The sequence below is a fragment of the Prochlorococcus sp. MIT2304 genome (assembly GCF_059772405.1).
This window is the reverse complement of sequence record NZ_CM186286.1, coordinates 115,343-171,789: the sequence shown is the minus strand read 5'-3', so window position 1 is coordinate 171,789 and position 56,447 is coordinate 115,343. Positions and strand designations below refer to the sequence as shown.

The window sequence follows — 56,447 nt, the reverse complement described above, 5'->3', positions numbered from 1 at the left end:
AGCTAAAGCGGGAATTAAAACTTGGATTTTCGAGAGAAAGCTTGATAATGCAAAACCATGTGGAGGTGCGATTCCATTGTGTATGGTTTCTGAATTTGACCTTCCTGAATCAATTATTGATAGGAAAGTCAGGAACATGAAAATGATATCCCCATCAAACAGAGAAGTAGATATTATCTTGGATGACATTTATCCAGGAAGTGATAAAGAGTACATAGGCATGTTGAGGCGTGAAGTAATGGATTCATTTATGAGAAATCGCGCCGCAGAACTTGGCGCAACATTAGTAAATGGATTGGTATCAAAAATAGAAACTGGTACAAACAAACAAGGTCCATATACCCTTCATTACACCCAAATCCTTAACGACCAAACTGAAGAGAAAGGTAAGCAACTTGAGGTGGATTTAATTATTGGGGCAGATGGTGCAACAAGCAGAGTTGCAAAAGCAATGGACGCTGGTGATTACAACTATGCAGTAGCAATTCAAGAAAGAATAAAACTTCCTAAAGAGGAAATGAAGTATTACGAAGACAGGGCTGAAATGTATGTAGGCACTGATGTATCGCCAGATTTCTATGGTTGGGTCTTTCCAAAATACGACCATGTTGCTGCTGGAACAGGAACAATGAAAGAAAATGGTGGTTTAATAAAAAGCCTTCAGATTGGTGTCAGAGAGAGAGCAAAGAAGAGACTAGTAAACGGAGAAGTAATCAAAGTAGAAGCTCATCCAATCCCGGAACATCCCAGGCCAAGAAGAGTTGTTGGGCGGATGGCTCTAGTTGGTGATGCCGCAGGTTATGTAACAAAAAGTTCAGGAGAGGGAATTTATTTTGCTGCCAAAAGCGGAAGAATGTGTGCCGAGCAGATCGTTGAATCAAGTCAAAATGGAAGAATTATACCCACAGAAAATGATCTCAAAAAATATTTAAAGAAATGGGATAAAAAGTATGGAACTACTTATACAGTTTTAGATATTCTCCAAAGAATTTTCTACACAAGTGATGGAGCAAGGGAAGCCTTTGTTGAAATGTGTGGTGACATGGATGTACAAAGACTTACATTTGATAGTTATCTATACAAAACTGTAGTTGCAATGAAGCCGCTTCAACAATTAAAACTCACGCTATTAACAATTGGCTCTGTTTTAAGAGGAAAGGCCTTAGCACCAAGCTCATACAAGCCAGTCCCTAGTGCAGTTAGAGATGATAAAGAAGTTAATAAAATGTTGGCAGTAAGTTCAATTAAAGGTGGTATAAAAAGCAGTAAGAAATAATATACATAATTAACTAAGCTTGCTAAAGTCAGCAAGCTTCAAAGACTGATTTCTAAGGATCGTTAGTAGATTAAGCCTGTTATTTCTTAAATTAATATCATCTGTCATAACCATTACACTTTCATCTCCATCAAAAAAGTTGGCCAAGGTTTCAGTACTTGATACTAGACCTTCAGCCAACAATTTATATTTTACACGATCACAATTAGTGGCTAAAGGTTTTAATTTCTCTAATATATTTAACATTTCGCTTTCACAACCCTTTTCAAATAATGACTTATCGACAAACCCTAAAGGATCTATCACATCTTTGGCTATTGAACTTTTTTCTGCCAACTTAGAGGCCCTAGACACTACAGCTTGCAATAAATTAAGTGTATTATTTTTTCGCATATTCATTAATAATGAAGTACGAAAATCAACATCTGTTGGATCATCTAATAATTTTGATGTTGAAGTTGTATCTCCCGAAATTGCCTGAATAATATCAAAGTCTATATTTTTCTCTTCTAATAAACTAATTATTCTTTGACGAAAGAATTCCTTTAGCTCAGACGTAAGACTATTTATTTCAAAAGAAAGAGAAGGAAAAACCTGCTTCCAATATATTAGTGAATCATTTATTATTTCATTAATATCTAATTGCCAATCTTTATTCCATAAAATCAACAATATTCCATTAGCTGCCCTCCTCAAGGCATATGGATCAGATGATCCAGATGGTCTTTCGCCTTTAGCATAAATGCTGAAAAGCAATTCAAAACGTTCAGCCAATGAAACGGCATTCCCAAGATTATTTGAGGGAAGAGAATCTGAACTTCCTTTGGGTTTGTAATGTTCTAAAACTCCAAGACATACATCTCTAGATTCACCCTCATGAAGTAAGTACTTAGATCCAATAATTCCTTGCAACTCTGGAAATTCGTCAACCATGTTACTAACCAAATCATGTTTACAAAAGTGTGCAACTTTAACAGATTTATCAATATCCTCTTCAACAAATCTAAGTTTTGATGTCAATAATTTAGCAAGCCATTCAATCCGACTTACACGTTCATATAAAGAACCTAATCCTTGAGCAAAAGTTACATCTTTTAATTTATCAATACGCGACGAGCTATTTATTAATAAATCTGATTTTATAAAAAATGATGCATCAGAAAACCTTGCTTTTAATACTTTTTCATTTCCTAAAATAATATTTTCTTTTGCTGATGATAATCCATTGCTAATACAAAAAAAGCTAGGCAATAATACGTCTCTAGAGTCAAGTGACAATGGATCAAAATCAACATTTACTTTATATATTGGTATGTATCTTTGATGAACCTTCATCACTGTGGACAAAACCTCAGGAGGCAAATCGAGGTAAGACTCATCAAACCCCCCAGTCAAAAGCAAAGGAGATTCAACTAAATCTGTAAGTTCTTTTAAAAGAGGTTCAGTAAGATCTGCCTTGACTTTTTTGAGTATTTCTTGATTGAGAACTAAATCATTGATTTGGGAAAGACGACTATTCCTGTCAACTGTGACTCCCACATCCTTCAATTGATCAAAATAAGTTTTCGCATTCTTTATGGTTAATTCTGATCCATGTAACCTATGTGGTCTTGTGGTATTGCTAACTTGAATTTCCGGATCGCAACCAGAAAAACTAAAAGGTAAAACCTCTGAATCAATCAAAGAAACAATCCAACGTATAGGTCTGGAAAAACGGAAATCACCTTTTCCCCATCTCATAAACCTTCTTCCTTGAATTTTAGTGATCCAACCAGGTAAAGAATCAGCCAACAATCTCTCAACAGGCTTGCCTTTTTCAATTAAATTAGCGAAAACGAATGAACCCTTTGGCGTTTCTCGAATCTCTAAGTTCTCAGGGGCCAGACCGTATCTTTTAGCAAAGCCAATTGCTGCTTTTGTAGGTTTACCATCATGAAAAGCTTGAGAAAAAGGGGGGCCTTTTCGTTCTGCAATATTATCCTCAGAGAATGGAGCAATCCCTTCAATTGTTAATGCGATTCTTCTTGGAGTAGTAGTAACTCTTATTTCACTAAATTTTATTGGATAAGAATTCAAATCATTATTTACAGTTAATTCAAGCTGAGAAATAACAGATTCAGCCAAATCTGCTGGCAATTCCTCAGTGCCGATTTCTAAAAGGTAAGTAGACAAAAAAATTCCTTATATTTATGACAAGATTAGATCTAAATCTGAATTACTTCTACATTCTGTGTCCTAGAAAAAATTTAATATTCAATAAATGGAGCTTTGATCACTAATAGCTTCATTTGAACAATTAGGCACTAATCAACACGGAAAATGATACACTGTAGGTACCGTTGTAGGTACCATTGCCTAAGATAATTCAAATACCTGGAAGATCCGGTTTTTACCTCAGAGTTGCTGTGCCGAGAGGTAAATTAAGAGATGCTTTTGGAACATGTGATGTAGTAAAAAAAATTGGTAACACAAAAGAGGAAGCCGAGGAGAACATAAGCTCAGCAGAAAAAGCTATTCAAGAAAAATTTGATGAAAAGCTCAGAGAAGAAGAGGCAAAACAGATAAACAAATCCTTACCCAAGGGAATAAAACTTGAGGCTGTCAAAAATAGTAATTCAAATGAATCTCAAAAAAACATAGAAAAAGACTTGAAAGAGGCTGGATTTAGTAATGCAGCTATAGAGGCTCTGATGAATTTTGAAGAACAGGAAAGTAAAAATGATCGAGGAATAGAAAAAACTGTTCCTTCTCCCTGCATAGCAAATAATTCTCCCCGAGCGAAATTTGAACAATTTAAAGCCGATAGTAATTACTTACAAGAACCTCTACAAAGTGAATTATCAAACGACAGCGATCACTTTACGAACGACGCAGTACAACTTTTAAAATTTCATGGTAGTTATCAACAAGATGATCGGGAACATAGAAAGAGAGGAGGCACAGGCAAAGACTGGCAAATGATGCTAAGGCTAAGAAATCCAGCTGGTTTTGTCCCAGGTCCACTTTTTGTTGCCTTAGATGATCTCTCTGATCGACTAGGTAACAAAACGCTTAGAGCTACTACTCGGCAATGCTTTCAAATGCATGGAATAAAAAAAGGGAATATTAAAGAAGTAATCGGAACGATAGTGCAGTCAATGGGATCTACCCTAGCGGCCTGTGGAGACGTCAATAGAAATGTAATGGCTCCAGCGGCACCGTACGAAAAGGGATCTTACCCTGCTGCTAGAAAATTAGCTAATGATATTGCCGATATTTTATCGCCCCAAAAAGCTGAGAAAACATACCTTGATTTATGGGTTGATGGCGAGATGAAATATGCTATTAAGCCATCTTCTGAAGTCAAAAAGAAAAGGAAGCTACAACAAAATTCGGGTGTTTTTAGTGGGGACCAAAATGAACCTTTATATGGTGCAACCTACTTACCAAGAAAATTCAAATGTGCAACTACAGTGCCAGGAGATAACTCTGTGGATATCCTTACCCATGATATAGGTCTAGTGACGTTCACGAATTCAAAAGGAATACTAGAAGGATGTAATGTCTACGTAGGAGGAGGTATGGGTAGAACACACAATTTAGATACGACATTTGCGAGGATAGCAGATCCAATTGGTTTTGTAGAAGGGGAATACATCCTAGAACTTGTTCAATCTATTCTCGCACTTCAAAGAGATTATGGAGATAGAAAAACAAGAAGACATTCTAGGCTTAAATATGTTCTACATGACATGGGTGTCGATTGGTTTAAAAAACAGTTAACAAAAAAATATTTCACAAAAAAGATTGGCACCTTAAGGGACGAAGGGGATACAAAACTTGAAGATTATCTAGGGTGGCATAGACAATCTGAGAAATTATGGTTTGTTGGTCTACCACTATTATCAGGTAGGCTAAATGGAGGAACAAAGAAAGAGTTAAGAAATATAGTTGAAAAATATGCATTGGATGTACGTTTAACTCCCAACCAAGATTTACTATTGTGTAACATTGGTAATTATCAAAAAGTCAGTGTAAATAATGATCTGATTAATATTGGTTTTAATAATCCAGAAAGCCCTGACCCAATAGCTAGACATGCAATGGCTTGTCCAGCCCTACCATTATGTGGACTTGCGATGACTGAAGCAGAGAGATTTTTACCAGATCTCCTAGAGCGATTGAACAATCAATTAAAAAGATTAGAGATCAGTAAGTCAATATTAGTAAGAGTTACAGGCTGTCCAAATGGATGTGCTCGCCCATACATGGCAGAATTAGCTCTGGTTGGTAGTGGTTTAAATCAATATCAACTATGGCTTGGTGGTAGTACTAATTTAAAAAGATTGGCGACTCCTTATTTGCAAAAAATGCCTATCAATGAATTAGAGAAAACATTAGAGCCTTTATTCCTTAGCTGGAAAGATACTGGCACCTCATCAAGTCTTGGAGATCATGTGACTAAACTTGGTTCTGAAATGGTAATGTCTTTACTAACTTCAAGTGCAGCTCCATAAATAGCATGCCCTTTCTTACTTAACCAAGACCACAATTGATCTCCATAGCTAAAATGCCACCATTCGTTTGGATGTTGAACAAATCCAGCCCTTTCCATAACTGCAAATAAAAGAGACCTTCTATATTGAAAAACTTGATGCTTGCAACCAGGACTCCTGGAATAGTTTTTCTTATAAAAGTCAGGTGATGATTCAGCTCCAATAAAATCAATTTCCCCGCCAAGATCTAGTGTTTTTCCTGTCATATCAGCTAGAGTCAAATCAATCGCGCCACCAGTACTATGAGGAGGAGGCGTAAGGGGATCATATGACGGTTTCGCCCAGAACTGAGCTACTTCAGAAACTATATTAGTTATGTCTACATTATCAGAGATATTATTAATATCAATTCCTCTTGACCTACAAATTTCTTGTATGGTGTAATCAAACATAAATCTTTGAACAGAAATAGGCCTCCAAGCATCAAACAAAGCCAACTGTAATTGAGGATTAATCTCTGAAAGATATTGTTGTGCTTGCATCAATCTTCTTAAAACACTACTACGTAAAACCCATGGATCTGAGCCAGTCAAATATGGAGCACCTAAAGACATATAAGGATGAGGCGTTAATCGAAATATTGATTGTGGAATAGAAATTAAAGGCTCTTTACATTCATTTATTTTTAAATTACTCCAAGGTTTCATCTTGATAATTTGTAGAAAATGTAAATAAAAAATCTCGTTTTTGTAAAAATTTTATTAAATTATAACTTTAAAATTAAATAAATTCAATAGTTATTTAACCAAAATATTAATTTAGTTTATTAGCTATTTTAAGTTTGTCCCACTGTTCTTTTATTAACAACCGAAGTATAGAGTTGTTTTTAAGCTCAGAATCGTTATCTAAAATCTGACGAGCCTCATTGCGCGCAAGCTCAAGCACGTCAGCATCATCAGCTAATGATGCCAGTGCAAAATCAGGTAAACCTGATTGTTTTGTACCTAAAACTTGTCCAGGCCCGCGAAAACGCAAGTCAATTTCTGAAATTTCAAATCCGTCATTGGAATTAGCTAGAACTTCCAATCTTTGTCGAGATGTTTTATTTTTATTTTGATGACTCAGGAGACAATATGACTTGGAGGCTCCCCTTCCAACTCGACCCCTTAATTGATGTAATTGAGCAAGACCAAAACGATCAGAATCCTCAATTAGCATTACACTTGCATTTGGCACGTCAACACCTACTTCTATAACCGTAGTAGAAACCAGTATGTCACATTTTTTGTTGATAAAATTCTGTATGACCTCTTGCTTTTTAACACTCTTCATTTTGCCATGAAGTAAGTCAACAACAAAATCTGGAAAAACTTCTGTAGACAACTGATAATGTACATCAATTGCCGAACTAATTTCAAGTTTTTCAGATTCTTCAATCAAAGGTAGAACAACATAAATTTGATGTCCTTTATTAATTTCAGTCCTGATTAATTCATATGCATAATTCTTTTCTTTTGGTGTGATCAGCTTAGTATCTATAGGAGTTCGACCAGGTGGAAGCTCATCTAATTGACTAACATCGAGATCTCCATGCAAAGTAAGTGCAAGTGTTCTCGGAATAGGCGTAGCCGTCATCGTAAGCAAGTGAGGTTGCAAACCTTTATTCAAAAGTCTGTTCCTCTGTTTAACACCAAAGCGATGCTGCTCATCTACGACGACAAGACCAAGTCGTTCAAAGATGACTTTGTCTTCAAATATTGCATGTGTTCCTACCAGAATCTTAGTAGAACCATTTACTAAATCTGTGAAAATTTGTTTACGTCGAGACTTGGCTGTAGAACCAGTCAACAAATCTACGTTAACCTCAAGTTGAGGGATCCATTTACTTAGTGTTTGATAGTGTTGAGTAGCAAGCACCTCGGTGGGTGCCATAAGAGCACCTTGCCATCCAGATTGAACGGCACTGAGTAGTGCTGCTATCGCGATGACGGTCTTCCCACTACCAACATCGCCTTGTAATAATCGAGACATTGGCTCAGCTTTGACTATGTCTGATTCAATTTCCTCCAAAACTCTTGTTTGGGCATTTGTTAGAGAGAAAGGCAGAATACTCAAGAATTTCCTTACAAGGCTATTACTACTGAGTTCAATACTTAGTTGAGGAGAATTACGTTTCTTATGCTGATCACGTCTTAAAAGCAGACTTAACTGCAATAACAGAAACTCTTCGAATACAATTCTTCTCTTTGCTTTAGCTAAAATTTTTGCATTCTCAGGGTTATGAATATGAAAAAAAGCTTCTTTCTTAGTCAGTAGATCTAGTCTATTTACTGTGTCTTTAGGAAGTGGGTCCTTAATCTCAGATGTTAAATAAAGAATAGACTGGATTAGAGCTCTAAATTTGTCGGCAGTAACACCTTCAGTTAAAGAATAAATAGGGAATATCTGACCAATAGTTCTAGATTTCAAATAACTGTTAGGACAATCAATAATTTCTATCAAAGGATCGTTTAATGATTTGCCATATTTACTTTCTTTAACTAGCCCACTTACCGCAACAGTCGAACCAAAAGTATACAAACTTTGTTGAGATTTTGCATAGGCAATACTCCTACCACGACTACCTGCAAAAAATCTTGTAACTTTAATTCCTCCTGTCCTATCTTTTAAAAACAGTTCAAGAATAGAAAGATTTGGATTTTTAGGACTTTTAAATGAACTGCATCGTATAACTTTAGCGACGATCGTTACATTCTGACCTGCTTGAGTTTTATCTATAGTTTTCAAAGAGGTGTAATCAACATAATCACGAGGGAAATAATTTAAGAGATCACGAATTAGAAAAAGGCCTAGTCTAGACAATCTTTCAGCTTGTTTTGGTCCAACACCCTTAACGGCTGAAATCGAACTTTTTAAATTTAATAAATCAGTCGAAGAACTTCTCGTAGACCCAACAGAATCATACACACTTCTTATTTTTAATTTTTTTGGCTCTGTTTTCTCTTTGTTTTCTTGATATGTATATAGATTATGAAGAGTCTGTCTTGTCTTGACTATAATTCTTCGCCTTTCATCAATGGACAAAGATGGATATTTTTCATAATCCAGAGCTAATTTCTTTAATTTAGAAAGATCAGATTCTGGAACAATTATAGAAGGGAAGTTTAATAAATACCCAATTACAAAATTAGAAAATTTATTAGTTCTACCTTGAATATTATTACAACCGTGATCAACTTCAACTGTTAATGCTTGTTGTAAAGGTCGAACCCATGTTACTAGTTCAACTGATTTGCTACCAGGAGTAGGTATTGAATCATTACTACTTAAATTTTGGTTGTGTCCTTCCACCATTCTTTATTAACCTCTTCTGCTAATGAGCGACCTTGCCAATAACGTTGCTGTTTAATCATACCTAAAAGTACATTTTGATAATGTTTAATGTTAGTTCTATTTTTTCTAAGTCTTGGATTATCAAATTCCATATCCGAGGGAGTAATTAGCAAGCAATCAATATCTAATCCTCCAGAAGGAACTAATGGATTATTGGTTGGCAATTTAAAAGTAAGAATATTGGATACAGATTTAGAAGAAATTAATTGACCAGACAAAGCCGCATCTAAAATATTTATTGGTATCAGGGTATTTACAATACCTGATTTTAAAAGCTCAGTGTTAATGGAATCTGATAGGTCACGCAATCTTCGAATCAAAGCTGTATCTATAGAAATAATCCACTCATATAGTCCAATTGGTGATTGTGGAAGAAACCTATTGCTTATAACATCATCGGAGTCATGAGAAGAATCCCTTTTGTTGGAATCAAAATCAGTTGAATTAGATTCATCGGACAATGCAAATATTGACTGCAAAACTTCAATATCTTTACTTTTTAAATTAAAAGTATCAGTAATCTTTTCATCTTCTTTTAATTGCTTATAATCCTTATTTGTATTTTTACTTCGAAACTCATTTTCAGATTTTGTACTTTTCATATAAATTTCTTTATTATCAATAGCATATGGAGCTTTTAATTCACCATTCCAACCTTCAATAATTGATAAATTTTCCAATGGCGGTATTGAACTTATATGAATTGAATTAACATTGCTAAATGACTCGGATTTTTCAGAATCATTTTTCAAATTTAGTGCATTTGACATTTCATCTTTAACATTATTTAAATGACGAATATTTTCTTGATCAATTTTCTTGGCCAACTCGATTAAGTGTTCAATTGTTATGAGAGAAATATTATCCGAAACTAATTTGTCAATTTTCAACTGAAATAGCTTTCTTGAATTAAATGTTGAGAAACCAAAATCATCTCCAGGCCGATCAGTGATTAGAGAGAATAATGTGGTTCTTATAGTTTGAGGTAGCAATTTTCTCAGCTCCTCAAGATACACAGAAGTAACTCTATAAATAATGGGCGATATGTTATTACATTTTTCCTTTAATAAACCTATTTGATCTAAAGGATCAAACTTAGAATCCAAACAATACTTTTTTTTAGACAAAATTAATCAGAGGTCATTGATGCAACCTCTTCTGCAAAATCAGACTCTTTAACATCAATCCCCTCGCCAAGAGTGTATCTAGTAAATCTACGAACCTTTATGTTCTCTCCTATTTTACCAGCAACTTGTTTTACAAGCTCTTCAACATTTATTGAACTGTCCTTTATGAATGGTTGTTCTAAAAGAGCCATCTCTTTTAATCTCTTTCCTATTCGTCCTTCTACAATTTTTTCTTTTATTTGATCAGGCTTACCTGAGAGGTCATCTCTTCCCATCTCAATTTCCTTCTCCTTGCTTGCAATAGCTTCTGGAATTTGATCGACGCTTACATACTCAACACTTGGACAAGCGGCTATTTGCATTGAAAGATCTCTCAAAAGACCTTGGAATAAATCTCCTCTAGCTACAAAGTCTGTCTCACAGTTCAACTCTAAAAGGACACCAACACGAGAGCCTGTATGGATGTAACTACCGACAGCTCCCTCGGCGGCGACTCTACCTGATTTCTTTTCAGCACTGGCTATACCTTTTTGTCTTAACCATTCAATAGATTTTTCCATATCACCCTTGTTCTCAATTAGGGCTTTCTTACAATCCATCATTCCAGCAGATGTTTTGTCTCGAAGTTCTTTAACGAGTTTTGCTGTTATCTCCGCCATTTTATGTAGGTGTAGTAAAGAATTAGATTAAGTTAAAAATTTATAACACAAGTATATTAGCTACTCATTAGTGCCATGTCTCCCTTCATTTATAGCATCAGCTAATCTGCCCAAAACGAGTTGAACGGATCGAACTGCATCATCATTACATGGTATGGGGATTTCGCATAGATCGGGATCGCAATTAGTATCAAGCATTGACACTAGTGGGATATCAAGCTTTCTAGCCTCTAGAACAGCATTTGTTTCCCGCCTCTGATCTACTAAAACTACAACATCAGGTAGACGTCTCATTCCTTTTAGTCCACCAAGATATTTTTGTAATCGTTCTAATTCTCTTCGTAAAACGGCACCCTCTTTCTTTGGGCGCATTGCAATAGCACCACTTGATTCCATTCTTTCAAGATCTTTTAGTCGATCGATTCTCGCTTTCATTGTTGTCCAATTTGTAAGCATCCCTCCAAGCCACCTTTGATTAACGTAGGATGCTCCACATCTAATGGCTTCTTGAGCAACGACTTCAGAAGCTTGTTTTTTAGTTCCTACAAAAAGGAATCTTTTACCACTTCTTGCAGCTCCCCTAGTCCATTTATAAGCACTATTCATACAAACAGCGGTCTTGACTAGATCAATGATATGAACACCATTGCGAGCGGAGTAGATGTAGCGGGACATCTTGGGGTTCCATCTTCTTGTCTGATGCCCGAAGTGAGCACCAGCTTCCATCATCTCTGAAAGAGAAACTACAGCCATTTTTTTTGTAAGTTCCGGGTTCGCCTCCACCCAACAGGGATAAATTAAATAGTGATTAAGAAATCAATATTTTTTATCACCCGAAACAGTCAGGTGTGCGGTTTTTAGTTTGCAATGATAATTCTAACAAACGATTGCTCACCGAAGTCCCAATAATGATGCTTCTCTAAAAATTTGTCTCACTCCAATCAAATTAAGAGGCAGTCTTAACAATTCCATAGCCAAACCAGATCTACCATTATTGATTAGAAAAGCCAAAAGAGGTCTGAGTGTCTTTGTGTTAATAAGTCCGCCTAAAGTTAAAAGTTCCCACAAGCAACGATGAAAGAAAGTGTATTGAATTATAAATTTCACTCTCAAAGTTGGATGCTTACGATAAAAAACTAATCCCATTTTTGATCTCTCTTTTTCAATTCGAATCAAATGAGGAATTTGATCAAGAGCTAATGCTGGATGCCAATGAAATCCAATAGCTCTTGGACATTTGATAAGTTTAACGCCCATATTTCTTAATCTTTCCCCTAATTCCAAATCTTCCCAACCATATAGTCGAAAAGATGTGTCAAAAAGGCCTGATTTTTCTAAAACCTTTTTATCAATAGCAACATTTCCAGTAGCAAAGTAGGCCCAGGACAAGTCTCGAAGTTTAAAAGGCTCAGAATTTGGATTATTAAAATTAGAAGTATTTATGACAGATCCATAGGTAAAACATTTTCTATTACCAAGTTTTTTCCAAGCTTTTAACAGAGCATCAACATGGCACATTAGAAAATATCTATCAACAACAAGATCACTGTCTATAAAAACAATTAGGTCTCCTCTTGACTTTTCAACTCCAAGATTTCTTCCTAAAGCTGGCCCTCCATGAGATTGTTCAAAAAGTCTAGAATGAGGATAAGTCTCAGCATTATTTCTCAACCAATCAACCGTCCCATCTGTTGATCCATCATCGACTATGACAATTTCAAAATTTTGAATTTCATTATTTAAAAATTGTTTTTCTAATGCATCTAGACACTTTTTTAGTATCGGAAGTCTGTTGTAGGTGGGTATAACAACGCTTACTAACATCTTTAATTAAAAAATAAAATCAAAAATATTGTCTTTAAACACTTTAAAATAAAGTATTTAAAAATTGATTATCTGATTTGAATAGGGGTTTATTAATCGGCAGCCCCACCGTTATTTGCAGTTCCAGTAACACCATTACCTGCTCCTTCTCCTCTGCCATCATTACGAAGCTTACGTTTCTTAAATTTCCTGGCATAAGCTCGATTTCTCTCTTGCTTCTCTTTCTTAAGATTTCGTCTTTTGGACATACTAGATTCCTACAATTTTTTTATATCTAACCAATTTACTAAACTGAGGGCAATATTTGGCCATCTTCCATTCGCAAAAGACGATCTGCTACATCCAATATTCTCGAATCATGAGTAACCATCAACACTGAGCAAGATTGTTCTGAAGCTAATTTTTTCAACAAATCAACTATTTCTCTACCAGTTGAACTATCCAATGCAGATGTGGGTTCATCCGCTAATAGTAATTTTGGTCTAGCCGCAAGAGCTCTGGCAATTGCAACTCGTTGTTTTTGCCCACCTGATAAGTCATGAGGCAGCTTAGATAAGTGGTCCTCTAATCCAACAGCTCTCAGCCACTCTCTTGCCTGAGCTCTACGAGCCTTGTATGAAAATCCATTTAAAAGGTCGGCTCCCATTTGAACATTTTGCTCAGCGGTAAGACATCTCAAAAGATTATGTCCCTGGAAAATCATTCCAATATTTTTTCTAAGATTCTGCCTAGTTTTCCTGCTCGCTCCAAAAAGTTGTTTACCAAACACTTTAAGGTCGCCATCTTGAACTTTACGAAGAGCTCCAATCAAAGTTAAAAGAGTAGTCTTTCCACATCCTGAGGGTCCTGTCAGTAAAACAACCTCACCAGGAGAAATTTCCATTGAGACAGACTGAAGGACATGCCTTCTCATTTCTCCATGACCATACCAATGATTCAAAGCAACAATTTTTAAAGTATTGTTGTTAATATTTTTCATGAATTATTTAAATTAAGCATTAGATTATTCATTAAAATATTTCAGCAGGATCAGCATCTGCCAATTTCTTCATGGCTGCTAATGCTGATCCCATACACATAAAAAGTATTAAGCAAAATATAATTGATGCTCTGCTAAAACTCATTTCAACAGGTAATTTAGTTGATGATCTAACTAAAGCATATAAAGCTTGACCTGAAACATAAGCAGGAATATATCCAATTATTGATAAGATTAATCCTTCTCTAGCCACTACTCCTAAAAGGCTTTTTAAATTATATCCCATAGCCATTAATGTTGCATATTCAGGCAAATGATCACTAACATCACTATAAAGAATTTGATAAACAATTACACAACCAACAATAAATCCCATTGCAGCACCTAATGTAAAAATAAATCCAATCGATGTACTACTTTTCCAATAATTCTTTTCAAAATCTATAAATGATTTTAAAGACATAACTTTAACGTCACTAGGTAAACTTAAATTCAATGAGCGAACCACCTTTTCAATATTAGAACCCTTCTTTAACCTTACTAAACCGATTTCAATACTTCCTTTGGGATTACCTGGAGATAGTTCTAAGTATGTCTCACTGCTTGTTATTAAATTCCCATCTGCACCAAAGGAAGGACCTAAACTAACTATTCCAGAAACTCTAACTCTTTTTCCTGCAACTTCAGTTTCAACTAAACGCCCTGCTTTAAACCATTTAGAGATTGGGCCAAACTCATCCCTAGAAAGATCATCAAATAAAACTCTTCCTTTATTTTTTAAAGTTTCTGCCTTCCTTTCAAAATCAGAATCAATTAATAATGGCTTACTTGGCTCAAAACCTAAAGCAAGAATAGATCTTGTGGATAAATTTTCAGGATTTCGCCAAAGGAGAAAATTCCAATTAACAGCGGTTGTTCCAGTAACGTCCTTATGGGCCATTGCTTGAATTAATCTTCTTCGAGGAAAACCACTCATACTTATTGAACTTTTTGAGCGAGGACTAATTAATACCAAATCTGCATCAAATAACTTATGAACAGTAACACTTGCGTCAAACAATCCATCTCTAAAACCTAGTTGCATAAACATCAAAATCCCAGCAAATGCTATTCCTGCAATAGCCACCAATATCCTTAAAGGTTGTCTTGTCAGCAAAAGCCAGGCAAGAGGTATTTTCCTTTTTTTAAAAAGATTATTTATTTCCACTAGGGCTGAAAACGAGCAATGACTTTCATTCCAGTTAAATGAGAAACTTTTTGAGCAGATGCATTATCAAGTTTGACTCTGACCTCGATAATTCTTGAGTCAGCATCGCCGGTTGGATCAGTTGCAAGCACTCTTCTTTGCCTGACTTGTGGGCTAATCAAACTAACTTGACCTCTTAAAGATCCATTAAAGCCTCCATTCTCACTAATTAAATCAACAGACTGACCCACTTGAACTCTGTCTATATCGGATTCATAGACTTCAATAAGAGCTTCCATTAATTGATTAGCGCCAACATTAATTACACCAGAAGAATTTGGCCTCTCTCCCTCACGAATCAAGATTTGAAGCACAATCCCATCAATTGGACTTTTTAATTGTGTTTGCTCTAAATCGACGTTTATTGCATCTATGGCAGATTGAAGCTTTGAAATTCTAGTCTCAGAAATGAACAAATCATCTTTCATCTTATCTAAAACAATCAACGCAACTGCGCCTTTATCTACCAGAGATTGATATCTATTGATTTCCCTATTTTTTATCCGGATTTCATTGATTAATATATTTAAATTTGCTTGTGCAGATTTCAAGTCAGCTTCAAGTTTCGGACGATTATCAAAAACAGCTAAGATTTGATCCTTAATAATAGAGTCACCCTCTCGAACTAATAATTTAGATAATCTTGGAGTGCCACCCTTTCCACTGGTTGGAGCTGCTAATTTTCTTATTTCTCCAAAAGGATTTAATTGACCTAATGCTGCCACACCTTCAATTCTATCAACGACTTCATTATTCATAAGAGTTTGATTTACTTCTAAATCTTTATTATTACATCCACTAATTAAAAGCATGCACAAGGGTGTTATACCAATAAAATAGAAAATTTTCAAAGATGCGTATTTAAACATAATTAACATTCAAAAAGAATTTTGTTAATGTATTCATCTGCCCAAGATGAACCGAAAAATTTAGTTAGAATAGCTCTGGTCTTATCATTAAGTTTTTGATTAGAGCAATATCTTTTTTGATAATTAAGTCTATTAATTGTATCTGACGAATCGATTACGTCTTCCTTGCCGCTAACCAATAAAGATAATAGTAGTGACAGATATTGGTCAATGAGTTTTAAAAATAATTTTTCTTCGAACAAATCAACAGGACGAATAAAGCAAACATATGGAGAGAAGATACATCCCCACTTAGGCAGCTTCCCAGGTTCGTTAAATTCAGGAATTTGTAATGATCTCATTTGAGACACAAGGTAATCAGGTAAGTTCTCCCCCACAGGTGACAAGTCAACAATGGCGGCAGAAATATTATTTGAATTAACTACCAAATCAGCGCCAAATATTGGAAGTTCAAAGCATGGATCAGGGAAAAAGACACAGTGAAGTATTTCCAATTTTTTGCCAAGCTTTGCGACCTCCAAATGAATTTTTCTAAATCCTTTTGCTTGATAAAACTCGTTACTGATAAATAATTCCTCCTTATTTAGATTGGCATAAATCCTTTTGGACTTAGAGTCAATATTTAGAGGTTGAACATCAGTCAACGAAATGATTTTGTTCTTGATAAGTTCGAAAGCTTCAAACAAAAGAGGATTCAATTTACTACGAGTGCAAAATACTGACTTCAAAACTAATAACTCAAACTAAAAGGGATGGATAAGAATCATAGAGAAGTTTTATTCAGAAATATTCTCAAACAATATTATATGATTATTAAGGAAAAAAGAAGGCCTGACAAGAGATTTTTTTATGCAAAGTAGAGTTAACTAAGGTGCAAGGGTTCAATGATTGAATTTAGAAAAAGAATAAAAAGAAAAAACAAGTAAACAAGGATAATTCAATTATAAATAAAAATTAGACATACAAAATAGATAACTATTAAAAAAATCTTTTATAATTTAAAAGATTTGAACAATCTCATTTAAAATCATAGATATTTTATGCATGGATTGAGATAGCATAAAGATTTAGCGTACTATAAGATATTAAGGATGAAAGTAAATCACTGGTCATTGCCTAATGGTGCTACCTGTGTCGTAGCTGATATAGAACAATCAACATTGACTTGTATTGACTTTTGGTGCAAGGGAGGAAGTCTTTATGAAAAGGAAGATGAAGAAGGAATGGCACATTTCTTAGAGCATATGATATTTAAAGGGAGTAAAAACCTTAAAGAAGGCGAATTCGATTTAAGAATTGAATCTCTTGGTGGAAGTAGTAATGCTGCGACTGGGTTGGACGATGTTCATTATCACGTTCTAGTACCACCAGAGAAGATAGAACAAGGACTAAATCTGATATTAGAATTATTATTATTTCCTAAAATTGAAAAAGCAGCATTTGAGGTGGAGAAAGAAGTAGTTTTAGAAGAAATCGCACAAAATATTGAGCAACCAGATGAAATTATTTATATGAAATTATTAAAGGGATGCTTAACGCCACATAGATACTCAAAACCAATACTGGGTGATAAAAAAACTGTAAAAAGTATAAATCCTAGACAAATGAAACAATTTCATAAAAATCATTATGTAGGTAGAAACTGTACACTTTCTATAGCAGGAGAATTACCAAACGAAATTATTTCAATCGTTAGCAATAGTAAACTTAATGAATTAAAAAAAATTACAAAGGAAACAAATATTTCTACAAAAACCACTTTTAATAGAGGCTACAAGAAAGAAACTATCCCTAGGCTTGAGGGAGGAAGAATACTGAAAGCCTGGAAACTTCCCCCTGCAAAAGAACAGATATTAATTTTAGGTGCAGAAATTGCTGCCACAATTTTATGCGAAGGTAAAAGTAGTATTATTGTTAAAAAGTTAAGAGAAGAAAAAAGAATTATAGAATCAATAGACATAGATTTACAAATTCTGGAAGAAGGTGGATTAATTCTTCTAGACATAAGTTGTCAAAATGAGAATCTTAAACTTGCCGAAAGTGAAGTTAATAGTATTCTTAAAAAATTAAACAGGTATTTAGTTGCTGATAAAGATTTAGAACGTGCTAAAAGATTAGTTGTAAATAATATTTATTTTGGTCTTGAGTTGAGCACTCAAATTGCCTCAACTTTAGGAAATCAAGCTCTATGGGGACGACACCAATCAGTATTAAAATCAATAGATGATATTTCATATTGGACAACTTCACGTTTAAATGAATTAATTTTTCCATTATTTAATCCAGAAAATGCATTTACATTTATTGCCGAACCTGAGAAATAAATATGAACATAATCCTAGACAAAATTAATAGCAAAAATATAATGTCCGCAAAACTATGGATAGAAAATGGTAGCAGAAATGATCCAAAAAATCAGAAGGGGATTCATCAAATTCTAAGCTCAACAATGCTAAGAGGTTGTGGGCCATACAACAATAATCAAATTGCTGAAATTGTAGAGGGTTCTGGTGCAAATTTAAACTGTGATACATTTGAAGATGGTCTTCTAATAAGTCTTAAATGTATCGAGAGTGATGCTTATAAACTTCTTCCTTTAATTGGTTGGATGATTACGAAACCTAAACTTCAGCAAGATCAGATTCAATTAGAAAAAGATTTAACGATAAAAGCAATTAAAAGACAAAAAGAAAGTACTTATCAATTAGCTTTTGATGGCTGGAGAAAGATGGTATACCGTGACGGACCATATGGACATGACCCACTAGGTTCAATCAATGATATAAATAAACTCAATAAAGAACATATATTGCCAATTGCAAGCTCATTAATTCATAGAAAAAAGAACTTAGTAATTTCAGGAAAGTTTCCTTTTAACGTAGAAAATTATATAAAAAATTCAATTGCTTTTAAGGGCATTAATGAAAATTATACAAATCAAAATAAAATATCAAAGATAAATAGTTTTACTAGAACTCAAATCCTAGATAACAAAAAAACTAGTATGTGTGCACGCTCATTAAATACAAATCAAGTTATTCTACTATTAGGCAAAGCAACAATAAGATATGATAATCAATCTGACATTTTACTTAGATTATTATCATGTTACCTAGGCTATGGAATGTCAAGTTTATTATTTAAGGTTCTCAGAGAAAAGCATGGAGTAGTATATGAAGCAGGAGTTTATCACCCTATTAGAGAGAGTCAAGCACCATTTATTGTGCACGCGTCTACAACTGAAGACAAGGCAATTCTAACTCTCCAGTTACTGAAAGAATGTTGGGAAAAAATTCTAAATAGTGAAATATCTCCAGAAGAATTAGATCTTGTAAAGATAAAATATCGAGGGCAAGTGGCCCATTCATTGCAAAGTGTTAGTCAAAGAGCTGAGCATAAAGCACATCTTTTAGGAATTGGTTTAACAAAAGATCACGATAAAGAAGTACTACTAAGCCTTGATAGTATTAGTAGTAAAGAAATCAAATATGCTGCAAATAAATATTTACAGGAACCAATGCTTAGCGTTTGTAGCAACAAAGAAGTTATACGGAAAATCAGTAAAGACTGGCAAGCGTAATTTGATTTTCAGTTACCATCATTTAAAATCTTAAGTCTTTCAGAAGGAATCAAGAAATTCCCCCTTCTAAATTTCACTTCTAATATATCTTTTGACCTTATACCAATAATTACGCCAACCTCATCAAGAGATACTAGATCTGGAGGTCTTAAAATTGAAATAGAATCTGCTGTCTTCAAATAGGGCAGAGGAACTTGTAAGGATACTTTTTCTCCAATTGAAAATTTCATTATAATTAAATGGCCCTAAATTATCTTATTGACATATCAAGCAATTTGTAAATAATTAATATATGAGATCTGCTCATTAAATTCATTGAAAAAATTTAGCAGCGGGTTAAAAGCAATAACAGGCGTAATGTTAATCATAATATTCGCAATGTTACCATCCTCTATAATTTTTCCTAAAGAGGACCTATCTCTCTCAATCATCCCACTTCATAGCAATTGGCAAATTCAAGGGCTTCTTTTAACTTCATTGCTTTGCGGACCTCAAATAGGAACAATTTCTGCAATTTCCTATCTGATTATAGGTTTATTCTATTTACCCGTTTTTCATGGAGGGGGGAGTGTTGGTTATATCTTAACTCATGAATTTGGTTACTTGTTAGGATTTATTCCTGCTGCTTGGACATCTGGTTTTTTAGCTAAAAAAAATTCAAAAGCTACTTTAATTAATTATTCACTTTATACAATACTATCATTATGCATTTTGCATTTTATAGGTATTATTTATCTAATTTTTGGTAAAATGTTTGGGAATTGGTCAGATAAATTATCCGATCTTATTTTGATAAATACTATTGTACCTTTCCCAACTCAATTATTACTATGCATATCAATTAGTCTATTATCAATATTACTAAAACCTATATTAATAGTAAGATGAATCAGTTAAAGAGTAGAAGAATGAAAATGATTATATACTCTTTTTTTATTGTTTTATTAGATCAAGTTAGTAAGTTTTTAATGTTAAGTATATTAGGCTTTGAAAGATCAAAAACTATTTTTCCTAATTTATTAAATTTCACACTAGTAAAAAACAAAGGCGCTGCATTTAGTCTTTTCAGCAATTCAACAAACATTCTTACTACCATAAGTATTCTAGCTACATTAATATTAATTGTTATTATATTAAAATTTCCACCAAAATCTTTTTGGAATTTTATTGGACTTACATATCTTTTGGGTGGGACTTTAGGCAATGGAATTGATAGATTATTCAAAGGCTATGTTCTAGATTTTTTCGAGTTAGTTCCAATTAATTTTCCTATTTTCAATGTAGCAGATATATCAATAAATATTGCTATATTATGTTTTATAATTGATATAATCAAAACTAAAGATAAATCAAGTCCAAAGTATTCAAAAAAAATATAATGATAGTTATCATATGAAAATCTATAATTCAAAAAAAATAATATTTTATATATTCATAGTATTCATTAGTTTGATCCTTGTAGGCTTGATCGGGGCAATAATTAGATTAATAAATATTCCTGCAATATTTATTACAGTTTTTATAATAGGTGGTTTAATTTATACAAAAAAAATAGATAGGTTAAAAAAAATGCTTCAACCTATTTTCAAAAATAAAAAGGAGGAAAAATTATTAGACCTTTCACTCATAAGCAAGAAAGAGGCTGCAGGTAAATCACTAGAGACAATTGATCAGTTAATCATGTTAATTAACGACAAAGTAAAGGCAAAGGCACTAATGGATGAAAAAAATAGAGTTTCATTAGAATTAGATAGAGGCGATATTATTTTAGTAGTTTTTGGAATCGGCTCAAGTGGCAAAACCTCATTAATAAGAGCTCTGCTAAAAAGAATAGTAGGTAAAGTTAGTCCTGAAATGGGCTCAACAAAAGCACAAGAGACCTATAGGCTCAAGCTCAAAGGTCTTAAAAGAGGAATTAAAATAATTGACACACCAGGGATACTAGAAGCAGGTGAAAGAGGAAGAGAAAGGGAAAAGAATGCGTTAATAGAAGCACGTAAATCTGATTTAATGTTAGTAGTAATAGAAAGTGATTTACGTTCTACCGAAACAAGAACAATTAGAGCTTTATCTAAATTAGGGAAAAGACTTTTACTAGTTCTGAATAAAATAGACTTAAGAGGAGAAAATGAGGAAAAAAGATTAATTGAAATTCTTAATTCTAGATGTTGTGATTTTATTGAATCAAAAGATATTATTTGTACATCAGCATCACCTCAGACAATTGCAATCCCTGGAGAAAAACCTTATCAGCCAGAGCCTGAAGTCAATAGTTTAATTAGAAGACTAGCAAATATATTACATGAAGAAGGTGAAGAGTTGATAGCAGATAATATATTACTTCAATGCAGTAATCTTGGTAAAGAAGGGAAAAGGTTATTAGTTAAGCAGAGAAGTCAATCAGCTAAAAAATGTATTGATAAGTATGGTTGGCTTAGTAGCGGAGTATTAATATTAACACCGTTACCATTTATAGATATGATCGCTGCTGCTGCGGTGAATGCACAAATGGTTATTGAAATTGCAAAAATTTATGGTGTTGAAATCACAAAAGAAAAAGCAAAAAACTTAGCATTTTCGGTCGGTAAAATACTTGCAACTATGGGTTTAGTTAAAGGGGGAGTTTCTCTAATAAGCTCCACATTAAGTTTATCACTTCCAACATTAGTTGTTAGTAAAGTGATTCAAGGAGTAAGTGTATCTTGGCTTACAAGAGTTGCTGGAGCAAGTTTTATAACTTATTTCCAGCAAGACCAAAACTGGGGAGATGGTGGGATCCAAGAAGTTGTTGAATATCATTACAACTTAAACAAAAGAGATGAGTATTTCAAAAGTTTTATTCGCAGGGCTTATGAGAGAGTTATTGATCCTTTAGTTGAAAAAAAATTCAAAAAACTACCACCGAGATCAAGGCCTCCGAGGGGGGAGGACTCATTGGACCTCTAAAGTCTAAAGCAAAAACGATTGCCAAATAAATCAGGCCAATCAAAATTGATATAAATGCTGTTGTTAAAGCTAAAATATTTTTTTTATTAAAAAAATCATTATTCATTTTAAAATCAAATAATTGAATGATTAATAAGATTAGCTAAAAGTTTTAAATCATCAAATTTAGTATTAGGGTTACCCATAACAGCCTTTAAATAATATGTATCCTCGTACATTGGCCTAGAGAGCATAAACTTATTAGCCAACAAAGCGTTTCTAGTTTTTATAGACCATTCGGAAGCTTGAGAAGAACTATGATTTAACGGTGTTAATGCCAACAGATGTAGAGGTCCTGATATTATTTTAAATTTTGACGAATCAATTAATGATTCTAAATAACATCTTTTTTTAATAGACTCCAAAAGTATTTTATCAATACCATCTTCGCCCAATTGTCTTAAACCAATCCACAATTTCAATGACTCGGCGGATCTAGTTCCTTGAATTCCAAGTTCTCCTCCATGAAAGTCATTACCGATACTTGGTTCGGCATAAGGTAGTCCAGTTGAAAATGTAGAAGCAAGATGGTTTTTATTAGCAACAAGTAACAAAGAAGAAGTTTTTGTGATTCCCAATAATTTTTGTGGGTTAACGGTTAAGGAGTCAGCGGAACCTAACCCATTAACAATTTCTGAGGTAATTGGTGATAGACCAAAAATTCCACCTATTGCGGCATCAACATGAAGCCAAACTTTCTCTTTTTGACAAAATTGAGCAATTTCAGACAGTGGATCAATAGCTCCTCTAACAGTACTTCCTGCTGTGGCGACTACAGCGAAGCATTTCTTCCCTTCAGATTTGATTTTATTTAAACTTGAACGTAAACAAGAAATTTTTAATTCACCATTTTCATCTGTAGGAATTTTTTGTAGAGATTCCTTTTTTAAACCCATAATCTTTAGAGCTTTCAAGAATGAAACATGACAATCATCACTAGCAAAAAAGACAGCACTAGGATCGCTTTCTAAACCAGCAATATTTCTTGCCATTACTAAAGCCATTAAATTACTTAAACTTCCTCCGCTAGCTGCCACACCTCCAGACGAATTACCCAAACCCAATCTCTGACAAAACCATTTGCAAAGGTTTCTTTCCAAGGATGACAAGCTGGGCGATAATTCTTCTGCCAAAAGATTATTGTTTAAACCTGCACAAATCAGTTCTCCTACTATTGAAGCTGATAAAGGGGGTGGGTCCAAATGAGCAAGCGATCCTGGATGGGATGGTCGATAGGAACCATTCATTATCAATTTAAGTTCGCTCAACAAAACATTATTAGAGACGCCTTCTCTCCCTGGAAAAACATCAGGTAATTCAACGGAGTCAGGCATTGGAGCTTGACTACCCGATTCAGCAAACCAATCACAAAGATTACTTGAGGCTTGTGCAAGTAAAGAATGCAATTCTCTATCTAAATTGTGAGGAGATGCGAAAGGGTCCAAAGAAAATGAGTCTCTATTAGTGGTATTGGATGATCAAGTTCAAACAAAAAAAATGATTAATCTGTAGATAAACATTTTATTTGATAATTCTCCAAAGACCTAAAAAATTGTCAAAACCAATCGCTCTGAGTCAGGAAGAAAAAATAAAGTGGATGACAAGATTGCTCATCAAAGCAAACCTTGTAGGAGAGAGAGGTGAAGTCCCTATTGCTGCAGTAATTCTCGACAAAAGAGGAAGATGTATTGGCTATGGGGGAAATAGAAGGGAAACAATGAAAGATCCTTTAGGTCATGCTGAGTTAGTAGCCCTCCGACAAGCCACTTGGATAAATAGTGATTGGAGATTTAATGACTGTACATTGATAGTAAATCTAGAGCCATGTCCAATGTGCGCAGGCGCTTTAATACAAGCAAGGATGGGGAAGATAATCTATGGATCGGAAGACCCAAAAAGAGGTGCACTAGGTGGAACTATAAATCTCGCGGAACATAAAAGTGCCCATCACAAAATGATTATCGAGAAAGGTCTAATGGAAGAAGAATCAAGAAAGATTATCGTGGATTGGTTCAAAGAAAAAAGAATTTACCAAAGAAAATATATTATCTAAACTTAGGTAGTTCAGTTTCGAAAATGTTTAATATTCTATCTACATTTGTAGAAGTCGAGTTGTATCCCATTAATCCTATTCTCCATACTTTTCCAGCCAGATCACCAAGACCACCTCCTATCTCGATACCAAATTTACTTAGTAAATGATTAGTAAAAGCCTTACCATCAATACCATTAGGTATTTTAACAGTAGTAAGAGTAGGTAGGCGCAATTCTTCTTCAACATGTAACTCTAAGCCAATATTTTCCAAAGAATTCCAAAGCGATTTTGCATTCTTTCTGTGTCTATCCCATGAAACCTCCAATCCTTCTTTAGCCAACAATCTAAGCGCTTCTCGAATACCAAAGTTCATGTTTACTGGAGCAGTGTGATGATATACACGATCACTACCCCAATATTTATTAAGTAAAGATACATCTAAATACCAGTTGGGAACCTTATCTTTTCTGTTGCTCATTTTATTTTCAGCCCTTTCATTCATTGAAAAAGGTCCTAATCCTGGCGGGCAACTTAGTCCTTTTTGACTACAACTGTAAGCCAGATCAATTTTCCATTTATCCAAATAAAGAGGAACGCCTCCCAAAGAAGTTACAGTATCTACAAGAAGTAAACAATTATATTTTCTGCATAAATCACCAATTCCATCCATGGGTTGACAAACACCTGTTGAAGTTTCGGCATGAACAATTGCTAAAACAGCTGGATTATGTTTTTTCAGTGCATCTTCTATTTCATCAAGTGAAAAAGCATTACCCCAATCTTTGTGAATGGTTTCTACATTTGCCTTATATCTGCCTGCCATATCAGCAAGACGATGGCCAAAATATCCTTTTATGGCTACTAAAACCGTATCCTCTGGCTCGACGACATTTGCCAATGTTGCCTCCATCGCGGCGCTTCCTGTCCCACTCATAGGGAGTGTTAATCGATTACTGGTTTGCCACGCATATCTAAGTAACTCTTGTACCTCACTCATCAAGGCCACATAAAAAGGGTCTAAATGACCAATTGGTGGCTGAGAGAGCGCTTTCAAAACAGCAGGATCTGCATTTGATGGGCCTGGCCCAAGCAATAACCTTTCAGGGGAAACAGTTGGACCAAAATCTTTACGATGTTGATTATCAACAGAAGGAAGAATTTGAGTGGCCAAGAAAACAGATCGGTTTATATATCTTTGAGCCTAAAAGGCGATAGGCAAAGTCGGGGTGTTTTTTTTAGGGATTGCAATAGGAATTTGCTAGATATGCCCTAGAAGCCAAAAAATAATCATATTTTTCTGTTAAAAATCTGAAAAAAGTGCTTCTTAATACAAAAAGAGATGCAATCACTTATTACGTTCATAATTGATTAACTATGTTGTAAATCAAATTCATCATGAGCAAGACCTCTCAAGATGTTCTTCGTCAAATTAAGGATGAGGGCATTGAGCTAATAGATCTAAAATTCACTGACTTACATGGCAAGTGGCAACATTTAACCGTAGCTTCAGATCTTATTGAAGAGAGCACTTTCTCAGAAGGTCTTGCTTTTGATGGTTCTTCTATTCGCGGATGGAAAGCCATAAACGAATCAGATATGGCAATGGTTCCAGATCCATCAACAAGCTGGATAGACCCTTTCTACTATCACAAAACTCTTAGCTTAATTTGTTCAATTCAGGAGCCAAGAAGTGGAGAACCATATTCCAGATGTCCAAGAGCTTTGGCACAAAAAGCATTGGATTATTTAGGAAGCACAAGTGTCGCAGATGCTGCATTCTTTGGTCCTGAACCAGAATTTTTTATTTTTGATGACGTTAGATATAACTCAGGGGAAGGTGGAAGTTTTTATAGCGTAGACACCATTGAGGCTCCCTGGAACACAGGTAGAGTTGAGGAGGGTGGAAACCTTGGATACAAGATTCAACTTAAAGAAGGATATTTCCCTGTCTCTCCAAATGACACCGCTCAAGACATGAGGTCTGAAATGCTTCTTTTGATGGGTGAACTAGGAATACCAATTGAAAAACATCACCATGAAGTAGCAGGAGCTGGGCAGCATGAACTGGGGATGAAGTTTGCACCCTTAATCAACGCTGCAGACAATGTGATGATTTACAAATATGTTGTCAGAAACGTAGCCAAGAAATATGGCAAGACCGCAACTTTTATGCCTAAGCCAGTTTTCAATGACAATGGAACAGGAATGCATGTACATCAAAGTTTATGGAAAAGTGGTCAGCCTTTATTCTTCGGAGAAGGTACTTATGCCAATTTATCTCAAACAGCTAAATGGTACATAGGAGGGATCCTGAAACATGCGCCTTCATTCCTTGCATTTACAAACCCAACTACCAACAGTTACAAAAGATTAGTTCCTGGTTTTGAAGCACCTGTTAATTTAGTTTATTCACAGGGCAATAGATCAGCGGCTGTCAGAATTCCTTTGACTGGGCCAAGTCCAAAAGCAAAGAGACTTGAATTCCGATCAGGTGATGCATTAGCCAACCCTTACATTGCTTTCTCTGCAATGATGATGGCAGGTATTGATGGGATCAAAAATCAAATTGATCCTGGTGATGGAGTTGATGTTGACCTTTTCGAACTTCCCTCAGAGGAATTATCAAAAATAGATACTGTTCCATCCTCTTTGAATGATGCATTGGAGGCATTGAAAAGTGACAACAAATATTTAACTGAGGGAGGAGTATTTACTAACGATTTCATTGACAACTGGATAGATCTTAAATACGAAGAAGTTCAACAGTTAAGGCAAAGACCTCACCCTCATGAATTCACTATGTACTACGACGCCTAAAAAAAATTCTTAAGTCTAAAATTAAAGCTAAAGCAATAAAGGATAAAGCAAAAATTTTTGCATTGTCCTTAATTGTTTTAGTTAACTGGTCACTAATTAATCGAATCTGTTAGATAATAAAAAAAATTAATCAACGGTTTATGGCAACGCCAAGCCTAAAAAAAATTGCTTATCACACTCTTCAACAGGGTAAAACACTGGCTGGCTTAGCTCATAAAGAGTTGAGTACTAAATTAATGGAAGTTTTTGCACCAGAAGCTGTACCCGATAATTTTCCAATCGATCCAGAGTTAATTAAAGAAGTTAGAAAATCGATGGAACGACTTGAAAAAGTTGATTGGCAGGACGCAGAGGCAGGCATTTATCCGAAATCTCAACTTTTCGAAGCACCTTGGTTGGAATGGGCAAAAAAATATCCTTTAATTTGGCTTGATATGCCCAAAACCTGGGAAAGACGTAAAAAGAATAAAACGAGAGAAATTCCGCGAAATGTTAAAGAGGAAGATTACCCAAGTTACTATTTACAAAATTTTCATCATCAAACAGATGGATATTTAAGTGATCATTCCGCTGAAATTTACGACTTACAAGTCGAGATACTTTTTAACGGAACAGCTGATGCTATGCGAAGAAGAATTTTATCTCCCTTAAAAAGTGGTCTAAAAAAATATTTATCTGAAAGCTCAAAAAAAGTAAAAGTTTTAGATATTGCGACTGGTACAGGAAGAACTCTCCAGCAAATACAAAGTGCTTTACCTGAAGTAGAACTCTATGGCCTGGACTTATCAGGTTCATACCTAAAACAGGCTAGTAAATATCTAAGTTCGAGAAGTGGTGATCTCGTCCAACTCACAAAAGGAAATGCAGAAAATATGCCTTTCTCATCAAACAGTTTTCAAGCATTGACTTGTGTTTTCCTTTTTCATGAGCTTCCTAGAGATGCACGACAGAATGTTTTAGATGAATGCTTTAGGTTGTTAGAGCCTGGAGGTACTATTGTTCTTGCTGACTCCATACAGATAGAGGATTCTCCAAAATTCACTTCAATTATGGAAAACTTTCATAAAATATTTCACGAACCTTATTACAGGGATTACATTATAGACGATATAAATTTAAGATTAAATGAAAGTGGGTTTTCATCAATAACTTCTGAATCACATTTCATGACTAAAGTATGGAAAGCGAATAAACCAATTTAATTTTATAAAAAGTATCTAAAAACACCTTAAAACTTGTTAGTATTATGGTCAAAAAAAATAAATGCATCTGGTCAGAAAAAGCCAAATCTTTAGCTAAAGATCTTCACAAGGAAATTAGTATCGACAATTATAATTGGCATGAACTCAGGGGAAATAAAAGAAGGAGAAGTGCTGAGTTGATTATTTCTGCAATATCACAATTAGTTAATGATGGAGACGAAATAGAAATAGAAAACCTACTCAATCAAGCAATCTTATGGATAAAAGAAGAGGTAAGGGATACAGGGTGTAAAAACCACTAAAGCATTACTTTTTTAGTGATAGTTGCAATCTATTTCCTTTGTTACTCCATCTAACATCATCAAAACATTTATGAATTAAATATATTCCTCTTCCACTATTTGCATCAATTTCTTGAGGCAAAGAACTTAGCCTTTTGTTTTTAACTATTCCAATTCCCTCATCTTGAATTTGCCATACAAACCATTTGGGAGTGAGGATTCTTCTAACTCGAACTACTTTATTAGGATTTGATAAGTTTCCATGAACAACAGCGTTAACAAGAGCCTCATGCAAACCCAATTCAACTTTTTGTGCAGTTTCTTTGCATATTACAGGCTCTAAAAGAGTCTCAACAAATGATGCTAGTTGCAATGTAGAGGGTTGAATAAATACAGCCCAGTTTTTAGAAGGCTCCACAATTAATTAAAACATCCTTAGTAAATTAATTTTCTGAACAAAGAATTAGTATATAAATAAAATTCATAAATTAAATTTAGGTCATAAATAGTATTCAGTGATAAAAAATTAAACATTCATAATTAAATGGTTAGGTTTTATCTTTTAATGCTTGATGATTTAGCAAGGCATCCATCAATCGAACTCCTCTAAGCTGGTTAACTAATGGCATATGACCATTTGGTGCTTCAATAGACCAATTAAATGCTTTGGGATATCTAGTCCAAACTCCATCTTTTTTCCATCCTATTCGAGGCCAAAGTTTGTCATATCTTCCCCCTACGGAATCTAGTATTTTTGCTTGAACTGTAAAACCAAATTTCCCTCTAGAATAGACAACCCACAATTTATTCAAAGTTGATAAATCAATAGTAGGTATTAAGTCAACCTCAGAAAAATAAACATATCCTCTTTTTACGGCCTTTTCTCCTGCAAGCTCTCTAAGTTTCGAGCTTGTAAAACGGTCAGCATCCTCAAAACTTTCATTTAATAAATATTGCTGTAAAGGCGAATAATCAAACCCAACTTCTGAAGATGCTGTGAACCAAGAAAAGTCTTCGCAATTAAGAATATTTTTTATAAAATTTCCATCGGTTTTATGAATTAGTTGCAAAATAAAACCAGCAACCCAGTCACAGGAACAGGGATCAAATCTAGACATTAAAGACGATCCTAAGGAAAGAAGCTCCTCAACTCGTTCTTCTAAAACACTCAACGAGCCAAGCTGCTTCCTTTCTGAAGCCATTCTGAGAGACTCCAAGAACTCCTCTATGCTTTCTTTATTTGGATTTGATTTTTCTTCAGTCATAATCTACTGCCGGCCTAAAATGACCTAAGCACTAATACTATGTCAGAGAAACCTACCAATTCAGGCTATCCCGTAACGGATTTTCGGAATTTAACCAGCCCAATAGTTGATGTAAGAAGCCCTAGCGAATTTTCTCAAGGTCATTGGCCAGGCGCTATCAATATTCCTTTGTTTTCAGACTTGGAAAGAGAAACGATAGGGAAAAGCTATAAAAGAGAGAGTCGCTTAAAAGCAGTCCTTATGGGTTTAAAAGTGACACTCCCAAGTACTTCGAAGCTACTTGAGAAAATGATAAAAACAATTACAGAAAAAAAGGGGGGGGATAAATCATTAAGAATTTATTGCTGGAGAGGTGGAATGAGATCTGGTGCTTTTGCATGGCTTGCAAGAACAATCGGAATTAAGACCTATTTATTAGAAGGTGGATATAAAAGTTATAGGAAATGGGTTTTAAATCAGTTTGAGGCTGATTTACCCATAAGACTAATAGGAGGTAAAACAGGCACAAGAAAAACAGATTTACTCAATTACATCAATAAAGAAGATATATATGTCATTGACCTAGAAGGAATTGCCAATCATAGAGGAAGTAGTTTTGGTTCATTAGGCATGAAGAAGCAACCTACAACTCAACAATTTGAAAACATCCTCGCAGAGTCTCTTGATGAATTTCACAAAAACAATAAAGCTATTGAGATATGGATAGAGGCTGAAAGTTCTAATTTAGGGAAATGTCGCATACCAAATATGTTGTATTTAAAAATGAAGAAAGCACCAATTCTTGAAATAATAAAAACTAAGAATGAGCGTATAGAAAATTTAGTGAATCTTTATAGTCAAAACTCTCAAAATGAATTAGAAGAAGCGGTAGAGAGAATACAAAAAAGATTAGGTCCACAAAGGACAAAAGAAGCACTACTTGCGATCAGGCAAAAAGAATGGCAAAAAGCCTGTGAAGCGATGCTGGATTATTACGATAAATGCTATGAATACGAACTTAAAAAAACAAAAAATATAGACTCTATTGATCTTAGCGGCCTAAGTCTAAAATCGTCTTTAACTAAAATCTTAAAGAAGAACCTCAATCCCTTATAGTTACATACAAGAGGATATCTATCACTAGAATCTAAAGGAGAGATGAAAGGGATCCAGGAGACTGTTTCAATTCAATTTGTCAAAGGAGAAATCGAAAAAGGTCATCCTGAAATACGTATGTTTAGAGACTTCGATGGCAAAAAAGGTAAAGCGGTGTATAAATTTTTCACCCCTAAAACAATCACACTAGAAAACTTCAAATCGATAAAAAAAATGTATTTAATCGATAAAGAAGGTGAGCTTCTAACAAAAAAAATTGATTTGTATATTTCAGAAAATTATATTAAAGAAGTAACGTCAACATATTGCTGGAATTCAGAAAAAGAATTTGAAAGGTTCATGCGTTTTTCTATAAGATATGCAAAATCATTGACTAATAATTAAACTCCAAAATTGAAACTCACTAACTTACTATCTTTTACATCTTTAATCATTTCGTTATTAATTTTATGGAGCTTAAAAGAAATAATTATACTATTTTTTGCTTCGATAGTTATAGCAATGGCGCTATGCACTATTACTGGCAAAATTCGTGAGGTTTTTCATATCCCAAGATGGCTTTCTTTAGGAATAACAATAATAACTATAATATTAATATCAAGTATTTTAATAGTTTTAATAATACCTCAGTTCATCAGTGAATTTCAGGAGCTAATAAATCAGATACCATCAGCAGCAAGCAAGCTATGGGAGCTTATGATAAATTCATTTTTTAATTTTGCAGAAATCATATATAAAGATAGTATTCCAAATCTAACTGACAGGACATTATTATCTAATCAGCTTAGTATTATCCCAGACAGTGCAACCCTTGCCAGTGGTGTAACAGATAGCATTACAAAGTTAATAAATTTAGTAAGTAATGTTGGCATAGGAATTATTCAACTATTATTCATAATCTCTGTTGGATTAATGATAGCTTTACAGCCAAATTCATATAGAGAAGTTGCCATATTGTTAGTCCCTTCATTTTACAGAAGGAGAGCAAGAACAATTTTATCGACATGTGGTAATGCCTTAAGTAGTTGGATGGCTGGTGTTGTACTTAGCTCAATCTGTGTAGCGATTCTTGCTTCTATTGGACTATATTTATTGGGAATAAAATTAGTAATTGCTAATGCTTTAATCGCAGGTATTTTAAATGTTATCCCAAATGTAGGGCCAACAATTAGTACAATTTTCCCTCTTTCTGTTGCTTTACTAGATACACCATGGAAATCACTTGCTGTTTTAGGTCTATACATCGTAATTCAAAATATTGAAAGCTATGTAATAACACCCTCAATAATGCACAAACAAGTTAAGTTACTTCCTGGACTAACAATTACCGCGCAATTTATATTTACTATCATTTTTGGACCAATAGGCTTATTATTAGCAATTCCAATGGCTGTGGTAATCCAAGTATTTGTGAAAGAAGTTATTGTTAATGACATTTTAGAAAGAAATTATTCTTCTAACTAAGCCTAAAAAAGGTTAGAAACGATTGTTATGCTTCCCAAGGATCAGTCCATAAAGAAATGTCTTTTGCTGAAGTTTCAGATACATTTCTTTTCTTCAAATCCATCCATTCACACCACATTGAGTTCAAAAGCCATGCCTGAGATTGACTTTTAGGGCCCTCGTCAATCAATCTGATTTGATATGGTTTTAAATCTTTCCACTGCTTATACTGATTTTTCCAAGTTTCTTCAGTCATTAGCTTGATTGATTACCTTGTTTGTATATTGTTAGTAGTTCTTTTTTTTTGCAAGCCCAAATATATAATGTTAATTATATAAAATTTAAAATTAATCAATTAATCCTCTAAGAAATAATTCAAAATAAAAATTGTTAACTAGTTAATTTTATTAATCATCAAATTCAGGTTTGGGTTTCTTTTTAACTTTACCTGAAAGCAATTGATGTAAAGCATCTAAGGAATTATATACCTCTTTAAGCTCTGACAACTCAGGCAACAAGCCGTATTGACCAAGCATTTGATCCAAGTCTCTAAGTTCCTGCCTGATATAACGCAAATGAGAACTAACTTCCTCTCTCTTACTAGTAGACATTATAAAATAGATTAAATTGCTTCAATAATTTGATTTTAGCTTAAAATAAGTATGATAAGCATCTGGAATTTTACAAAGTTTATAAAGTTCGACTAAATCAAAATTTTTCAAACACACTTAATTATTTATAAAATATTGATTATGAAATTTTTACCAGAATCAACTTCTCTATATGCGAGCCCGCTTAATTCAAAACACTATTAAGAAAGAGTAATTCCTATTTTGTAAAAAAATAAGAACTATACTGGGCTATTAGTAATAGATGGTTAAGAATATATATATGGATCATAAAAAAAGAAAAGAACTCAATCTCAGAATAGGCAATTTAATAATTGCAATATTCCTAGCTATTGTACCCACTGCAATAACTTATGGAACTCTGAGCATTCATGGTCTTAATATTTGTAGAACCCTGAGCTCAAAAGTTACAAGTACTAGAGAAATCAAAGAAAATTGTTATGAAGCTTCATGGGAAACCACAAAAAGTTATATATTTTTAATTGGCTTTTTTATTACTTTACCTACTTGGATGTGGTTTTACTTGTCAATGAAAAAGAGAGAAAATAGTTTAAAATAATAAGCATTGGCTTAAGATGACAAGAAACTAGAGAAAGGAAATTCGAAAAATTTATCTTGCTTTGATTTTTTTATAGTATTTTTTGCATTATCAGGTCTTTTACTCTGAATAGAACTCTTCTTGGATGGACTTCCCACAGGATTTGTTTTATTGATAAAAATTTCATTTATCAAATAATCAGCTGAGAATTTTCCAGGGCCTAAACAAATTATTGAAATAGCTGAAGAGAAATATAAAGCGAGAAGTTCTAAAAGATAAATATTAAAACCTGAAGTAACTAAAGCATGGTAGATGGCCACACTCATTGTACCTAAAATCGCGGAAGCCCCTAGTCTTGTACCAAGGCCGATAATTAATGACCAACTACCTACTATCTCGGAGGCAGCAGCCACATAGGATAGAGTAATTGGGAAAGGCAAATGAAGAGGACGAACGAAAGCGTCAGCAAAATTGTTTATATCATTTAATTTTTCAAATCCATGGTGGATGAGCAGCGCACCAGTAAAAACTCTTAAAACAAGGATTGCTAAATCCTTAAATATAGTTTTATAGATGATGGAACTAAGCAACTTGAACCAAATTCACTTGAAAGAACTTTAGTTGCAGAAGCATGCAAGCGTGGACGAAAGTCACCTCAGGGAGGACGATAAGTATTAATACTTACCAAGCGGCCAGTGTATTTCTGGTTAAAACCCTAGAAATTTGAGAACCAATGTACTGGTTAATTTAAGATCCTAATTTTTGAAGAAGTTTTCATCAAGAAATTGTTCTATTAAAAGTTCAAAATCACTCAATTATAGAGTCTATGATTACTTTAAAACGTATTAATACTCACAACAAGATCTTCACTGGGGTATTAAAATTTTGAAAATTTTTACAAGTACTCGTGAGCACGTCCCTTCTTGCGGCTACAGCATCCATAGGAATCATTATAATTGCAATACCAGCTTTGATTGCTTCGCTTAGCTAAATTTATCGCATAAAAATTAAATCAAATCAAATTTTAATTCATTTAACCGAAATTCCATTTCCTGCTACCCAAGCACTTGTCCAACAATGCTGAAAGTTGAAACCACCCGTAATACCATCAATATTTAATACCTCGCCTGCAAAAAATAAACCCTTACAAATCTTACTTTCCATGGTTTTAAAATTAATTTCATCAAGAGATACTCCACCAGCTGTTACGAATTCTTCTCCATAAGGGCCACGACTATTTATTAAATAACTATTCATTGTTAAACATTTTACTATCGAATATATTTGGCTTTTAGATAAATCCGCCCATTTTAATTTACTATCAAGGTTTAAGGTTAAGAGAAGTGCTCTCCATAAGCCTCTTGGCAAATTATGAAAGGGTTTATTATTTATTACCACCTTCTTACCATTTTCTAATTTATACAAATCAAGTTTTTCCCTAACCTCATTTTCACTCATACATAGCCAATTGATTCTTAGTTCACCCTTATATTTATTTGAATATAAATTTCTAGCACTAAATGCAGAGAGGCGTAAAACAACAGGGCCACTAAAGCCTTTATGAGTAATCAGGATAGAACCTGTTTCAGCAAACTTTTTTTTGTTAACGGTAAGTTCAGCATGAACATTTAAAGTAATGCCTGAACAAGAAGTTAATGATTTTTCAGAAGTTGATAATGAAAAAAGAGATGGCACAGGCTGAACAATTGAGTGACCAAGACTTATAGCTAGTCTGCGCCCACTGGGATGGCTCCCAGTGCAAATTAAAATATTTTTAGCTTCAAAGTAATTATTACCATTAACTAATAAATTAAAACAATTTTTTTTTTTTGTTATTTTCTTTACATGAGAATTAGTAAATATCTTTACACCAGATTTTTTTGCAACAGCTGTTAAACATTTTATTACGTCTTCAGAAGAATCAGAACGAGGAAATACACGTCCATCCTTCTCTATCTTAAGACTAAGTCCTTTTTTTTGAAACCAATCAAAAGCTTCGACTGTAGAAAATCTATTAAACAAGCCTATTAGTTGTTTTTCTCCTCTAGGGTAATTATTTACCAAATTAGAAATATCCCAACAGGAGTTCGTTAAATTACATCTACCGCCACCACTAATTCTAACTTTCTCAAGAACCTTTGAGGTGCCTTCTAGTACAACAACAGAACCAAGTCCTTTATTAATGGCTGTAATTGCTCCCATAAAGCCAGAAGCACCACCACCAATAATGACAAGATTTGACGAGACCAAACGGTAGACTCCAGTAAATTATAGTTTAAATAAATAATATACATTTTATTTAAATCAAACTTTTATTCAATAAATAAAAGATAGATTTAAATAAAATCATAAAATAAGTTGACTTCATTTAAATTAAACAGCAGATTTTACCGACAAACACATTGTCTTGATACGCAGTTGAAATCTTAATTCAGTTCTTTTTTGTTGTATCTTTTCAAAAAATAAAAAAATATGGCTGGTCCTAAAAGAGATGAGGCAAAATCTATTCTCTCGTATGTACGACAAGAGCTTAGATACATGGATGAAGATCTAAGGAACGATGGTCTACTTCCCGAGTTGTCATCACTTAGATCAGTATACGAGCAACTTTCAACTTTACTGGAGCTTTCAGATGGCAGGAGAAAAAAGAAAGAGAAGCCTGAATTTCCTGAAGACAAAAAACTTTAAAAAGCCAAAAAACTAATAAATCAAGAAATCCATTGTTTGAAGAATAAAAACTTAAAAAATATATTCACCTTTTTTTGTTTTTTCATATGAGTGGGCCGCAGTAGTCTATTCTGATAATGAAGTTAACTAACAATAAAGCCCAAACAAAAAAATACCTATTTTTTGAAGAACTAATGCCAAAAAAACATACAAACTCTAGTAGTGAATCTAATCTTCTAAGCCCTATGAGTGGGATTACTTTTTGGGAAAAAGGAGAGATGGCATTTACAGCGCTAAGAAGAATTAATGAACATAAAGCTAATAATGAACTCGAAAAAGCCCAAATAATGATAGATGAATGGATTTTATAAAAAATAATAAGTAAAGAATAAATCAAATATTTTGGTATAAATAAATTTAATTACCCTTCATAAGAAAAAGGATTGGCTTTCTTCCCTAAAGAATGCTCATGAGATGATAATCATAATTTCAAGTAAAAGGAGAAAGAATCAAACAAAGGTATTAGGTATATCAATTGAGGAAAACTTGATTGCCATTAATTAATTTGATATTATAAATTGTAATGATTTCATAGAAAAAACTTTTTAAGCCAAAAAAATAATAAAAATAGATCATCTTTCAACCATAGGGATTTTTATAAATTGATATCAGACAAAGATTTAATTATATGACCAAAGAGAAAACTATAATCAATAGTTATTTCGAGAGTTTCAGCAGTTCATTATGTTTAAAAAAATAATAAAAATTATTTAAAATTATTGATAAAATTTGGCCGATTTAAAAAAGAAATGAAAACAGGAAGGTACTTTAAAGAATGCAGAGATCAACAAAAATCACACATAAATCAAATCAATGGATTAGAAAGTAATCATATTAGTTCTTCTAAGGATCACCCAAAAAGTTTTTTTTATAAGAAATCTTAAATATAAACATGACAACAACAACTCGCCCAAAATCAAACTCATCTAATCTCCTTGAAGAAGCATTAAATCAGCCTCCCATTGGAGAAACAGCTAATTTCGCATGGAATGCAACTCCACTAGGAATTGCAGCGATTTACAAAGGAATTTCCCCTTCAAAACCTCCATATGAGCAAGCAATTAAAGAAGGGGAGGAATTATCTATGGATTTAAGTCGTGAAGAGCGAGAATTTCATCTCACCCAAAAAGGACTTGCACTTATTTTCTATTCTTAGAAGTAAACCAAAAAATTTATCAAATCATAGCTAAAAATATTGTATTCAAAATTTTAGTTATCTTCTACTGATGAGTCTATGACCCATTCTTCAGGCAATCCAAGCAGAACAAGAGCTTTATCCTCCCAATCTGTATCTATTGACCAATCGTAAGGGACTTCAAAAGACAACTTTATCTCATTTTTATTTTTGATATATGTTTTACTTTTAGGGAAAGCTTTGTTAGCAATATTATTTTCATATCTATATAAATCGTCTGGATTAACGTATTCAACATAACCTAAGCCTTTTATATTCTCTTCAAAATTGAGTTTCAGTCTTACATTAAAGCAATGAGCCTCATCCCAGTCAGAATAGTGGGAGAAATATTTATCCCAAGAATTTGTCATTCAATAAATAAAGACTACGAACTAGAATACTAGATAAAAACAGATCTGCAGCAGAAATAAAAAAGAGAACTATTAAATATATAAAGAACTTGAATTAGTCAAAATAGATATAAACAAATTTGAAACTTTTTTAATTGGTGAAGGTGAGAAAATTAAAATCATTGAGTACCCAAGTACCTAAAGTAAGCAGACCAAATCCAGCAATGAACATCATCAATGCAACAACCTTGTAGCGAGTAGCCTCGGAACCTCGTCTTAACAAAAAGGTCTCAGCAGCAAAAGAAGTGGTTTGAGGAACGGTTTTTTGTACTTTGTTTTTTTGTGATGAAAACATTTTTTGATATATCCTTCTTACAAATTAATAGAATTTTGCTTCGACCGCGAAGAATATCTGAACTAAAAATAAGTGCAAGGCAATAAAAATAGGTGATGGGTTAAAAAAACAAACGTAAAGACATAGATAAATTCGTCAACAAAAAACCAAGTACACTTATAATGAAACAACTAAAAGAAGTATCGAAATCAAATGCTGTAAAAGAAAAAAATATTATTTAACAAAAAAAAGATAAGAGTAATGAAAAGGCAAAAGATTCATTTATTTAAATCAATTGTACAATTTTTTAAAAATTTAAGAGAAGACGATTTTCATCCAATCAAAGGACTTAATATAAAAATAAAAGAGAATAGATAACTTGTTCAGCGAGAAAAAAGGTAAATTTAAAAATAAATGAGAATAAAAAACATATATTGGTGATGTTTTTAAGTTATTACTACTATATATTTAGAAAGTTATTATTTAATGTTTTCAAATGATCATCGGAAAGAATCTTTGTTTCAATTATTGGATAGATCATATTCTGTTTATAAATTAATAATATATCTTTCACTACGCTGTTAGCAAAGTCTAACGATTCTAAGAATTCAGTAGAACAATATACTCCTTTCCATGGCCTGTACTTAAATCGTGCTAAAAATTGCCTTGAAGGAAATAAAATACTCCCAAAAAGCTTAATATTTGAATTCTTAGAATTATTTTTCATACTATTATTAAGAGTATTTGTTAAAATTTTAATTCTGTTTTGTAGAAGGTTGTGATCTGTGCCAAATTGGATCCAGACAGAGCCTACTAAACCGGACTCAAGTTTCTTTTCCAGTCTAATAATCTCTTCTTCAAACAAAAAGGTAGGCAAATAAGGATTAAATGCTACTCCAATAGATAGGCCTTTAGTATGAGATACGGGATTGTCCTTGAGAAAGGTTAAAGCTGAAACAGAATCTAAAGTGGACCTTTTTTGAGAACCAGATACAAGAAGTACTTCCTTACAGCCCAAATATCTCACAATTTGCAGGAATTTAATAAACGAATTTTGAGTATTTTGTCTATTTCTTCTGAATTCATGAAGAATACTAAAATGAGGGACAATATCAACATTCGAAAACTCTTCTTTTGCTATTTTAATTGACTTTAATAGAAAATCTTTTTTTAAATTGTTTTTACAGGGTATATTAATTTTATAAAGATTGTTTTTTTGATAAAAAGACAAAATCCCACGAAGTTCATCAAATGATTTAAAAGATATTTCTGTCCTTATATTCTTCAACTTAAATAAATTATCATTCATTTGCTGTACATTCAAATAGATTGTTTTATATAATCTAACATGATTATTAAAAAAAGAGGATTAAATCTGGATTGAGTAGGAAGTGTATATATAAGTTGTATCTAATTAGTTTAAATATTATAGACAGCTTTTTAAACATTTAAACTCATCTAAAGAGCTAGCATGGATATCATTGAAAAGTGAGTTTAGTAGTCATAGCAAACACCTATCATAGTCAAAATTTGTAGGGAACTATAAATGTAAAGAAAAATACTTGAATTTAAATCCCGAAAGGGAATGGTAAATTTTTGATCATTTAATAAATCAAAAAAAATAGTTACTTAAAAATTAATAGTGGTTTTCTTCATTTATCAATAAAATTTGAAAGATCTTAATTATTTATCTATTTTTGTTGATTGGTTTATTAAATAATTCTTGATTATTCTCAGAAAAACGTTGATTGGCGTCTTTTACCAATAAAACAGACAAATCCTTTACATTATAAATAAAATTCTTTTGATTAAGGTAAATTTTATTTATTAATTCCTTAATTTCTAAATTAAATGTTGAATTAGATAACAAAATGATTGATGTCCAAGAAGAAATTACAGCTAAAAATATGATACATAGCTTGAAAAGTTTATTGAGCGTATATAGCAATTTTTAACCCCATAAAGTAACCGAATTGATGATATCTAGTAAACAGAAGAATGCAAAATCTTAATTTTGTTTCATGCTGTCTTAGTCGTTTTGAAATCAAATTCAACCCAATTGGAATCAATCAATTGCTGCCAAGTCTTTTGAGAGTCCTGTTTTGTGACCTTTCTTCTGCTTTTAAACTTCATAGGTTTTCCGTTTGGAACAACTCCCCACATATCTATAGTGAAATCTGTAGTATTCACTTCCTTTTCATTTGATCCCTTTTTAAAATCAAAATGAATAGCCCATTTATTGTGAGGATCTATAAGCCAACCAATAGGAGCTTCTAAGTTTTCTACTTTTGCCATCAAAAAATAAAGTCTTATTTGTGTTTTTAAATAAAAAAATAGGTTTCGTCAAGTCTCAGAATCTAAAGTGAAGATGAAGAAATAAAAAAATAAATATTTAAAAAGGTTGAAAAAATAGATATAATAATTTCATAGAATCAACATAATAAGATGTCATCCGAAGCTGGCAGCACGCAATGTAGAGGTTTGATAGAAGCCAAAGAAAGCCTTATAAAAGCCATGAACTCTCTTGGAGCAATAGAAAAGACAGAGCACATACAACAAACATTGCGTGATATCTATAATGAATTGGAAATACTCCATGAATCCAGAAGGAGAAAAGAATCAAACAATCTAAATTGAATATGTGGATATATAGATTCCAATAATTAATTGAAGAATATCCTAAATAAAAGAATTTATATTTTTTATTTAGATATAATAATTTGTGGATTGTAGACTTGATACTGTTAATAAATTTAATTAGAAATACCCTGAATTAAATAAACATAAAATTAGTATTAACCAATTAAATAATAGCAAATGTGAGATATAGCTGATAAAATAGCTAAAATTTAAATGTAAATGTCAAATCTAGATCTTAAAATATGCAAATTAGAAGATCTTGATAAATTGAGATCAGCCCCTACATTAAATAAAAAACAATCAACAATACTTCTTAATGAACTTAGGAATCTTGTTAATAAATCAGATTGGATAACTATCGGAATTATGGCACCTTCCTTACAAAAAGGCCTTAATGCAATTAGAAGGTTAGAAAAAAAATTTAAATACAAAGCGATGAAATGCATCACATTGCCAAGTTCTGAGGGCCCAGTCTTCTTAAAAGCGAATCAAAAAACAGGTGAAATTCACGCAAGAATTGAATATGGATTGGGAGAAGGGATATTAATTAGCTGTCAAAATTATGATAATTCATTAAGTTCAAAAACTACTGGTCCCTTTCCATTAAATTTCTTTGAATAAAAAATTATAATTAATAAATCAGAATATAATATGAACACCTCAAAGAATTGAATCTAGAAATAAACAAAAATAGATTCGTGACAAAAGAAATGCTATTGTAATAAGGATAATACAAATTAATTTTTTAATACATTACAAAACACAAAAATCAATGATAAGTAAATGAAGCAAATGTTTACGCACTTAAAACCTATTAGAGAAGATTTAATAGAGTCTTTTTTTAGTATAAATGGATAAAGAAAGAGTAAAATTCTATCAGTCTGGGGATGGCTCTTATTTTTATTCCGCTGATGATGCCTCCAAATGGGATCTTCTTGATAGGGTTGGTCAACTAAATCTACTACACGTATTAAAAAAAGAATGGGAACCTGAGGAAACAAGTCAAAGTAAATTAAGGAAAGTACTTCAAGAAATAAATATCGATGAGTTCGAGGATTTCATGGCAGATATACTAGGAATATGTGAGTCATTCGAAGAAATGGTATATGAATTTGAAGGCAATATAAATCTAAGTCCTGAATATTTAGAAAGGTTTTACCCAGAAGAAAAAGAAAGTCTAGAAAAGTTAAAGAAGCAGATAAAAGAACACAAAGAATGGAAAGAAAAGCATCAAGCTTCATATCCATTTCTAACTAGAAAACTATTAGAGAAGTATGAAAAAGACAATAACGAAAATACTTCTTAACTGTTTATAAATAGATAAGCCACTCTTGAATAAGAACTGGCAAGTTAATCTTTATATTGCATTACAGGATTAATTTACTACTTTAATATAATCTAACAACTCATTAAATAACCATCACCTGTGAAATAATGTTAGCTAAGATTTTGCATTTAATAAGTCACTGTATTTCATATATTTACTCTTTAATATTAACTTCAAAAACTCATTTATATATTTAAGCTTTATGGCAAAGGTATTGAACTAATAAGACAGTATTCAAAACACTTAATTAAACATAATAGTTGATAATTAATATCTCTTTAAGAAGCTTGATCTTGATTTCAATCATTTCAGGATGAATTTAGAAAATCGGGCTTTGTTGAAAATTCAATTAAATCTCGATAACCGCAAAAAATCTGATACAACAACAAGAACTTAGACGAAAAATCACAATCAAGTGATTTTACCTACACGATCAGCAAAAAAATCTATTATAGTCTTTACAAATGTTTACACAAATTCTTCCCTCTTAACTCGTCGGACATCTTATGTGATTAATTGCACCTTCTTTCCTGCAAGCAAATTCATCCTTGAAAGGATTTTTTTAGGCAAGATTTCAATTTTAATCCCAAAGCATCAAATTTACATAAAACAATGACTTCTACCAATCCAAAATCTACAAATTTGATTAACAGAGAAGATGTAAATGAAATGATCGAGAACGCCATTAGAAGGCATAACAGAAGATCTACTATCATTTCAGCAATACTAGGTTGGATACTTATTGGCGGATATTCATTTGGCTTGTTTCACGTAGTTCAGAACATCTAATCAAATACAAGTATCCTAATCCATTAGTAATAATTTCATTTAACTAGTTAATCAAATTGTTATGCGTATTATTAAAGATTTGATAATGGTAATTTTGGTTAATATCTAGCTAAAAAAACATAGGAATAGTAATTTGAAGTTAATTCTTAACCAGTACGACTCCATTTGTCTTGATAAGGTAATTGATAATCTTCCTTACTCATCGGGATCCAACTCCAATCTGTGCATATAGATATCTGATAACCAATTACGTACAAAGCAAGAATTGCATTAAATAAATTGATATGCGAAATAGGTGTATCCATAGTCTGATAATTTGTCGTTTAATTGTAGCTATAATAATTCTAAAATTGAACTCCCAATCAAAAAAGTGGCCATTAATGTATAAATTAGTATGGGTTAATAATTAACTATTTAAAAATCCAAATATATTTAATTAACATTAGAAATTCAATATTTCAGAAATAAGTATTTACTTACTATTAATAATTGGAACTGTAGGATGATCATATGGATCATCATTCAAAATAGGTGCACATACTTGACGACAAGACTTACCCTGCTCATCCTCAATACAAACTTCTAAACATTCAAAATATCTGTCTTGTGCCGTTTTCATATTTTTTTTAATCAGAAGTATCTAAATATACTATTGAACAATTAAATTTGCGAATATATTAACAAAACTTTTTTAGGTAAATGCACTTATCAACGGTCTTTTAAGTGAAATAATATCTCTGAAGATCTTTTATTAGCATCACATGCTAATGCACATTCTGTTAATTCCTTATTAGCAAGAAGTTGAATGATTCTAGTCATATCAACAGAAGATAATTCTCCATCAGGACTCCATTTAAGAGTGGTTTTTCTTTGAATGGGTTTAGTCATGTCACTCAAATGAAACTAAGTTACAATTAGCATAATTTTTAAAAATCTAAATTTTTTTTAGATTATCTTTATTTTTTAAAAAATAAAAACTAAATATCAATATTTAGTCTATCAATATATATATATAATTATTTTTAATAAATTTGATAAAAGGCTAGATGAATTTTATTTGAAAAGTATTAACTATTATTTTCAGGTATATCAGTTTAGCAAAAAAGGTCTACTAAATATTTGATTGGCAATTGGTATGTAAGATAAAGAGTTAACTGGATGATGAAGAAGTGAATTTAGGTATATCAGATTTTTCACTCTGATAGTTATGCGTTTTTATTTTCAAGTCTTTGATAAAGAACTTTGCAAATTGCTGAGTTTCTTTTTTTGGCATCGAAGATAAACTAAATGTTTTATAAACTAAAGTCAAGATTTAGTTTTTTATAAGATAGCTAAAAGAATTGAATTCCGTGTGTGAAAACCGAACAGAGCTATATTGAAGGTTTGATTTATTTTTCACATCTAAGGTTTATTGATTTCTTCTAAACCCGTACATAGATAAAAAAAATAAATTAAGAGCGAGAAAAATATCACACATAAAATTAAAATCCGTCTAATAAAAAATATTTAAACTTATCGTTAACATTTAGTTAGTCGATCTTGTCCAATTTTTCCTAGCCTTAGTTTTTTTATCGCCTCTAAGTACAAAAAGCATTAGCAGTGGACCAATTCCCATCAATGGTACGACGAGATTCATTGCATAGTTATGGGTTTCTTCCATTTTAAAAATATTGATAATTATAAATTCTAGTAAAATTTTAAAATGTGTTAATGCGTAGAAATCCTCATTAAGGTTAATGAGCCATTTAAATACAGTGCAATAATTTTTGATTTTAAAAATGAAATGATATTCCTGCTTTTTCTATTTTTCGTAGATAGAATAAGAGGACTGATTTTTGCGTAATAGAAATGAGCTTTAATTCTTTTAATATTAACTATTTATCTCCTACAGGATTAATTGGTTTTTGGATCTTATTCATAGGATTAATCTTTACAGGTGTTTTGTTCTATTTCGTCTTCTTTAGGCTTAATGAAGATAAAGATTCATACAAGGATAAGGAAAGGAAAAAACTAGAAATAGAAAATCAAAAACAAAAGATAGCTAGGCTTTATCCTAAATAAAACACTATCAATTTAAATATATTAGGCCATAAAGTTTAGCTCTGAATAATCAAAATAGATTAATATTTAGCTAAAAAATGCATAATTAACTTCTAAATTTTTGATCTCTTTTTAATAGGCCCTAAGACGTAAATCTTATGAAAAGTCAAAAAGAGCTCAAAAGATGAGAAATAAGTTTTTAAAGCAGACTGATCAAGCTTCTATTACATCTCGTTTTTCTTCTGAAGATTTTGGTTTTTTGGGCTAATAAAAAGAGATAATAGGATGATAAAAGTAAGGCTTCTAATTAATGGGAGGCTATTTTAATCAAATCTATGGCTTCGAATCAAGGAAACACTGGTATTGGTATGAATGAAAAATCCCCATTTTCATCAACTGAGAAGCAGGTTCCCGCAGCTTTAACAATGATGGTCGACTCAATGACTAGCATGGTAGAAAGAGCAAAAATTGATTTAGAGAATGCTGATCAACGAGCTAGAGCCGATCTAGAAAACATAGATCAAAGGGCAAGAAAAGACGTTGCGCTTCTCGATCAAAGAGCAAGAGAAGATATACAAAAAGTTGATCAAAAAGCCAGAAGAGATCTTGCCATTCTTGATAAAAGGGCACGAGAAGATCATGAGTTACTTAGAAAGGTTCGCCAAGCTAAAGGACTGGCCTCTTGATAACAATTGTTCATATTCTCCAAAACGCAATACATAACACAAAATATTTTTGTGTATTTGATTAATTTTTTACTAATAATATTTGGATTAGGTCAGGGGAATAAAGCCTAGCTTTAATTGAATAAAAAAGCTTTGGACAAGATTTTTAAATAGACATGACGCTGCTGTTCTTAAATCATCCTTCCAAATTTGGATACAACCAATCGCATTAATTCATTACTACATAAAAAATCAATCTACTTAAAAAAACAGAAGGAGCAAAACATCAGATAAAGCCCAATCTATCAAAGAAAAAAGTAACTCATGCTTGAGAATGATTTATTTGTTTAGCGATAAGTCCCTTAATTATCACATCACATAAATCTGTTGATTGATTCACCTAATGGAAGTAAATGCTTAATAGTGCAAATGGATCTGCAATTATGTAGAGCAAACTCGATATCTCAACTCAAGGAAAACTACGAAGGCAACTATGGAAGTTGATAAGGAGTTAGTACCGCTTTGCCGTAAAGCCCAAGAAGCATCGACCTGGAAGAACCAGAGGGGGAATCAAAGTGAAGCTTCGTTTCCAGAACCAGCTGGTATACGTTGCTTTCACGACAGCGTCCCCAAATCGAAAGAGAGTCAGATCAGAGCACTTTAGAAGGCTTTTACCAACAAAGCAGTACTAAAACAATCTAAACCAAATCTCATCAAGAAGTAGGCCATATTGACCTTATGGTTTTTAAAACATCTAATGCTTCTTTTTTTCTAGACATGGCATCTTTATGATTCAAGAGATAAGTAACGTGTCCAAGCTTCCTTCCTTTTTTTTCTTCTTCTTTTTCATACCAATGAAGATTCACACCAGGAATAGCCCTTAAATTATCCAACCTCTGAGCGAGTGTTATGGGATAGTTAGCTTGCAAACCAAGCAAGTTTGCCATTAAGGCGCCATTAACAAGCATTTCAGGCGTAGGCACATCAATACCAGAAGTGACGCATATTTGCTGATCAAACTGGCTGCTAGTACAAGCATCTATCGAGAAATGACCTGAGTTATGAGTCCTGGGAGCTATTTCATTTACAAGTAATCCTTCAGATCCATAGAAAAATTCAATAGCAATAACTCCAACATAATCCAACTCAGCCAACAAGGAAGATACGATGTTTTTTACCATAAGATCAACGTCATGATTTATATCTGCTGGAGCCAAGACCCAGTCACATACTTGTTTAGATTGGTATGTCTCTACGATTGGCAAACTTCTAACAATTCCCTTTGAATCCCTACTGGAAACAATTGATAATTCTTTATCGAAAGAGACCCATTTTTCTAACATCCATTGCTCCTCCCTTTGAACCAGAAAAAATTCTTGAAGTTGTTTTAAATTTTTAATAATTTTAGTTCCTTTCCCGTCATATCCGCCTTTGGCAGCTTTTGCCATCAATGGAAATTCCCAATCAGAAGGAATTTCAAGCTTCGATGATTTTTCCAAAGGTATAGGCAACCAATCAGGGCAGGGAATATCAAGACTGTTTAAAAACTCTCTTTGAGTTATTTTGTTAATCAAAGGTTTTATTGATTGAAGCCTGGGGACAAAAGAAACTCCATTATTTTGAAGAGAAAGTAAGCTTGGTATATCAATCCACTCATTTTCAAAAGTAATCAAGCGAGTCTTTTCCGCAAGAAGTTTTGTACCCTCTGCATTAGTAGGATTAAGAAGAACTACTTGGTTTGTCTTTTTGGCAGCAGGATCAGTTTTAGCTGCCGTCTGAACAACGACATCAACATCTCTTTTTTTTCCAGCCTCAACAAGAAGCATTGCCAACTGTCCTCCACCCACAACCCCAATCATTAGTTCAAAACCTCATTTTTAAAGCTTTGTGCACTTGCAGACAAACATCAAAAATTTCGTACTAACAAAAACAAATAAGTACGAATTTTGATTTTAATAAAAACATCCTTTATTAACAACCTAAAGAATATTCCACTGTGTGATTATTATGATCCTGAAATAAATACTTAACGCATACGAACATATATCATTGGTTTATGAGTTATGTTCATCAACTATAAAGTTACTTCCACTTTTGGTGGTTTAGCCTAAACAAGTCATTAAAAAAAGAATCTTACATCTTTACAATTGTGAATAAAGACAACCTCCATATAAAAGTCTCTTTAACCAGCAATCCATACGAGATAGTGATTGGGGAAAATAGCCTTGAATGTTTAGGAGATGAGCTGCGTAAAATTGGTTTTAATGATGGACTAAAAATATTAGTCGTTTCTAATAAGGAAGTCTCAGATCATTATGGTGATTGTGTAATAAAAAGTCTGATTAAAAATAAATTCAAACCAAGACTTCTAATATTAAAAGCAGGCGAAGAGCAAAAAAATCAACTTTCTATAGATTTAATCCACGATGCGGCTTATGAAGCGAGGTTAGAGAGAGGATCATTAATGATTGCGCTTGGAGGTGGTGTAATTGGAGACATGACTGGATTTGCCGCTGCAACTTGGTTGCGTGGAATACATGTAGTCCAAATCCCAACAACTTTACTTGCTATGGTTGATGCATCAATTGGCGGTAAAACAGGCATAAATCATTCAAAAGGTAAAAATCTTATTGGTGCTTTTCATCAACCTAAATTAGTGTTGATAGACCCCAAGACATTATTTACTCTCCCAGCCAGAGAATTCAAAGCAGGTATGGCCGAAATAATAAAGTACGGAATCATATCAGACCTAGAACTATTCGAACTTCTTGAAAAGGAAGATAATATATCTGATCTTTCAAGAATAAATGAGAGGCTGCTAATAGAGATAATTAAGCGTTCTGCAAAATCCAAGGCAGAAATTGTTGTAAAAGATGAAAAGGAAAGTGGAGTTAGAGCATTCTTAAATTATGGACATACATTTGGCCACGTAATAGAAAATCTATGTGGTTATGGGAAATGGCTTCATGGTGAGGCTGTAGCAATGGGGATGGTTGCTGTGGGTCAACTAGCGCTTCAAAGGGGACTATGGGAAAAGATTGACGCAAACAGGCAAAAAAGATTAATAGAGAAAGTAGGTTTACCAACAAAGTGGCCTGGGCTTGAACTAGAAAGTGTTCTAAGTTCACTTAAGGGAGACAAAAAAGTCAAAAACGGCAAAGTGAGTTTCGTTATGCCCTTAAAAATTGGAGAAGTAAGTTTATTTAACGATATCTCTAACCAAGAAATACATGAATGCTTGCAAAATCTTAGTTAATTGGCTCTTCAAGAAAACGATTGCTTAAAACCAGATCATAACTATTCTCCTTTTGGAAAGCTAACCACCTAAATTCCCCCAGTCCCGTTGGATCAACGAGCCTCAACAATGACTCCCTTCGATTTAAAGCGGCCGATAAATCTTGACTACTTATATTTTGAAGAGAAAAAAGAAATTTTGAAAGTCCTAATGCCAATAAAGCCTGTCCCTGCCTAGTCTCACCCATAAACTTCCATCCGTTAGTCATGGCATAATTAATAGTTGATTCAATACATAAATGAGCTGTTAAATCACTGAAACCAGGGTCTTTCAAAATATCTGAATTGGCTTTTTGATTCCTGTAAGAAATAAGAGTACCGTCCTTTCTCATTGGGCTGTAATATCGCCTCGATTCCATCGCATAATCGACAACTAATAAAGAGCCATTCATTAATATCTTAGATAATTTTCCAAACAAAATTGGCAAATCACAATGCCATTCAGTAATCCATCTGTCACAAATACCCTTTGGTGGAAAATCAATGTTTAAAAGACTTTTCGAATTCTGCAAGAATTTCATAATTTCTGAAGTCGGACTGAGGTCAACAAACTCCAAAAAATATTCATCATTTACTTTTCTCAAAGAAACTCCTTGTCTAAATACATTATTTTCGGTAAAGACTAATCTCTCTACTGGTAAAGCATCTAAAAACTCATTTGCAATAACTACACCTGTCACTGGCCTTAAAATAAGATCTTCTATGTTGCTCCACCGAAAATTAATCCCCTCTAAGTTATTAACTACTTTTTCTTGTCGTTTTTTCATACCTAAATTTAACTCAATTAAAACAAGCTCAATTCTACTGATTAAAGCAGGTGAAATTTCTGCAATAGCGACTATTAAATCTCTTGATAAAGTTCCCTCTCCTGGTCCAATCTCAACAAGAGAAAGTAATTCGGATTTAGTTCCTGATTTTTCTAAATCTAAAAACCAATCAACAATTTGAATAGCTAATAAACGTGCAAAATCATTACCCAAAGATGGTGAAGTGCAAAAATCTCCATCCCTTCCAATATTTAATCTCCCAGTTGAATAAAATCCATTTTCAGGATCATTTAAAACTAAATCCATATACTTGTGGAAACTTATTGAGCCACCACAATCAACAATCCTTTCGATCAACCACTTTGGGCATCTCGCAGTCGGGTCAATCATGATGGAGAATAGGTTTAAAGAGAATTAAGCACATGCTAAAAAAATCATTTAAGAAGGTCATAATTTTCTGCTTGGGGCTAGTGATTATGTTTTCAATGGGAGAAAGAACATTTGCTTACGATAATCCTGAACTCTTACCAAAAGAACAAACACCAATAATCGATCTTGCTAAAGCTCTTAGTCAGAAACAAAGATTAGACTTAGAAACCTCACTTAATACTTATGAACAAGAAACTGGCTGGAAAATAAGGGTTTTGTCGCAATTTGAACAAACTCCTGGTTTGGCTGTCAAAGACTATTGGGATCTTGATGAGACAAGCTTACTCATAATTGCCGACCCAAGAGGAGGGAATTTGCTTAGTTTTAATGTTGGAGATGCATATTTTGCCCTAATGCCAAGAATTTTCTGGGTGGAATTACAAACAAGATTTGGAAACCAATTTTATGTAAGAGATAACGGTGAGGATGGTGCAATCTTAGCTTCAATCAAAGCAGTAGAAACCTGCTTAGATCGTGGTGGTTGCGAAGTGGTACCTGGCTTACCTCAGGAACAATGGCAATGGACATTATTAACCTCTCTCTTGGGTGGAATTATTGCAGGTTTTGCTGCCTCACCAAGAAAAGCTGATGAATCATTTTCAATAGGCTGGCTATTGCTCCTCTCTCCTCTTTGGATAATGCTATTTGGAATTTTTGGTATTGCTCCTGTCGTAACAAGAACTAATGATGTTTTGCCATTAATGAGAAATATTTTGGGATTTATAGGTTCTGCTGTAGGTGCTTATTTGATTGCAGAAAAAAAATTTAAGGACCCTGATTTAAATGAGCAAATTAAATGAAACTCGTTCAGACATAATTTAAATTAAATCAATACTAATTGTTTTGATTCAATAAAATCTCTTTATAGGCTAATGATGCATCATTCCTGAACCATCTATGGGATGCATGCATCAGCTTTCCGTTCGAGAACTCAACCCAAGAGAAATGACATAAATTTTCTCCTGCAGAATCAATACCTCTTCTGGGAACACAAGCGGCATTTAAATATGATGTCCCCCATAGATCTTGAGTAAAAGTTTTTCTTGTACGATTTCCCCCAATTCTTAATTGATGATGCGTATGACCGAAAACGACTAATTCTGGGACCCTAAATTTACGAATTTGATCTATTGCGATACCAAGATCTTTATCTCCCCAATCCATTGATGGCAATTTCCAATCTCTGCCACAAAGGCTTGATGACTCTGACCCAAGCCCAACTGGTCCTGAGTGAGCAAGTATTAATAAAGGGAAATCTAATGGTGCAGACTTGGCAGCAGTAACAATCCTAAAGACAGATTCATCAAGGCTTACCTCCCCGAACACAGACTTGACTTCTTGTGTTAAGAAAAAACCACCACCGCCACTGCAAGGTCTGGCGCCAACGACTGACAACTCATTTAATTTCCATTTAGACAATTTCCAGGCACAATTCTTATCACCTAACAAATCCAGTTGTGCTTTTAAAATTTCGCCAGACCCGTCTTTCCCTCTATCGTGATTTCCAAGTATTACTGATGTGGGAATAGAAATTTTACTTATTGCCCTAACAATTCTTAAATCACCATCTGATAAGTCGCCAACAAATAAAACCCCATCAGGATTTAACGCCAAAAGCAAATCCAGATCATCCTGACTCCATGACCCATGCAAATCCCCAGCGATAGCAATTCGGATATCTGACAGATTATTTAGGAAATTAACCTCTATACTGCCCCAACACGTTCATTTGGAAACTAATTACCACTGTTTCCTATTACAAGACTGATACATCAGTCTCAAATACAAGCAATAATCTCATTGATGAGATCAATTTTTTGCGTAAAAAAAGAAATGCAATAATTCTTGCTCATTATTATCAAGAGCCTGAGATACAAGACATAGCTGATTTCATTGGAGATTCTCTTGAGTTATCCAGAAAAGCCTCGGAGACGAATGCCGACGTAATTGTTTTTTGTGGCGTTCATTTCATGGCTGAAACAGCAAAAATCTTATGTCCAGATAAAACTGTTCTTCTTCCTGACTTTGATGCTGGGTGCACACTTGCAGACGACTGCCAGCCAAATGACTTCCAGAAATTCTTAGATAAACATCCAAATCATTTTGCGATTAGTTACATAAATTGCAGCGCAGCGGTAAAAGCAAAAAGCGATTTAATTTGTACAAGTAGTAACGCTGTTGATCTTGTAAAACAATTACCCAAAGATTTACCAATTTTATTCTCCCCAGACAGGAATCTTGGTAGATGGGTTGAACGTCAAAGTGGCCGAAAGTTAACCTTATGGCCTGGGAGATGTCTTGTTCATGAAACTTTCAACGAAGAATCTCTTTTAAAGTTAAAAATAAAGAACCCAACAGCAGAAGTACTTGCCCACCCAGAATGTCAGGAGAACCTATTAGATTTGGCAGATTTCATAGGTTCAACAAGCAAATTACTGAATTACTCTAAAGAGAGCGAGAATGATAAATTTATCGTTCTCACTGAGCCAGGAATAATTCATCAAATGAGATTAACAGACCCTTTAAAGACCTACATAGAAGTACCTGGACTAGATGGGTGTAGTTGCAATGAATGTCCATACATGAGAATGAATACCTTAGAAAAAGTATTAAATTGTCTAAAAGAAATGAAACCAGAATTACACATGGACGAACAAATCAGATCAATGGCCTACAAGCCACTGAAAAAGATGTTGGATATGAGTAATTAAATTAACTTATGAATTTATCCCTTTTTATTGTTGTATTAGGGGGAAGATGCTTAAAAAGTAATATAGAAATACACGATGTAAGGTGGGTTCTAGGTGAAACAATAGAGGATACATTTCCTGAGCTTAGAAAACAATGGCTAGGGAAGAGAAGCGGACTTCACATTGATAGTTATAAGTGTGTTAAATATGTTGATGGATATGAAATAATCATATCTAAATCCAATAAAGATAGTTTAATTCCTAAACGAATTGAAGATTTTTCACTTTGGTTTGTTAATTTAGGTGGATACAATCCAAAAAAGATGTATGAGGAACACGAATTCAATTTAATTGTCGCAAAAAAAGCTATTGAGGCAAAAAGAAAAGCCAAAAAAATTTGGTTGTCAAATTTAGATTTAAAACATAATGATAATTACTCCGGTATAAATTATTTAGAAAAAGTTGACGATTTACATCCTATAAAAATAAAGAATTGGGAAATAAATTTAATCCCAGATCCAGAAAAAAGAAGTGAAAAGCTTATTCCAGATTGGTATGGATACAAAAGAATTGATTAGTTTTAGCTATTTTTTCAGGGCGAATCCTAAATTAGATTTTAATGGATTATAAGAATTTTTATTACCTTCAAACTTATACTTTTTAAGTAATATACCCTCAGCTGCAACATATTGACTATCTTTTAAAGTTCCTAGATCTGAATTTGTTAATCTATTTTTATCATTCAACAAAAGATCTACTCTAATATCAGGTTCTATTCCATTTTTATTAATATCTTTACCACTTGGTGTTAAATATTTAGCGACTGTAACTGTTAGACCAGAGCCATCAGATAGAGATCTGACAGACTGAACTAGTCCCTTACCAAAAGTCTTCTTCCCAACCAATACTCCTCTTTTGTTATCTTTAATTGCTCCAGAGAGAATCTCGCTAGCACTCGCAGATCCTTCATCGATTAAAACTACCACTGGTCTTTTAGTTAGAGCTCTACTTTCTGCTTTTCTAATATCAGTAATACCATCTTTTGTTTTAGTACTAACAATAATTCCTGTGTTTATCCATTGTCTAGCTATTTCAATGCTTGCCTCAAGTAAACCACCAGGGTTACTTCTAAGATCTAATACATAACCAAAAGGTTGTTGTTTTTCTAATTTATTAATCGATAAACTCATTTCTTTTGGTGATTTTGCATTAAATTGTTTCAACCTTAGATAACCAATTTTTGCACCAATAACTGTATTGTTAATTCGACTATCAACCACATTAATTTCAATTCTATCTCTTATTAATGAGACATTTAATAACTCTTCATCTCTAATAATACCTAGTTCAACTTTAGTTCCTTTTTTACCTCGAATAAGTTTAACGGTACTATCTATACTCAGACCTTTGATTGGATTACCGTCTATAGATACAATTATGTCATTTGGTTTTATTCCTGCTTGAAAAGCTGGAGTTCCCTCTATTGGTGAGACAACAACAATTTGATTAGTAACTTCATCTAGAGAAATTTGAATACCTACTCCCATCAACTCACCAGTTGTATCTATTCTCATTTCATTGAATTCTTTAGGATCTAAAAATCTTGTATAAGGATCATCTAATCCCTTCAACATATCTTTTATTGCAATATATGCATCTTCATTATCAAAATATTTAGTTGTTAGTATTTCCTTTCTTAATTTAATCCAATCTTCTGGATTATATTTTCCTGAATAGTCCAAAAAGTCGCGATATATAATTTGCCATACCTGATCAATAACCTCCTTTGGATTATTAGTAATCAAAGTAGAAGAATTAGACTGGAAGGAAAAAGATGGCGAAGGGGAAATAGCTATTAATAAAAATATTTTTAAAAACCTATTAAACATAATTATCAAATAATTTTTCTAATAATAAAACAATTAAAATATATTTCTATTTTTATGGGTCTACCCATTTACCATCTTCTTTGATTAAATCAACCAAAGCCTGAACACCTTCATCCTCAGGTACCCTCTTTATTTCATCTCTATTTCTATAAAGGGCAATGGTTCCAACTCCTTTACCTACATAACCATAGTCAGCATCAGCCATCTCTCCAGGTCCATTAACTATACAACCCATAACTGCTATATCTAGTCCTGTCAAATGAACAGTAGCTGCTCTTACTTTTGCTACAACTTCCTCTAAGTTAAACAATGTTCTACCGCAGCTAGGACAACTAATATATTCAACCATGGTTTTTCTAAGTCCAACTGCTTGCAAAATTGAATAAGCAACAGGTATTTCCTTCTCAGGTGCCTCAGTAAGGGAAACTCTTATCGTGTCACCAATCCCCTCCGATAATAACGTTCCTATTCCAGCTGTACTTTTTATTCTTCCATAATCTCCATCACCAGCTTCAGTTACTCCCAAATGCAAAGGGTAATTAAATCCCTCTTTATCCATAGTGTCTGCCATCATTCTATAAGCAGCGAGCATGACTGGAGGTCGCGAAGCCTTCATTGAAACAACAATATTATGAAAATCTAATGAATCACAAATTCTTATAAATTCCATTGCTGATTCAACCATCCCATAAGGTGTATCTCCATACGCAAATAACATTCTCTCTGCTAATGATCCATGATTAACTCCTATTCTAAGTGCCTTGTTTTGCTCTTTTAAAGTATTAACAATTGGTTCAAATTTTTGAATAATCTTCTTTTTAATTGCTTTTATTTCATCATCTGTAAATTCAGTTCTATTTGGATCAGGTCTTTCAAAGACAAATAATCCTGGATTAATACGAACTTTATCTACATGCTTTGCAACCTCTAAAGCTATTTTCATTCCATTGTGGTGAACATCCGCTACTAATGGAACTGGTTGATAAGTACTAGCTAAGAGTTTCTTGATTTCTCCAACAGCTTTTGCGCTTGCAAGAGTGGGGACCGTTAATCTGACAATCTCACATCCTATTTCATGCAATCTTCTTATAGCAGCAGTAGAACCCTCAATATCCATCGTATCTTCATTAATCATTGACTGAACACGAACTGGATTATCCCCTCCGATGCCAATATCTCCAACCATTACAGGTCTAGTATCTCTACGAATAATTCTGGTGCTATAACGCTGTGAAACATTATTTTCTTTCTTATCTTTTTCCAGGGTCGCAATCATGAGTTAACAATTGAGCCTCTTTAATAAACAAGAATGACATATCTGAGGGCTATTTTAAAGTATCAATTTTTTCTTTGATTTTTAGAAAATCCGATTTAGTTAACCTCATTGGAGAACCATCCTCTTTTGATTGATTTCTAAGTAAATAAGCTGGATGAAAAATAGGCATAACAAGTCTTCCATCCCAATTAATCCATTTACCCCTGAGAATGCTTATTGGGGACTTATTTTTTAAAAGTGCTTGTAATGCTGTAGACCCAACAAGAGCTATGATTTCTGGATTTATAAGTTTAATTTGTTGATACAACCAGGGAAGGTTTTCTTGAATTTCAATCTTT

63 protein-coding genes and 1 other RNA gene (2 of these 64 running past the window's edge) are annotated in these 56,447 nt (G+C 33.3%); 28 read left to right on the top strand and 36 right to left on the bottom strand.

The features are described from left to right. Positions 1–1,276, top strand: partial view of a geranylgeranyl reductase gene (gene chlP, locus AC6EIY_RS00880; RefSeq protein WP_498507075.1) — the 3' portion only. Its footprint begins 59 nt before the window's first position; only the last 1,276 of its 1,335 coding nucleotides appear in the window; the start codon falls outside the window, past its left edge; its stop codon occupies positions 1,274–1,276. A gap of 9 nt (positions 1,277–1,285) precedes the next feature. Here the strand turns inward: chlP and glyS are convergent, their stop codons facing one another. After that, positions 1,286–3,448 (bottom strand): glycine--tRNA ligase subunit beta, encoded by a 2,163-nt coding sequence (gene glyS / locus AC6EIY_RS00875; RefSeq protein ID WP_498507074.1) that lies wholly within the window; start codon positions 3,446–3,448, stop codon positions 1,286–1,288. A 518-nt stretch (positions 3,449–3,966) separates the two neighbouring features. On the opposite strand from glyS, the gene AC6EIY_RS00870 reads away from it, so the two are divergent. After that, a complete protein-coding gene (locus AC6EIY_RS00870; protein WP_498508130.1) occupies positions 3,967–5,772 on the top strand; it encodes an NADPH-dependent assimilatory sulfite reductase hemoprotein subunit in 1,806 nt (601 codons plus the stop codon). Here the strand turns inward: AC6EIY_RS00870 and AC6EIY_RS00865 are convergent. The 11 genes from AC6EIY_RS00865 to AC6EIY_RS00815 all read right to left on the bottom strand — a co-directional run bounded on the left by AC6EIY_RS00865 (position 5,709) and on the right by AC6EIY_RS00815 (position 16,534). Further along, positions 5,709–6,458: a M15 family metallopeptidase gene (locus AC6EIY_RS00865; RefSeq protein ID WP_498507073.1), complete on the bottom strand. Its 750-nt coding sequence runs from the start codon at positions 6,456–6,458 to the stop codon at positions 5,709–5,711. The two genes, AC6EIY_RS00870 and AC6EIY_RS00865, sit on opposite strands and share 64 nt — an antisense overlap. Before the next feature lie 106 nt (positions 6,459–6,564). Beyond that, on the bottom strand, positions 6,565–9,105 hold the full coding sequence (recG, locus tag AC6EIY_RS00860; RefSeq protein ID WP_498507072.1) for an ATP-dependent DNA helicase RecG: 2,541 nt from the start codon (positions 9,103–9,105) through the stop codon (positions 6,565–6,567). Next, positions 9,078–10,250 carry an adenylate cyclase gene (locus tag AC6EIY_RS00855; protein WP_498507071.1) on the bottom strand — a complete coding sequence of 391 codons (1,173 nt, stop codon included), beginning with the start codon at positions 10,248–10,250 and terminating at the stop codon, positions 9,078–9,080. The genes recG and AC6EIY_RS00855 overlap by 28 nt, the downstream gene beginning before the upstream one ends. A 23-nt stretch (positions 10,251–10,273) precedes the next feature. Then, entirely contained in the window at positions 10,274–10,930 is a 657-nt protein-coding gene (tsf, locus tag AC6EIY_RS00850) for a translation elongation factor Ts (RefSeq protein ID WP_498507070.1), read from the bottom strand. Positions 10,931–10,990: 60 nt separating this feature from the next. Continuing rightward, positions 10,991–11,683 carry a 30S ribosomal protein S2 gene (gene rpsB / locus AC6EIY_RS00845; RefSeq protein ID WP_413390230.1) on the bottom strand — a complete coding sequence of 231 codons (693 nt, stop codon included), beginning with the start codon at positions 11,681–11,683 and terminating at the stop codon, positions 10,991–10,993. A gap of 138 nt (positions 11,684–11,821) precedes the next feature. After that, positions 11,822–12,754: a glycosyltransferase family 2 protein gene (locus AC6EIY_RS00840; protein WP_498507069.1), complete on the bottom strand. Its 933-nt coding sequence runs from the start codon at positions 12,752–12,754 to the stop codon at positions 11,822–11,824. Between the two features lie 92 nt (positions 12,755–12,846). After that, the gene (locus AC6EIY_RS00835) at positions 12,847–13,002 is read right to left on the bottom strand and encodes an Asl3888 family RNA-binding protein (protein ID WP_011293689.1); all 156 of its coding nucleotides are present in this window, start codon (positions 13,000–13,002) and stop codon (positions 12,847–12,849) included. A gap of 38 nt (positions 13,003–13,040) precedes the next feature. Further along, complete coding sequence (locus AC6EIY_RS00830) at positions 13,041–13,733, bottom strand: DevA family ABC transporter ATP-binding protein (protein ID WP_498507068.1); 693 nt, start codon at positions 13,731–13,733, stop codon at positions 13,041–13,043. Positions 13,734–13,764: 31 nt separating this feature from the next. Further along, entirely contained in the window at positions 13,765–14,940 is a 1,176-nt protein-coding gene (gene devC / locus AC6EIY_RS00825; RefSeq protein WP_498507067.1) for an ABC transporter permease DevC, read from the bottom strand. Beyond that, entirely contained in the window at positions 14,940–15,857 is a 918-nt protein-coding gene (locus AC6EIY_RS00820) for a lipid ABC transporter permease (protein WP_498507066.1), read from the bottom strand. Before AC6EIY_RS00820 ends, devC begins: the two co-directional genes overlap by 1 nt. Beyond that, complete coding sequence (locus AC6EIY_RS00815; RefSeq protein ID WP_498507065.1) at positions 15,851–16,534, bottom strand: phycocyanobilin:ferredoxin oxidoreductase; 684 nt, start codon at positions 16,532–16,534, stop codon at positions 15,851–15,853. Before AC6EIY_RS00815 ends, AC6EIY_RS00820 begins: the two co-directional genes overlap by 7 nt. Positions 16,535–16,939: 405 nt before the next feature. On the opposite strand from AC6EIY_RS00815, the gene AC6EIY_RS00810 reads away from it, so the two are divergent. Beyond that, complete coding sequence (locus AC6EIY_RS00810) at positions 16,940–18,172, top strand: M16 family metallopeptidase (protein ID WP_498507064.1); 1,233 nt, start codon at positions 16,940–16,942, stop codon at positions 18,170–18,172. Between the two features lie 41 nt (positions 18,173–18,213). Continuing rightward, the gene (locus tag AC6EIY_RS00805; protein WP_498507063.1) at positions 18,214–19,428 is read left to right on the top strand and encodes a M16 family metallopeptidase; all 1,215 of its coding nucleotides are present in this window, start codon (positions 18,214–18,216) and stop codon (positions 19,426–19,428) included. 8 nt (positions 19,429–19,436) lie between these two features. On the opposite strand, the gene AC6EIY_RS00800 is transcribed toward AC6EIY_RS00805, so the two are convergent. Beyond that, positions 19,437–19,658: an NAD(P)H dehydrogenase assembly family protein gene (locus AC6EIY_RS00800; RefSeq protein ID WP_498507062.1), complete on the bottom strand. Its 222-nt coding sequence runs from the start codon at positions 19,656–19,658 to the stop codon at positions 19,437–19,439. 85 nt (positions 19,659–19,743) lie between these two features. Between AC6EIY_RS00800 and AC6EIY_RS00795 the strand changes: the two genes are divergently transcribed. The 3 genes from AC6EIY_RS00795 (at position 19,744) to AC6EIY_RS00785 (ending at position 22,374) form a co-directional block, all read left to right on the top strand. Continuing rightward, the gene (locus tag AC6EIY_RS00795) at positions 19,744–20,316 is read left to right on the top strand and encodes a biotin transporter BioY (RefSeq protein WP_498507061.1); all 573 of its coding nucleotides are present in this window, start codon (positions 19,744–19,746) and stop codon (positions 20,314–20,316) included. Between the two features lie 26 nt (positions 20,317–20,342). Then, positions 20,343–20,807: a signal peptidase II gene (lspA, locus tag AC6EIY_RS00790; protein WP_498507060.1), complete on the top strand. Its 465-nt coding sequence runs from the start codon at positions 20,343–20,345 to the stop codon at positions 20,805–20,807. An 85-nt stretch (positions 20,808–20,892) separates the two neighbouring features. Then, positions 20,893–22,374 (top strand): DUF697 domain-containing protein, encoded by a 1,482-nt coding sequence (locus AC6EIY_RS00785; RefSeq protein WP_498507059.1) that lies wholly within the window; start codon positions 20,893–20,895, stop codon positions 22,372–22,374. A 113-nt stretch (positions 22,375–22,487) separates the two neighbouring features. Here the strand turns inward: AC6EIY_RS00785 and AC6EIY_RS00780 are convergent, their stop codons facing one another. Beyond that, entirely contained in the window at positions 22,488–23,858 is a 1,371-nt protein-coding gene (locus AC6EIY_RS00780; RefSeq protein ID WP_498507058.1) for a pyridoxal phosphate-dependent decarboxylase family protein, read from the bottom strand. A 152-nt stretch (positions 23,859–24,010) separates the two neighbouring features. Here AC6EIY_RS00780 and AC6EIY_RS00775 point away from each other — a divergent pair, with 152 nt between their 5' ends. Further along, complete coding sequence (locus AC6EIY_RS00775) at positions 24,011–24,466, top strand: nucleoside deaminase (RefSeq protein ID WP_498508128.1); 456 nt, start codon at positions 24,011–24,013, stop codon at positions 24,464–24,466. Here AC6EIY_RS00775 and AC6EIY_RS00770 read toward each other — a convergent pair. Next, positions 24,459–25,619, bottom strand: a complete 1,161-nt coding sequence (locus AC6EIY_RS00770; protein WP_498507057.1) for a pyridoxal-phosphate-dependent aminotransferase family protein — start codon at positions 25,617–25,619, stop codon at positions 24,459–24,461. The two genes, AC6EIY_RS00775 and AC6EIY_RS00770, sit on opposite strands and share 8 nt — an antisense overlap. Positions 25,620–25,843: 224 nt before the next feature. Here AC6EIY_RS00770 and glnA point away from each other — a divergent pair, with 224 nt between their 5' ends. The 3 genes from glnA to AC6EIY_RS00755 all read left to right on the top strand — a co-directional run bounded on the left by glnA (position 25,844) and on the right by AC6EIY_RS00755 (position 28,769). After that, positions 25,844–27,265: a type I glutamate--ammonia ligase gene (gene glnA / locus AC6EIY_RS00765; protein WP_498507056.1), complete on the top strand. Its 1,422-nt coding sequence runs from the start codon at positions 25,844–25,846 to the stop codon at positions 27,263–27,265. Positions 27,266–27,405: 140 nt separating this feature from the next. Beyond that, entirely contained in the window at positions 27,406–28,467 is a 1,062-nt protein-coding gene (locus AC6EIY_RS00760) for a class I SAM-dependent methyltransferase (protein WP_498507055.1), read from the top strand. A 44-nt stretch (positions 28,468–28,511) separates the two neighbouring features. Continuing rightward, positions 28,512–28,769, top strand: coding sequence for a DUF6439 family protein (locus AC6EIY_RS00755; RefSeq protein ID WP_498507054.1), 258 nt, complete (start codon positions 28,512–28,514; stop codon positions 28,767–28,769). Positions 28,770–28,773: 4 nt separating this feature from the next. Here AC6EIY_RS00755 and AC6EIY_RS00750 read toward each other — a convergent pair whose 3' ends face one another. Both AC6EIY_RS00750 and AC6EIY_RS00745 read right to left on the bottom strand, forming a co-directional pair. Next, positions 28,774–29,166 carry an ATP-binding protein gene (locus tag AC6EIY_RS00750; RefSeq protein WP_498507053.1) on the bottom strand — a complete coding sequence of 131 codons (393 nt, stop codon included), beginning with the start codon at positions 29,164–29,166 and terminating at the stop codon, positions 28,774–28,776. A gap of 130 nt (positions 29,167–29,296) precedes the next feature. Beyond that, positions 29,297–30,013, bottom strand: a complete 717-nt coding sequence (locus AC6EIY_RS00745) for a GUN4 domain-containing protein (RefSeq protein WP_498507052.1) — start codon at positions 30,011–30,013, stop codon at positions 29,297–29,299. 39 nt (positions 30,014–30,052) lie between these two features. On the opposite strand from AC6EIY_RS00745, the gene mnmH reads away from it, so the two are divergent. From mnmH to AC6EIY_RS00730, 3 genes are read left to right on the top strand one after another with little or no spacing between them, the layout of a single operon-like run. Next, positions 30,053–31,108 carry a tRNA 2-selenouridine(34) synthase MnmH gene (gene mnmH / locus AC6EIY_RS00740; RefSeq protein WP_498507050.1) on the top strand — a complete coding sequence of 352 codons (1,056 nt, stop codon included), beginning with the start codon at positions 30,053–30,055 and terminating at the stop codon, positions 31,106–31,108. A gap of 42 nt (positions 31,109–31,150) precedes the next feature. Next, entirely contained in the window at positions 31,151–31,492 is a 342-nt protein-coding gene (gene psb28 / locus AC6EIY_RS00735) for a photosystem II reaction center protein Psb28 (RefSeq protein WP_498507049.1), read from the top strand. 9 nt (positions 31,493–31,501) lie between these two features. Beyond that, positions 31,502–32,572 (top strand): AI-2E family transporter, encoded by a 1,071-nt coding sequence (locus AC6EIY_RS00730; RefSeq protein WP_498507048.1) that lies wholly within the window; start codon positions 31,502–31,504, stop codon positions 32,570–32,572. Positions 32,573–32,597: 25 nt separating this feature from the next. Here the strand turns inward: AC6EIY_RS00730 and AC6EIY_RS00725 are convergent, their stop codons facing one another. Continuing rightward, complete coding sequence (locus AC6EIY_RS00725) at positions 32,598–32,807, bottom strand: hypothetical protein (RefSeq protein ID WP_498507047.1); 210 nt, start codon at positions 32,805–32,807, stop codon at positions 32,598–32,600. Between the two features lie 151 nt (positions 32,808–32,958). Further along, a complete protein-coding gene (locus AC6EIY_RS00720) occupies positions 32,959–33,162 on the bottom strand; it encodes a DUF8635 family protein (RefSeq protein WP_011293667.1) in 204 nt (67 codons plus the stop codon). A 280-nt stretch (positions 33,163–33,442) separates the two neighbouring features. Here AC6EIY_RS00720 and AC6EIY_RS00715 point away from each other — a divergent pair, with 280 nt between their 5' ends. Then, positions 33,443–33,739, top strand: a complete 297-nt coding sequence (locus AC6EIY_RS00715) for a hypothetical protein (protein WP_498507046.1) — start codon at positions 33,443–33,445, stop codon at positions 33,737–33,739. An 11-nt stretch (positions 33,740–33,750) separates the two neighbouring features. Here the strand turns inward: AC6EIY_RS00715 and AC6EIY_RS00710 are convergent, their stop codons facing one another. Further along, complete coding sequence (locus AC6EIY_RS00710) at positions 33,751–34,308, bottom strand: DoxX family protein (protein ID WP_498507045.1); 558 nt, start codon at positions 34,306–34,308, stop codon at positions 33,751–33,753. 439 nt (positions 34,309–34,747) lie between these two features. Continuing rightward, a complete protein-coding gene (locus AC6EIY_RS00705) occupies positions 34,748–35,968 on the bottom strand; it encodes a BaiN/RdsA family NAD(P)/FAD-dependent oxidoreductase (protein WP_498507044.1) in 1,221 nt (406 codons plus the stop codon). Positions 35,969–36,190: 222 nt separating this feature from the next. Here AC6EIY_RS00705 and AC6EIY_RS00700 point away from each other — a divergent pair, with 222 nt between their 5' ends. From AC6EIY_RS00700 to AC6EIY_RS00690, 3 genes are all read left to right on the top strand, one after another. After that, entirely contained in the window at positions 36,191–36,406 is a 216-nt protein-coding gene (locus AC6EIY_RS00700) for a DUF8635 family protein (RefSeq protein ID WP_498462523.1), read from the top strand. 116 nt (positions 36,407–36,522) lie between these two features. Continuing rightward, complete coding sequence (locus tag AC6EIY_RS00695; protein ID WP_498507043.1) at positions 36,523–36,756, top strand: hypothetical protein; 234 nt, start codon at positions 36,523–36,525, stop codon at positions 36,754–36,756. A 581-nt stretch (positions 36,757–37,337) separates the two neighbouring features. After that, a complete protein-coding gene (locus tag AC6EIY_RS00690) occupies positions 37,338–37,601 on the top strand; it encodes a DUF8674 family protein (RefSeq protein WP_498507042.1) in 264 nt (87 codons plus the stop codon). Positions 37,602–37,654: 53 nt separating this feature from the next. Here the strand turns inward: AC6EIY_RS00690 and AC6EIY_RS00685 are convergent, their stop codons facing one another. The 4 genes from AC6EIY_RS00685 to AC6EIY_RS00670 all read right to left on the bottom strand — a co-directional run bounded on the left by AC6EIY_RS00685 (position 37,655) and on the right by AC6EIY_RS00670 (position 40,598). Beyond that, on the bottom strand, positions 37,655–37,990 hold the full coding sequence (locus AC6EIY_RS00685; RefSeq protein WP_498507041.1) for a hypothetical protein: 336 nt from the start codon (positions 37,988–37,990) through the stop codon (positions 37,655–37,657). 130 nt (positions 37,991–38,120) lie between these two features. Next, the gene (locus tag AC6EIY_RS00680; protein WP_498507040.1) at positions 38,121–38,324 is read right to left on the bottom strand and encodes a hypothetical protein; all 204 of its coding nucleotides are present in this window, start codon (positions 38,322–38,324) and stop codon (positions 38,121–38,123) included. 439 nt (positions 38,325–38,763) lie between these two features. Beyond that, a complete protein-coding gene (locus AC6EIY_RS00675; protein WP_498507039.1) occupies positions 38,764–39,612 on the bottom strand; it encodes a hypothetical protein in 849 nt (282 codons plus the stop codon). A gap of 710 nt (positions 39,613–40,322) precedes the next feature. Then, positions 40,323–40,598, bottom strand: coding sequence for a DUF1651 domain-containing protein (locus AC6EIY_RS00670; RefSeq protein ID WP_498507038.1), 276 nt, complete (start codon positions 40,596–40,598; stop codon positions 40,323–40,325). Between the two features lie 150 nt (positions 40,599–40,748). Between AC6EIY_RS00670 and AC6EIY_RS00665 the strand changes: the two genes are divergently transcribed. The 4 genes from AC6EIY_RS00665 (at position 40,749) to AC6EIY_RS00650 (ending at position 43,059) form a co-directional block, all read left to right on the top strand. Then, the gene (locus AC6EIY_RS00665) at positions 40,749–40,940 is read left to right on the top strand and encodes a hypothetical protein (protein WP_498507037.1); all 192 of its coding nucleotides are present in this window, start codon (positions 40,749–40,751) and stop codon (positions 40,938–40,940) included. Positions 40,941–41,162: 222 nt separating this feature from the next. Further along, the gene (locus AC6EIY_RS00660) at positions 41,163–41,564 is read left to right on the top strand and encodes a DUF1824 family protein (protein WP_498507036.1); all 402 of its coding nucleotides are present in this window, start codon (positions 41,163–41,165) and stop codon (positions 41,562–41,564) included. A 229-nt stretch (positions 41,565–41,793) separates the two neighbouring features. Next, positions 41,794–42,249, top strand: coding sequence for a hypothetical protein (locus AC6EIY_RS00655; RefSeq protein WP_498507035.1), 456 nt, complete (start codon positions 41,794–41,796; stop codon positions 42,247–42,249). Between the two features lie 633 nt (positions 42,250–42,882). After that, positions 42,883–43,059: a hypothetical protein gene (locus AC6EIY_RS00650; protein ID WP_498507034.1), complete on the top strand. Its 177-nt coding sequence runs from the start codon at positions 42,883–42,885 to the stop codon at positions 43,057–43,059. A gap of 146 nt (positions 43,060–43,205) precedes the next feature. Here AC6EIY_RS00650 and AC6EIY_RS00645 read toward each other — a convergent pair whose 3' ends face one another. The 4 genes from AC6EIY_RS00645 to AC6EIY_RS00630 form a co-directional block, all read right to left on the bottom strand. Next, positions 43,206–43,364, bottom strand: coding sequence for a hypothetical protein (locus tag AC6EIY_RS00645; RefSeq protein ID WP_498507033.1), 159 nt, complete (start codon positions 43,362–43,364; stop codon positions 43,206–43,208). Between the two features lie 167 nt (positions 43,365–43,531). Beyond that, a complete protein-coding gene (locus tag AC6EIY_RS00640; protein WP_498462511.1) occupies positions 43,532–43,678 on the bottom strand; it encodes a hypothetical protein in 147 nt (48 codons plus the stop codon). A gap of 89 nt (positions 43,679–43,767) precedes the next feature. Beyond that, positions 43,768–43,947, bottom strand: coding sequence for a DUF8633 family putative protein (locus AC6EIY_RS00635; RefSeq protein WP_498507032.1), 180 nt, complete (start codon positions 43,945–43,947; stop codon positions 43,768–43,770). 637 nt (positions 43,948–44,584) lie between these two features. Beyond that, on the bottom strand, positions 44,585–44,719 hold the full coding sequence (locus tag AC6EIY_RS00630) for a hypothetical protein (RefSeq protein ID WP_498507031.1): 135 nt from the start codon (positions 44,717–44,719) through the stop codon (positions 44,585–44,587). A gap of 188 nt (positions 44,720–44,907) precedes the next feature. On the opposite strand from AC6EIY_RS00630, the gene AC6EIY_RS00625 reads away from it, so the two are divergent. Further along, positions 44,908–45,120, top strand: a complete 213-nt coding sequence (locus AC6EIY_RS00625) for a hypothetical protein (RefSeq protein WP_498507029.1) — start codon at positions 44,908–44,910, stop codon at positions 45,118–45,120. Positions 45,121–45,434: 314 nt separating this feature from the next. Continuing rightward, a complete protein-coding gene (locus AC6EIY_RS00620; protein ID WP_498507027.1) occupies positions 45,435–45,785 on the top strand; it encodes a hypothetical protein in 351 nt (116 codons plus the stop codon). Positions 45,786–46,274: 489 nt separating this feature from the next. Here AC6EIY_RS00620 and ssrS read toward each other — a convergent pair. Then, positions 46,275–46,456: non-coding RNA, 6S RNA (gene ssrS / locus AC6EIY_RS00615), on the bottom strand. Positions 46,457–46,477: 21 nt separating this feature from the next. Next, on the bottom strand, positions 46,478–47,623 hold the full coding sequence (locus tag AC6EIY_RS00610) for a 5-(carboxyamino)imidazole ribonucleotide synthase (protein WP_498507026.1): 1,146 nt from the start codon (positions 47,621–47,623) through the stop codon (positions 46,478–46,480). Positions 47,624–47,913: 290 nt separating this feature from the next. Here AC6EIY_RS00610 and aroB point away from each other — a divergent pair, with 290 nt between their 5' ends. Next, a complete protein-coding gene (aroB, locus tag AC6EIY_RS00605) occupies positions 47,914–49,020 on the top strand; it encodes a 3-dehydroquinate synthase (RefSeq protein WP_498507024.1) in 1,107 nt (368 codons plus the stop codon). Here aroB and AC6EIY_RS00600 read toward each other — a convergent pair. After that, the gene (locus AC6EIY_RS00600; protein ID WP_498507023.1) at positions 49,013–50,215 is read right to left on the bottom strand and encodes a class I SAM-dependent methyltransferase; all 1,203 of its coding nucleotides are present in this window, start codon (positions 50,213–50,215) and stop codon (positions 49,013–49,015) included. The two genes, aroB and AC6EIY_RS00600, sit on opposite strands and share 8 nt — an antisense overlap. An 86-nt stretch (positions 50,216–50,301) precedes the next feature. Here AC6EIY_RS00600 and AC6EIY_RS00595 point away from each other — a divergent pair, with 86 nt between their 5' ends. Then, positions 50,302–51,054 carry a TPM domain-containing protein gene (locus AC6EIY_RS00595; protein WP_498508246.1) on the top strand — a complete coding sequence of 251 codons (753 nt, stop codon included), beginning with the start codon at positions 50,302–50,304 and terminating at the stop codon, positions 51,052–51,054. 34 nt (positions 51,055–51,088) lie between these two features. Here the strand turns inward: AC6EIY_RS00595 and AC6EIY_RS00590 are convergent, their stop codons facing one another. Continuing rightward, entirely contained in the window at positions 51,089–51,931 is an 843-nt protein-coding gene (locus AC6EIY_RS00590; RefSeq protein ID WP_498508245.1) for a TIGR04168 family protein, read from the bottom strand. Positions 51,932–51,993: 62 nt separating this feature from the next. Between AC6EIY_RS00590 and nadA the strand changes: the two genes are divergently transcribed. Together nadA and AC6EIY_RS00580 are read left to right on the top strand one after the other, a co-directional pair. Further along, on the top strand, positions 51,994–52,965 hold the full coding sequence (nadA, locus tag AC6EIY_RS00585; protein WP_498508244.1) for a quinolinate synthase NadA: 972 nt from the start codon (positions 51,994–51,996) through the stop codon (positions 52,963–52,965). A gap of 8 nt (positions 52,966–52,973) precedes the next feature. Next, positions 52,974–53,522 carry a DUF1543 domain-containing protein gene (locus AC6EIY_RS00580; protein WP_498507022.1) on the top strand — a complete coding sequence of 183 codons (549 nt, stop codon included), beginning with the start codon at positions 52,974–52,976 and terminating at the stop codon, positions 53,520–53,522. Positions 53,523–53,528: 6 nt separating this feature from the next. On the opposite strand, the gene AC6EIY_RS00575 is transcribed toward AC6EIY_RS00580, so the two are convergent. The 3 genes in view from AC6EIY_RS00575 to AC6EIY_RS00565 are tightly spaced (at most 52 nt apart) and all read right to left on the bottom strand, a layout consistent with a single transcriptional unit that may run on beyond the window. Beyond that, positions 53,529–54,833 carry a S41 family peptidase gene (locus tag AC6EIY_RS00575; RefSeq protein ID WP_498507021.1) on the bottom strand — a complete coding sequence of 435 codons (1,305 nt, stop codon included), beginning with the start codon at positions 54,831–54,833 and terminating at the stop codon, positions 53,529–53,531. A 52-nt stretch (positions 54,834–54,885) separates the two neighbouring features. Then, complete coding sequence (ispG, locus tag AC6EIY_RS00570; protein ID WP_498462502.1) at positions 54,886–56,109, bottom strand: (E)-4-hydroxy-3-methylbut-2-enyl-diphosphate synthase; 1,224 nt, start codon at positions 56,107–56,109, stop codon at positions 54,886–54,888. Between the two features lie 49 nt (positions 56,110–56,158). Further along, positions 56,159–56,447, bottom strand: the 3' portion of a protein-coding gene (locus AC6EIY_RS00565; protein ID WP_498507019.1) for a uracil-DNA glycosylase. The gene runs 278 nt beyond the window's last position; the window shows 289 of its 567 coding nt (coding positions 279–567); the start codon falls outside the window, past its right edge; the stop codon is at positions 56,159–56,161.

Bases quoted from the DNA above. Each gene is read 5' to 3' on its own strand.
- AC6EIY_RS00870 (WP_498508130.1), top strand. From the start codon at position 3,967: ATGAATTTTGAAGAACAGGAAAGTAAAAATGATCGAGGAATAGAAAAA.
- AC6EIY_RS00865 (WP_498507073.1), bottom strand. From the start codon at position 6,458: ATGAAACCTTGGAGTAATTTAAAAATAAATGAATGTAAAGAGCCTTTA.
- recG (WP_498507072.1), bottom strand. From the start codon at position 9,105: ATGGTGGAAGGACACAACCAAAATTTAAGTAGTAATGATTCAATACCT.
- tsf (WP_498507070.1), bottom strand. From the start codon at position 10,930: ATGGCGGAGATAACAGCAAAACTCGTTAAAGAACTTCGAGACAAAACA.
- rpsB (WP_413390230.1), bottom strand. From the start codon at position 11,683: ATGGCTGTAGTTTCTCTTTCAGAGATGATGGAAGCTGGTGCTCACTTC.
- AC6EIY_RS00840 (WP_498507069.1), bottom strand. From the start codon at position 12,754: ATGTTAGTAAGCGTTGTTATACCCACCTACAACAGACTTCCGATACTA.
- AC6EIY_RS00835 (WP_011293689.1), bottom strand. From the start codon at position 13,002: ATGTCCAAAAGACGAAATCTTAAGAAAGAGAAGCAAGAGAGAAATCGA.
- AC6EIY_RS00830 (WP_498507068.1), bottom strand. From the start codon at position 13,733: ATGAAAAATATTAACAACAATACTTTAAAAATTGTTGCTTTGAATCAT.
- AC6EIY_RS00820 (WP_498507066.1), bottom strand. From the start codon at position 15,857: ATGTTAATTATGTTTAAATACGCATCTTTGAAAATTTTCTATTTTATT.
- AC6EIY_RS00810 (WP_498507064.1), top strand. From the start codon at position 16,940: ATGAAAGTAAATCACTGGTCATTGCCTAATGGTGCTACCTGTGTCGTA.
- AC6EIY_RS00805 (WP_498507063.1), top strand. From the start codon at position 18,214: ATGTCCGCAAAACTATGGATAGAAAATGGTAGCAGAAATGATCCAAAA.
- AC6EIY_RS00800 (WP_498507062.1), bottom strand. From the start codon at position 19,658: ATGAAATTTTCAATTGGAGAAAAAGTATCCTTACAAGTTCCTCTGCCC.
- lspA (WP_498507060.1), top strand. From the start codon at position 20,343: ATGATTATATACTCTTTTTTTATTGTTTTATTAGATCAAGTTAGTAAG.
- AC6EIY_RS00775 (WP_498508128.1), top strand. From the start codon at position 24,011: ATGACAAGATTGCTCATCAAAGCAAACCTTGTAGGAGAGAGAGGTGAA.
- glnA (WP_498507056.1), top strand. From the start codon at position 25,844: ATGAGCAAGACCTCTCAAGATGTTCTTCGTCAAATTAAGGATGAGGGC.
- AC6EIY_RS00760 (WP_498507055.1), top strand. From the start codon at position 27,406: ATGGCAACGCCAAGCCTAAAAAAAATTGCTTATCACACTCTTCAACAG.
- AC6EIY_RS00755 (WP_498507054.1), top strand. From the start codon at position 28,512: ATGGTCAAAAAAAATAAATGCATCTGGTCAGAAAAAGCCAAATCTTTA.
- AC6EIY_RS00745 (WP_498507052.1), bottom strand. From the start codon at position 30,013: ATGACTGAAGAAAAATCAAATCCAAATAAAGAAAGCATAGAGGAGTTC.
- mnmH (WP_498507050.1), top strand. From the start codon at position 30,053: ATGTCAGAGAAACCTACCAATTCAGGCTATCCCGTAACGGATTTTCGG.
- psb28 (WP_498507049.1), top strand. From the start codon at position 31,151: ATGAAAGGGATCCAGGAGACTGTTTCAATTCAATTTGTCAAAGGAGAA.
- AC6EIY_RS00725 (WP_498507047.1), bottom strand. From the start codon at position 32,807: ATGACTGAAGAAACTTGGAAAAATCAGTATAAGCAGTGGAAAGATTTA.
- AC6EIY_RS00720 (WP_011293667.1), bottom strand. From the start codon at position 33,162: ATGTCTACTAGTAAGAGAGAGGAAGTTAGTTCTCATTTGCGTTATATC.
- AC6EIY_RS00715 (WP_498507046.1), top strand. From the start codon at position 33,443: ATGGATCATAAAAAAAGAAAAGAACTCAATCTCAGAATAGGCAATTTA.
- AC6EIY_RS00700 (WP_498462523.1), top strand. From the start codon at position 36,191: ATGGCTGGTCCTAAAAGAGATGAGGCAAAATCTATTCTCTCGTATGTA.
- AC6EIY_RS00695 (WP_498507043.1), top strand. From the start codon at position 36,523: ATGAAGTTAACTAACAATAAAGCCCAAACAAAAAAATACCTATTTTTT.
- AC6EIY_RS00690 (WP_498507042.1), top strand. From the start codon at position 37,338: ATGACAACAACAACTCGCCCAAAATCAAACTCATCTAATCTCCTTGAA.
- AC6EIY_RS00685 (WP_498507041.1), bottom strand. From the start codon at position 37,990: ATGACAAATTCTTGGGATAAATATTTCTCCCACTATTCTGACTGGGAT.
- AC6EIY_RS00680 (WP_498507040.1), bottom strand. From the start codon at position 38,324: ATGTTTTCATCACAAAAAAACAAAGTACAAAAAACCGTTCCTCAAACC.
- AC6EIY_RS00675 (WP_498507039.1), bottom strand. From the start codon at position 39,612: ATGAATGATAATTTATTTAAGTTGAAGAATATAAGGACAGAAATATCT.
- AC6EIY_RS00670 (WP_498507038.1), bottom strand. From the start codon at position 40,598: ATGGCAAAAGTAGAAAACTTAGAAGCTCCTATTGGTTGGCTTATAGAT.
- AC6EIY_RS00665 (WP_498507037.1), top strand. From the start codon at position 40,749: ATGTCATCCGAAGCTGGCAGCACGCAATGTAGAGGTTTGATAGAAGCC.
- AC6EIY_RS00660 (WP_498507036.1), top strand. From the start codon at position 41,163: ATGTCAAATCTAGATCTTAAAATATGCAAATTAGAAGATCTTGATAAA.
- AC6EIY_RS00655 (WP_498507035.1), top strand. From the start codon at position 41,794: ATGGATAAAGAAAGAGTAAAATTCTATCAGTCTGGGGATGGCTCTTAT.
- AC6EIY_RS00650 (WP_498507034.1), top strand. From the start codon at position 42,883: ATGACTTCTACCAATCCAAAATCTACAAATTTGATTAACAGAGAAGAT.
- AC6EIY_RS00645 (WP_498507033.1), bottom strand. From the start codon at position 43,364: ATGGATACACCTATTTCGCATATCAATTTATTTAATGCAATTCTTGCT.
- AC6EIY_RS00640 (WP_498462511.1), bottom strand. From the start codon at position 43,678: ATGAAAACGGCACAAGACAGATATTTTGAATGTTTAGAAGTTTGTATT.
- AC6EIY_RS00635 (WP_498507032.1), bottom strand. From the start codon at position 43,947: ATGACTAAACCCATTCAAAGAAAAACCACTCTTAAATGGAGTCCTGAT.
- AC6EIY_RS00630 (WP_498507031.1), bottom strand. From the start codon at position 44,719: ATGGAAGAAACCCATAACTATGCAATGAATCTCGTCGTACCATTGATG.
- AC6EIY_RS00625 (WP_498507029.1), top strand. From the start codon at position 44,908: ATGAGCTTTAATTCTTTTAATATTAACTATTTATCTCCTACAGGATTA.
- AC6EIY_RS00620 (WP_498507027.1), top strand. From the start codon at position 45,435: ATGGCTTCGAATCAAGGAAACACTGGTATTGGTATGAATGAAAAATCC.
- AC6EIY_RS00610 (WP_498507026.1), bottom strand. From the start codon at position 47,623: ATGATTGGGGTTGTGGGTGGAGGACAGTTGGCAATGCTTCTTGTTGAG.
- AC6EIY_RS00600 (WP_498507023.1), bottom strand. From the start codon at position 50,215: ATGATTGACCCGACTGCGAGATGCCCAAAGTGGTTGATCGAAAGGATT.
- AC6EIY_RS00595 (WP_498508246.1), top strand. From the start codon at position 50,302: ATGTTTTCAATGGGAGAAAGAACATTTGCTTACGATAATCCTGAACTC.
- AC6EIY_RS00580 (WP_498507022.1), top strand. From the start codon at position 52,974: ATGAATTTATCCCTTTTTATTGTTGTATTAGGGGGAAGATGCTTAAAA.
- AC6EIY_RS00575 (WP_498507021.1), bottom strand. From the start codon at position 54,833: ATGTTTAATAGGTTTTTAAAAATATTTTTATTAATAGCTATTTCCCCT.
- ispG (WP_498462502.1), bottom strand. From the start codon at position 56,109: ATGATTGCGACCCTGGAAAAAGATAAGAAAGAAAATAATGTTTCACAG.